This window comes from Streptomyces sp. TP-A0356 (assembly GCF_001417775.1).
In the GTDB taxonomy this organism is placed as follows: Bacteria; Actinomycetota; Actinomycetes; order Streptomycetales; family Streptomycetaceae; genus Streptomyces.
This window is the reverse complement of the sequence record NZ_BBZJ01000021.1, coordinates 56,700-113,717: the sequence shown is the minus strand read 5'-3', so window position 1 is coordinate 113,717 and position 57,018 is coordinate 56,700. Positions and strand designations below refer to the sequence as shown.

50 protein-coding genes and 2 pseudogenes (1 of these 52 cut by a window edge) are annotated in these 57,018 nt (G+C 70.2%); 9 read left to right on the top strand and 43 right to left on the bottom strand.

The features are described 5' to 3' along the window. Positions 1-174: 174 nt before the first annotated feature. The 15 genes and pseudogenes from recQ to ASC56_RS21295 all read right to left on the bottom strand — a co-directional run bounded on the left by recQ (position 175) and on the right by ASC56_RS21295 (position 18,406). A pseudogene (gene recQ / locus ASC56_RS21365) lies at positions 175-2,159 on the bottom strand (DNA helicase RecQ). 164 nt (positions 2,160-2,323) lie between these two features. Then, on the bottom strand, positions 2,324-3,973 hold the full coding sequence (nuoN, locus tag ASC56_RS21360) for an NADH-quinone oxidoreductase subunit NuoN (protein ID WP_055493107.1): 1,650 nt from the start codon (positions 3,971-3,973) through the stop codon (positions 2,324-2,326). Further along, entirely contained in the window at positions 3,970-5,541 is a 1,572-nt protein-coding gene (locus ASC56_RS21355) for an NADH-quinone oxidoreductase subunit M (RefSeq protein ID WP_055493106.1), read from the bottom strand. The genes nuoN and ASC56_RS21355 overlap by 4 nt, the downstream gene beginning before the upstream one ends. Before the next feature lie 5 nt (positions 5,542-5,546). After that, positions 5,547-7,493, bottom strand: coding sequence for an NADH-quinone oxidoreductase subunit L (gene nuoL, locus ASC56_RS21350; RefSeq protein WP_055493105.1), 1,947 nt, complete (start codon positions 7,491-7,493; stop codon positions 5,547-5,549). Positions 7,494-7,507: 14 nt separating this feature from the next. Beyond that, on the bottom strand, positions 7,508-7,807 hold the full coding sequence (gene nuoK / locus ASC56_RS21345) for an NADH-quinone oxidoreductase subunit NuoK (protein ID WP_028420845.1): 300 nt from the start codon (positions 7,805-7,807) through the stop codon (positions 7,508-7,510). Continuing rightward, the gene (locus ASC56_RS21340) at positions 7,804-8,646 is read right to left on the bottom strand and encodes an NADH-quinone oxidoreductase subunit J (RefSeq protein WP_055493104.1); all 843 of its coding nucleotides are present in this window, start codon (positions 8,644-8,646) and stop codon (positions 7,804-7,806) included. Before ASC56_RS21340 ends, nuoK begins: the two co-directional genes overlap by 4 nt. After that, on the bottom strand, positions 8,643-9,272 hold the full coding sequence (nuoI, locus tag ASC56_RS21335) for an NADH-quinone oxidoreductase subunit NuoI (RefSeq protein WP_055493103.1): 630 nt from the start codon (positions 9,270-9,272) through the stop codon (positions 8,643-8,645). Before nuoI ends, ASC56_RS21340 begins: the two co-directional genes overlap by 4 nt. Beyond that, positions 9,265-10,629, bottom strand: coding sequence for an NADH-quinone oxidoreductase subunit NuoH (gene nuoH / locus ASC56_RS21330; protein WP_055493102.1), 1,365 nt, complete (start codon positions 10,627-10,629; stop codon positions 9,265-9,267). The genes nuoI and nuoH overlap by 8 nt, the downstream gene beginning before the upstream one ends. Then, positions 10,626-13,130, bottom strand: a complete 2,505-nt coding sequence (locus ASC56_RS21325) for an NADH-quinone oxidoreductase subunit G (RefSeq protein WP_055493101.1) — start codon at positions 13,128-13,130, stop codon at positions 10,626-10,628. Before ASC56_RS21325 ends, nuoH begins: the two co-directional genes overlap by 4 nt. Then, positions 13,127-14,476 carry an NADH-quinone oxidoreductase subunit NuoF gene (gene nuoF, locus ASC56_RS21320; protein WP_055493100.1) on the bottom strand — a complete coding sequence of 450 codons (1,350 nt, stop codon included), beginning with the start codon at positions 14,474-14,476 and terminating at the stop codon, positions 13,127-13,129. Before nuoF ends, ASC56_RS21325 begins: the two co-directional genes overlap by 4 nt. A 2-nt stretch (positions 14,477-14,478) precedes the next feature. Next, the gene (gene nuoE / locus ASC56_RS21315) at positions 14,479-15,345 is read right to left on the bottom strand and encodes an NADH-quinone oxidoreductase subunit NuoE (RefSeq protein ID WP_055493099.1); all 867 of its coding nucleotides are present in this window, start codon (positions 15,343-15,345) and stop codon (positions 14,479-14,481) included. Further along, a complete protein-coding gene (locus tag ASC56_RS21310) occupies positions 15,342-16,676 on the bottom strand; it encodes an NADH-quinone oxidoreductase subunit D (RefSeq protein ID WP_055493098.1) in 1,335 nt (444 codons plus the stop codon). The genes nuoE and ASC56_RS21310 overlap by 4 nt, the downstream gene beginning before the upstream one ends. Beyond that, a complete protein-coding gene (locus tag ASC56_RS21305) occupies positions 16,673-17,482 on the bottom strand; it encodes an NADH-quinone oxidoreductase subunit C (RefSeq protein WP_055493097.1) in 810 nt (269 codons plus the stop codon). The genes ASC56_RS21310 and ASC56_RS21305 overlap by 4 nt, the downstream gene beginning before the upstream one ends. Then, complete coding sequence (locus ASC56_RS21300; protein WP_055493096.1) at positions 17,479-18,033, bottom strand: NADH-quinone oxidoreductase subunit B family protein; 555 nt, start codon at positions 18,031-18,033, stop codon at positions 17,479-17,481. Before ASC56_RS21300 ends, ASC56_RS21305 begins: the two co-directional genes overlap by 4 nt. Before the next feature lie 13 nt (positions 18,034-18,046). Continuing rightward, complete coding sequence (locus ASC56_RS21295) at positions 18,047-18,406, bottom strand: NADH-quinone oxidoreductase subunit A (protein WP_003992243.1); 360 nt, start codon at positions 18,404-18,406, stop codon at positions 18,047-18,049. Between the two features lie 812 nt (positions 18,407-19,218). Between ASC56_RS21295 and ASC56_RS21290 the strand changes: the two genes are divergently transcribed. Next, complete coding sequence (locus ASC56_RS21290; RefSeq protein ID WP_055493095.1) at positions 19,219-20,031, top strand: C40 family peptidase; 813 nt, start codon at positions 19,219-19,221, stop codon at positions 20,029-20,031. Positions 20,032-20,174: 143 nt separating this feature from the next. Here ASC56_RS21290 and ASC56_RS21285 read toward each other — a convergent pair whose 3' ends face one another. Both ASC56_RS21285 and ASC56_RS21280 read right to left on the bottom strand, forming a co-directional pair. Then, on the bottom strand, positions 20,175-21,968 hold the full coding sequence (locus tag ASC56_RS21285) for an FAD-dependent oxidoreductase (protein WP_055493094.1): 1,794 nt from the start codon (positions 21,966-21,968) through the stop codon (positions 20,175-20,177). Between the two features lie 216 nt (positions 21,969-22,184). Beyond that, a complete protein-coding gene (locus tag ASC56_RS21280) occupies positions 22,185-23,474 on the bottom strand; it encodes a geranylgeranyl reductase family protein (RefSeq protein WP_055493093.1) in 1,290 nt (429 codons plus the stop codon). A gap of 181 nt (positions 23,475-23,655) precedes the next feature. Between ASC56_RS21280 and ASC56_RS21275 the strand changes: the two genes are divergently transcribed. Together ASC56_RS21275 and ASC56_RS21270 are read left to right on the top strand one after the other, a co-directional pair. Further along, positions 23,656-24,162: a GNAT family N-acetyltransferase gene (locus tag ASC56_RS21275; protein ID WP_055493092.1), complete on the top strand. Its 507-nt coding sequence runs from the start codon at positions 23,656-23,658 to the stop codon at positions 24,160-24,162. 93 nt (positions 24,163-24,255) lie between these two features. Beyond that, positions 24,256-24,594, top strand: coding sequence for a PASTA domain-containing protein (locus ASC56_RS21270; protein WP_055493091.1), 339 nt, complete (start codon positions 24,256-24,258; stop codon positions 24,592-24,594). A 29-nt stretch (positions 24,595-24,623) separates the two neighbouring features. Here ASC56_RS21270 and ASC56_RS21265 read toward each other — a convergent pair whose 3' ends face one another. The 7 genes from ASC56_RS21265 to ASC56_RS21235 all read right to left on the bottom strand — a co-directional run bounded on the left by ASC56_RS21265 (position 24,624) and on the right by ASC56_RS21235 (position 33,765). Further along, complete coding sequence (locus ASC56_RS21265) at positions 24,624-25,319, bottom strand: demethylmenaquinone methyltransferase (protein WP_055493373.1); 696 nt, start codon at positions 25,317-25,319, stop codon at positions 24,624-24,626. 217 nt (positions 25,320-25,536) lie between these two features. Next, complete coding sequence (locus ASC56_RS21260) at positions 25,537-25,983, bottom strand: hypothetical protein (protein WP_055493090.1); 447 nt, start codon at positions 25,981-25,983, stop codon at positions 25,537-25,539. 17 nt (positions 25,984-26,000) lie between these two features. After that, positions 26,001-27,215: a cyclic dehypoxanthinyl futalosine synthase gene (mqnC, locus tag ASC56_RS21255; protein WP_055493089.1), complete on the bottom strand. Its 1,215-nt coding sequence runs from the start codon at positions 27,213-27,215 to the stop codon at positions 26,001-26,003. A gap of 112 nt (positions 27,216-27,327) precedes the next feature. Next, positions 27,328-28,119 (bottom strand): A24 family peptidase, encoded by a 792-nt coding sequence (locus ASC56_RS21250; protein ID WP_055493088.1) that lies wholly within the window; start codon positions 28,117-28,119, stop codon positions 27,328-27,330. Positions 28,120-28,429: 310 nt separating this feature from the next. Continuing rightward, positions 28,430-30,826 (bottom strand): PQQ-binding-like beta-propeller repeat protein, encoded by a 2,397-nt coding sequence (locus ASC56_RS21245; RefSeq protein WP_371330211.1) that lies wholly within the window; start codon positions 30,824-30,826, stop codon positions 28,430-28,432. Between the two features lie 173 nt (positions 30,827-30,999). Next, positions 31,000-32,880 (bottom strand): serine/threonine-protein kinase, encoded by a 1,881-nt coding sequence (locus ASC56_RS21240; protein WP_055493087.1) that lies wholly within the window; start codon positions 32,878-32,880, stop codon positions 31,000-31,002. A gap of 36 nt (positions 32,881-32,916) precedes the next feature. Continuing rightward, positions 32,917-33,765, bottom strand: a complete 849-nt coding sequence (locus ASC56_RS21235; RefSeq protein WP_055493086.1) for a menaquinone biosynthetic enzyme MqnA/MqnD family protein — start codon at positions 33,763-33,765, stop codon at positions 32,917-32,919. Between the two features lie 366 nt (positions 33,766-34,131). Between ASC56_RS21235 and ASC56_RS21230 the strand changes: the two genes are divergently transcribed. Continuing rightward, on the top strand, positions 34,132-34,335 hold the full coding sequence (locus ASC56_RS21230; RefSeq protein ID WP_043442843.1) for a cold-shock protein: 204 nt from the start codon (positions 34,132-34,134) through the stop codon (positions 34,333-34,335). A 272-nt stretch (positions 34,336-34,607) separates the two neighbouring features. Here ASC56_RS21230 and ASC56_RS21225 read toward each other — a convergent pair whose 3' ends face one another. From ASC56_RS21225 to ASC56_RS38255, 4 genes and pseudogenes are all read right to left on the bottom strand, one after another. Beyond that, positions 34,608-35,813, bottom strand: a complete 1,206-nt coding sequence (locus tag ASC56_RS21225) for a cytochrome P450 (protein WP_055493085.1) — start codon at positions 35,811-35,813, stop codon at positions 34,608-34,610. 121 nt (positions 35,814-35,934) lie between these two features. Continuing rightward, entirely contained in the window at positions 35,935-36,927 is a 993-nt protein-coding gene (locus ASC56_RS21220; protein WP_055493084.1) for a DUF1259 domain-containing protein, read from the bottom strand. A 121-nt stretch (positions 36,928-37,048) separates the two neighbouring features. Beyond that, positions 37,049-38,986, bottom strand: a complete 1,938-nt coding sequence (locus tag ASC56_RS21215; protein ID WP_055493083.1) for a long-chain fatty acid--CoA ligase — start codon at positions 38,984-38,986, stop codon at positions 37,049-37,051. 225 nt (positions 38,987-39,211) lie between these two features. Next, positions 39,212-39,768: pseudogene (locus ASC56_RS38255) on the bottom strand (acetyl-CoA C-acyltransferase); the annotation flags it as partial. A 194-nt stretch (positions 39,769-39,962) separates the two neighbouring features. On the opposite strand from ASC56_RS38255, the gene ASC56_RS21205 reads away from it, so the two are divergent. Continuing rightward, entirely contained in the window at positions 39,963-40,970 is a 1,008-nt protein-coding gene (locus ASC56_RS21205) for a YihY/virulence factor BrkB family protein (protein WP_371330210.1), read from the top strand. A gap of 114 nt (positions 40,971-41,084) precedes the next feature. Here ASC56_RS21205 and ASC56_RS21200 read toward each other — a convergent pair whose 3' ends face one another. The 8 genes from ASC56_RS21200 to ASC56_RS21165 form a co-directional block, all read right to left on the bottom strand. After that, the gene (locus ASC56_RS21200) at positions 41,085-41,798 is read right to left on the bottom strand and encodes a TetR/AcrR family transcriptional regulator (protein WP_055493081.1); all 714 of its coding nucleotides are present in this window, start codon (positions 41,796-41,798) and stop codon (positions 41,085-41,087) included. A gap of 101 nt (positions 41,799-41,899) precedes the next feature. Then, positions 41,900-42,199, bottom strand: coding sequence for a DUF4229 domain-containing protein (locus ASC56_RS21195; protein WP_055493371.1), 300 nt, complete (start codon positions 42,197-42,199; stop codon positions 41,900-41,902). A gap of 100 nt (positions 42,200-42,299) precedes the next feature. Continuing rightward, positions 42,300-42,824 carry a GNAT family N-acetyltransferase gene (locus tag ASC56_RS21190; RefSeq protein ID WP_055493080.1) on the bottom strand — a complete coding sequence of 175 codons (525 nt, stop codon included), beginning with the start codon at positions 42,822-42,824 and terminating at the stop codon, positions 42,300-42,302. Between the two features lie 58 nt (positions 42,825-42,882). Continuing rightward, positions 42,883-44,046 carry an aminofutalosine synthase MqnE gene (gene mqnE / locus ASC56_RS21185; RefSeq protein ID WP_055493079.1) on the bottom strand — a complete coding sequence of 388 codons (1,164 nt, stop codon included), beginning with the start codon at positions 44,044-44,046 and terminating at the stop codon, positions 42,883-42,885. A gap of 101 nt (positions 44,047-44,147) precedes the next feature. Then, positions 44,148-44,603, bottom strand: a complete 456-nt coding sequence (locus ASC56_RS21180; RefSeq protein WP_055493078.1) for an Lrp/AsnC family transcriptional regulator — start codon at positions 44,601-44,603, stop codon at positions 44,148-44,150. 94 nt (positions 44,604-44,697) lie between these two features. After that, positions 44,698-45,378 carry a UbiX family flavin prenyltransferase gene (locus ASC56_RS21175; protein WP_055493077.1) on the bottom strand — a complete coding sequence of 227 codons (681 nt, stop codon included), beginning with the start codon at positions 45,376-45,378 and terminating at the stop codon, positions 44,698-44,700. A gap of 32 nt (positions 45,379-45,410) precedes the next feature. Continuing rightward, on the bottom strand, positions 45,411-46,313 hold the full coding sequence (mqnP, locus tag ASC56_RS21170) for a menaquinone biosynthesis prenyltransferase MqnP (RefSeq protein WP_055493076.1): 903 nt from the start codon (positions 46,311-46,313) through the stop codon (positions 45,411-45,413). A 79-nt stretch (positions 46,314-46,392) separates the two neighbouring features. Next, entirely contained in the window at positions 46,393-47,850 is a 1,458-nt protein-coding gene (locus ASC56_RS21165; protein ID WP_055493075.1) for a menaquinone biosynthesis decarboxylase, read from the bottom strand. A gap of 89 nt (positions 47,851-47,939) precedes the next feature. Between ASC56_RS21165 and ASC56_RS21160 the strand changes: the two genes are divergently transcribed. Further along, positions 47,940-48,335, top strand: a complete 396-nt coding sequence (locus ASC56_RS21160; RefSeq protein WP_055493074.1) for a PLD nuclease N-terminal domain-containing protein — start codon at positions 47,940-47,942, stop codon at positions 48,333-48,335. Further along, positions 48,335-49,219 carry a LysR family transcriptional regulator gene (locus tag ASC56_RS21155; RefSeq protein ID WP_055493073.1) on the top strand — a complete coding sequence of 295 codons (885 nt, stop codon included), beginning with the start codon at positions 48,335-48,337 and terminating at the stop codon, positions 49,217-49,219. The genes ASC56_RS21160 and ASC56_RS21155 overlap by 1 nt, the downstream gene beginning before the upstream one ends. Here the strand turns inward: ASC56_RS21155 and ASC56_RS21150 are convergent. Further along, complete coding sequence (locus ASC56_RS21150) at positions 49,116-50,063, bottom strand: DMT family transporter (protein WP_055493072.1); 948 nt, start codon at positions 50,061-50,063, stop codon at positions 49,116-49,118. The two genes, ASC56_RS21155 and ASC56_RS21150, sit on opposite strands and share 104 nt — an antisense overlap. A gap of 192 nt (positions 50,064-50,255) precedes the next feature. Between ASC56_RS21150 and ASC56_RS21145 the strand changes: the two genes are divergently transcribed. Both ASC56_RS21145 and ASC56_RS21140 read left to right on the top strand, forming a co-directional pair. Then, positions 50,256-50,708, top strand: coding sequence for a nucleoside deaminase (locus ASC56_RS21145; RefSeq protein ID WP_055493071.1), 453 nt, complete (start codon positions 50,256-50,258; stop codon positions 50,706-50,708). After that, positions 50,701-51,666, top strand: coding sequence for an isopenicillin N synthase family oxygenase (locus tag ASC56_RS21140; RefSeq protein WP_055493070.1), 966 nt, complete (start codon positions 50,701-50,703; stop codon positions 51,664-51,666). Before ASC56_RS21145 ends, ASC56_RS21140 begins: the two co-directional genes overlap by 8 nt. A gap of 209 nt (positions 51,667-51,875) precedes the next feature. Here the strand turns inward: ASC56_RS21140 and ASC56_RS21135 are convergent, their stop codons facing one another. The 6 genes from ASC56_RS21135 to ASC56_RS21110 form a co-directional block, all read right to left on the bottom strand. Further along, positions 51,876-52,286 carry an SRPBCC domain-containing protein gene (locus ASC56_RS21135; RefSeq protein WP_055493069.1) on the bottom strand — a complete coding sequence of 137 codons (411 nt, stop codon included), beginning with the start codon at positions 52,284-52,286 and terminating at the stop codon, positions 51,876-51,878. A gap of 48 nt (positions 52,287-52,334) precedes the next feature. Beyond that, positions 52,335-53,417, bottom strand: a complete 1,083-nt coding sequence (gene ccsB / locus ASC56_RS21130) for a c-type cytochrome biogenesis protein CcsB (RefSeq protein WP_055493068.1) — start codon at positions 53,415-53,417, stop codon at positions 52,335-52,337. Continuing rightward, positions 53,414-55,324, bottom strand: coding sequence for a cytochrome c biogenesis protein ResB (locus tag ASC56_RS21125; protein WP_079102624.1), 1,911 nt, complete (start codon positions 55,322-55,324; stop codon positions 53,414-53,416). The genes ccsB and ASC56_RS21125 overlap by 4 nt, the downstream gene beginning before the upstream one ends. 3 nt (positions 55,325-55,327) lie before the next feature. Continuing rightward, a complete protein-coding gene (locus ASC56_RS21120) occupies positions 55,328-56,101 on the bottom strand; it encodes a cytochrome c biogenesis CcdA family protein (RefSeq protein ID WP_055493067.1) in 774 nt (257 codons plus the stop codon). Position 56,102: 1 nt separating this feature from the next. Continuing rightward, on the bottom strand, positions 56,103-56,738 hold the full coding sequence (locus ASC56_RS21115) for a TlpA disulfide reductase family protein (protein WP_055493066.1): 636 nt from the start codon (positions 56,736-56,738) through the stop codon (positions 56,103-56,105). A gap of 78 nt (positions 56,739-56,816) precedes the next feature. Beyond that, positions 56,817-57,018: the end of a hypothetical protein gene (locus tag ASC56_RS21110; RefSeq protein ID WP_079102623.1), read on the bottom strand. The gene runs 1,073 nt beyond the window's last position; the window shows 202 of its 1,275 coding nt (coding positions 1,074-1,275); its start codon lies beyond the right edge, outside the window; it ends in the stop codon at positions 56,817-56,819.

Genomic DNA, 57,018 nt, shown 5'->3' with positions numbered 1-57,018 from the left:
CGAAGCCGGCCGTCCTGGCACTGACCCGGCGCACCCGGGCGGAGGGCGCCCGCGCGGCCCTCGCCACGGCCATGACGGACTCGGACGCGGACGTCAGGGCGTATGCCTCGCGTGCGCTGTGACGGGTGGGGGGCCACGGCTCCCGTCCGTCCTCACCTCCGCCGGCCCCCGCCGCTATGTCCAGTCCTCCGGCTCCGGCTCCATGCCCGGGTCCTGGTCCGGCCGGTTCCCGTCCGGTGTGGCGCCCTCGGCGCGGGCAGGGGCGGCGCCGGGCGGTCCGCCCAGGGCGGCGAGTACACCGAGCACGCCCTCCCCGTACGTGGCCAGCTTCTTCTCGCCGACGCCGCTGATGCCGCCGAGCTCCGCCACCGAAGTGGGCCAGACGGTGGCGATCTCGCGGAGCGTGGCGTCGTGGAAGATGACGTACGCCGGGACGCCCTGCTCCCTGGCCTGTTCGGCGCGCCAGGCGCGCAGGGCCTCGAAGGCGGGGGCCAGCTCCCCGGGCAGCTCGGCGGCGGCCGCCTTCGGCTTGCGCCCGGGCCGGGCGGAGCCCGTGGACGCCCGGGACGCCTCGGCCTTCTTCGGCTCCTTGCGCAGCGGCACCTCGCGCTCCCGGCGCAGCACCGCCCCGCTCGCCTCGGTCAGCACCAGCGTCCCGTACTCGCCCTCGACCGCGAGCAGGCCCTGCGCGAGCAGTTGCCGGACGACACCCCGCCACTCGCCCTCGGTCAGCTCCTCACCGATGCCGAACACGGACAGCTGGTCGTGATCGAACTGGATGACCTTGGCCGTGCGCCGTCCCAGCAGGATGTCGACGATCTGCACGGCGCCGAACTTCTGCCGCCGCTCCCTCTCCAGCCGCCACACCGTGGACAGCACCTTCTGCGCCGCGATCGTCCCGTCCCAGGTGTCGGGCGGAACCAGGCACGTGTCGCAGTTGCCGCAGCCGCCCGGCTCCGGGTCCTGGCCGAAGTAGGCGAGCAGCTGACCACGGCGGCACCGGACGGTCTCGCACAGCGCCAGCATCGCGTCCAGGTGTGCCTGGGCCCGTCGGCGGAACGCCTCGTCGCCCTCCCCGGACTGGATCAGTTTGCGCTGCTGTATGACGTCGTTCAGCCCGTACGCCATCCAGGCCGTGGACGGCAGTCCGTCGCGGCCCGCCCGGCCCGTCTCCTGGTAGTAGCCCTCGACGGACTTCGGCAGGTCCAGGTGCGCGACGAACCGTACGTCCGGCTTGTCGATGCCCATTCCGAAGGCGATGGTCGCGACCACGACCAGACCGTCCTCGCGCAGGAAGCGGGACTGGTGGGCCGCGCGCGTGCCCGCGTCCAGGCCCGCGTGGTAGGGCACCGCCTCGATGCCGTTGCGGGTCAGGAACTCCGCCGTCTTCTCCACCGAGTTCCGCGAGAGGCAGTACACGATGCCCGCGTCGCCCGGGTGCTCCTCGCGCAGGAACGTCAGCAGCTGCTTCTTGGGGTCCGCCTTCGGGACGATCCGGTACTGGATGTTGGGCCGGTCGAAGCTCGCGACGAAGTGACGGGCCCCCGGCACGTTCAGCCGCTGGGTGATCTCCTGGTGCGTCGCGTGCGTCGCCGTCGCCGTGAGCGCGATCCGGGGAACCTCCGGCCAGCGCTCGCCGAGCACGGACAGCGTCAGGTAGTCGGGGCGGAAGTCATGCCCCCACTGGGAGACGCAGTGTGCCTCGTCGATCGCGAACACCGTTTGCCGCGCGAGAGCAGGCCGAGAGTGGACTCCAGTCGCAGCCGCTCCGGGGCCAGGTAGAGCAGGTCCAGCTCGCCGGCGAGGAACTCCGCCTCCACCACGCGCCGCTCGTCGAAGTCCTGCGTGGAGTTGACGAACCCGGCCCGCACGCCGAGCGCCCGCAGCGCGTCCACCTGGTCCTGCATCAGCGCGATGAGAGGTGAGACGACGACGCCCGTGCCGGGTCTGACCAGGGCGGGGATCTGATAGCAGAGCGACTTGCCGCCGCCGGTGGGCATGAGCACGACGGCGTCACCGCCGGCCACCACATGCTCGATGATCGCTTCCTGGTCGCCGCGGAAGGCCTCGTACCCGAAGACCCGGTCCAGGACGCCCAGCGCCTCGCTCCCGCCGCCCGGCGCCACGCCCACCTCGGTCATCACACCCGTCCCGTCCATCGCCCGTCCCCCGTATGTCCTCCCCCGACCACGACGTCCACGATAGGGGTTCGCACCGACTGCCCCGGAGTTGTCCACAGGCTGCCTGTCCCTGCCCTGGTCAAGGCAACAGCGGCCCGGCACCCCCCGAGCGGGTGCCGGGCCGTCGCCGTGGCCGGGGTGGGTCAGCGCACGAAGACTCCCGCCTGGCTCGCCAGGTCCAGGAAGTACTGCGGGGCCACGCCCAGCGCCAGCGTGACCGCCACACCCGCCCCGATCGCCGTCATCGTCAGCGGTGACGGAACCGCCACCGTCGGGCCCTCGGGCCGTGGCTCGCTGAAGAACATCAGGACGATCACGCGGACGTAGAAGAACGCGGCGATCGCCGACGAGATCACACCGATCACGACCAGCGGAATCGCCCCGCCCTCCGCGGCCGCCTTGAACACCGCGAACTTCCCGGCGAAGCCGGAGGTCAGCGGGATGCCCGCGAAGGCCAGCAGGAACACCGCGAACACGGCCGCCACCAGCGGGGACCTGCGTCCGAGGCCGGCCCAGTTGGACAGGTGCGTGGCCTCGCCGCCCGCATCGCGGACGAGCGTCACGACGGCGAAGGCACCGATCGTCACGAACGAGTACGCGGCCAGGTAGAAGAGGACCGAGGACACGCCGTCCGGTGTCGTCGCGATGACACCCGCGAGGATGAATCCCGCGTGCGCGATCGACGAGTACGCCAGCATCCGCTTGATGTCGGTCTGGGTGATCGCGACGATGGCACCGCCCAGCATGGTGACGATCGCGACCGCCCACATCACCGGCCGCCAGTCCCAGCGCAGGCCCGGCAGGACGACGTACAGCAACCGCAGCAGCGCACCGAACGCCGCCACCTTGGTCGCCGCCGCCATGAAGCCGGTCACCGGGGTCGGCGCGCCCTGGTAGACGTCGGGTGTCCACATGTGGAACGGCACCGCCGCCACCTTGAACAGCAGGCCCATCGTGACCATCGCGACGCCGATGAGCAGCAGCACGTCGTTGCCCATGGTGTTGGCGAGCGCCGGGTCGACGTTGGTGACGGTGCCCTCGACGACCTGCGCGACCGTCGCGTACGACACCGAGCCCGCGTACCCGTACAGCATCGCGATGCCGAACAGCGTGAACGCGGAGGCGAACGCGCCCAGCAGGAAGTACTTGACCGCCGCCTCCTGCGACATGAGCCGCTTGCGGCGGGCCAGGGCGCACAGCAGGTACAGCGGCAGCGAGAAGACCTCCAGGGCGACGAACAGCGTCAGCAGGTCGTTCGCCGAGGGGAAGACCAGCATGCCGCCCACCGCGAACAGCAGTAGCGGGAACGCCTCGGTCGTCGTGAACCCCGCCTTCACGGCGGCCTTCTCGCTGTCGCTGCCCGGCACGGACGCGGCCTGTGCCGCGAACGAGTCGACCCGGTTGCCGTGTGCCGCCGGGTCGAGGCGCCGCTCGGCGAAGGTGAACACACCGAGCAGTCCGGCCAGCAGGATCGTCCCCTGCAGGAACAGGGACGGTCCGTCGACCGCGATGGCACCCATCGCCGCGATGTGCGCCTTGGTCGTGCCGTACCCGCCGGCCGCGAGCGCCACGACCGCGGCGAACGCGGCGGCGAGCGCGACGACCGACACGAACACCTGCGCGTAATAACGGGACTTGCGCGGGACGAACGCCTCGATCAGCACCCCCACGAGTGCCGCGCCGATGACGATCAGGGTCGGCGACAACTGTCCGTATTCGATCTTCGGGGCCTGGATCTTCGAGATCGGATCGGCCGCGGTTGTCCACAGGCTGTGGACGGCTGTTGTACTCACTTGGCCGCCTCCACCTCGGGCTTGGGATCGGTCTGGTGTACGTCGGACATGGTCTGCTTGACCGCCGGGTTGACGATGTCGGCGACCGGCTTCGGGTAGACGCCCAGGAAGATCAGCAGCGCGATCAGCGGGACGACGACCAGAAGTTCTCGTACGCGCAGGTCCGGCATCTCTGCGACCTGCGGCTTCACCGGGCCCGTCATCGTCCGCTGGTACAGGACGAGGGTGTAGAGCGCGGCCAGGACGATGCCGAAGGTGGCGATGATGCCGATCGCCGGGTGGCGCGTGAACGTGCCCACCAGCACCAGGAACTCACTGACGAACGGCGCGAGGCCCGGCAGCGACAGCGTCGCCAGACCGCCGATCAGGAACGTGCCGGCGAGCACGGGCGCCACCTTCTGCACGCCTCCGTAGTCCGCGATCAGACGCGAGCCGCGGCGGGAGATCAGGAAGCCCGCCACCAGCATCAGGGCGGCGGTCGAGATCCCGTGGTTGACCATGTAGAGCGTCGCGCCCGACTGGCCCTGGCTGGTCATCGCGAAGATACCCATGATGATGAAGCCGAAGTGGGAGATCGACGCGTAGGCCACCAGCCGCTTGATGTCACGCTGGCCGACCGCCAGCAGCGCCCCGTAGATGATGCTGATGAGCGCCAGGACGAGGATGACGGGCGTCGCCCACTTGCTCGCCTCCGGGAACAGCTGGAGGCAGAAGCGCAACATCGCGAACGTGCCCACCTTGTCGACGACCGCCGTGATGAGGACGGCGACCGGGGCGGTGGCCTCGCCCATGGCGTTGGGCAGCCAGGTGTGCAGCGGCCACAGCGGCGCCTTCACCGCGAAGGCGAAGAAGAAGCCGAGGAACAGCCAGCGCTCGGTGCCGGTCGCCATGGGGAGCGAGCCGTTCGCCCGCGCCTGCACGATCTCCGGGAGCGAGAAGGTGCCCGCCTGCACATAGAGGCCGATCACCGCGGCGAGCATGATCAGCCCACCGACCAGGTTGTAGAGGAGGAACTTCACCGCGGCGTACGACCGCTGCGTGGACGCCGCATCCTCACCGTGCTCGTGGGCCCGGTCCCCGAAGCCGCCGATGAGGAAGTACATCGGGATGAGCATGGCTTCGAAGAAGATGTAGAAGACGAAGACGTCGGTGGCCTCGAAGGAGATGAGCACCATCGCCTCGACGGCCAGGATCAGGGCGAAGAAGCCCTGGGTCGGTCGCCAGCGGCGGCTTCCGGTCTCCAGCGGGTCGGCGTCGTGCCAGCCCGCGAGGATCACGAACGGGATCAGCAGCGCGGTCAGGGCGATGAGCGCCACCGCGATGCCGTCCACCCCCAGCTCGTACCGCACGCCGAAGGCCTTGATCCAGGCGTGCGATTCGGTGAACTGGTAGCGCGCGCCGCCCGGTTCGAAGCGGAACGCGATCACCGCGGCGAGCGCGAGCGTGGCGAGCGAGACGACCAGCGCGAGCCACTTGGCGGCGGTGCGCCGGGCGGCCGGGACCGCGGCCGTGGCGATCGCCCCCACGGCCGGGAGCACCGCCGTCGCTGTCAGCAGAGGAAAGGACATCGCTATCAGACCGCCCTCATGAGCAGGGTCAGGGCGACGAGCACCGCCGCACCGCCGAACATCGAGACCGCGTACGACCGTGCGTAGCCGTTCTGGAGTCGGCGGAGCCGTCCGGACAGGCCGCCGACCGAGGCCGCCGTGCCGTTGACGGCGCCGTCGACCAGGGTGTGGTCCACATACACGAGGGAGCGCGTGAGGTGCTCTCCGCCGCGGACGAGGACGACATGGTTGAAGTCGTCCTGGAGCAGGTCGCGCCGGGCGGCCCGGGTGAGCAGCGACCCGCGCGGTGCGACGACCGGGACCGGGCGGCGACCGTACTGGGCGTAGGCCACGGCGACGCCGACGACGAGCAGCACCAGCGTGGCCGTCGTGACCGTCAGCGCGCTGACCGGCGAGTTGCCCTCGGAGTGCCCGGTGACCGGCTCCAGCCAGTGCAGGAAGCGGTCGCCGATCGAGAAGATCCCGCCCGCGAACACCGACCCGAAGGCCAGCACGATCATCGGGATCGTCATGACCTTGGGCGACTCGTGCGGATGCGGCTCAGCGTGCTCGCCGTGGTGCTCCGCGGCGGGCTCCACGCTCGGCTCCTCGGGGGATGCGGTCGGCTGGTTCCTCCAGCGCTCCTCACCGAAGAACGTCATCAGCATCACGCGCGTCATGTAGTAAGCGGTGATGGCCGCGCCCAGCAGGGCCGCGCCGCCGAGGATCCAGCCCTCGGTGCCGCCCTTGGCGAAGGCCGCCTCGATGATCTTGTCCTTGGAGAAGAACCCGGACAGGCCGGGGAAGCCGATGATCGCCAGGTAGCCGAGGCCGAAGGTGACGAAGGTGACCGGCATGTACTTCCTCAGGCCGCCGTACTTGCGCATGTCGACCTCGTCGTTCATGCCGTGCATCACCGAGCCGGCGCCCAGGAACAGCCCGGCCTTGAAGAAGCCGTGTGTCACCAGGTGCATGATCGCGAAGACGTAGCCGATGGGGCCGAGGCCCGCGGCCAGCACCATGTAGCCGATCTGCGACATGGTCGAGCCGGCCAGTGCCTTCTTGATGTCGTCCTTCGCACAACCGACGATCGCACCGAAGAGCAGCGTGACGGCACCGACCACGGTGACGGCCAGTTGCGCGTCGGGCGCGGCATTGAAGATCGCGCCGGAGCGGACGATCAGATACACACCCGCGGTCACCATGGTCGCCGCGTGGATGAGGGCCGAGACCGGGGTCGGGCCCTCCATCGCGTCCCCGAGCCAGGACTGCAGCGGCACCTGAGCGGACTTGCCGCACGCGGCGAGCAGCAGCATCAGGCCGATGGCGGTGAGCTTCCCCTCGCCGGTCCTGGCCGCGTCCGCGAAGACCGGTCCGAAGGCGAAGGTCCCGAACGTCGTGAACATCAGCATGATGGCGATCGACAGGCCCATGTCGCCGACGCGGTTGACCAGGAACGCCTTCTTGGCCGCGGTCGCCGCGCTGGGCTTGTGCTGCCAGAAGCCGATCAGCAGGTACGAGGCGAGGCCGACGCCCTCCCAGCCGACGTACAGCAGCAGGTAGTTGTCGGCGAGGACGAGCAGCAGCATCGCCGCGAGGAACAGGTTCAGATAGCCGAAGAAGCGGCGACGGCGCTCGTCGTGCTCCATGTACCCGACCGAGTACAGATGGATGAGCGAGCCGACACCCGTGATCAGCAGGACGAACGTCATCGACAGCTGGTCCAGCCGGAAGGCGACGTCGGCCTGGAAGCCACCCACCGGGATCCAGCTGTACAGGTACTGCGTCACGGTCCGATGGTCGGCGGCCTTCCCCAGCATGTCGGCGAAGAGGACCACGCCGAGCACGAAGGAGGCACCGGCCAGCACCGTGCCGATCCAGTGGCCGACCGCGTCGAGCCTTCTGCCGCCGCACAGAAGGACGGCCGCTCCGAGCAGGGGCGCCGCGATCAGCAGCGCAATCAGGTTGTCCACGATTCAGCGACCCCTTACAGCTTCATCAGGCTGGCGTCGTCGACCGAGGCCGAGTGGCGGGTACGGAACAGCGACACGATGATCGCGAGCCCGACCACGACCTCCGCGGCGGCGACGACCATCGTGAAGAACGCGATGATCTGGCCGTCGAGATTGCCGTGCATCCGGGAGAAGGCGACGAACGCGAGATTGCAGGCGTTGAGCATCAGCTCGATGCACATGAACACCACGATCGCGTTCCGCCGGATCAGCACGCCGGTGGCGCCGATCGTGAACAGCAGGGCGGCGAGATACAGGTAGTTGACCGGGTTCACTTCGACGCCTCCTCGGTCCTCTTGTGCGCCGGTCGCTCGTCCTCGGTCCGCTCCAGGCGCTCGGCGGCCCGGTGTTCCAGGGCCTTCAGATCGCTGAGCGCCTCGTCCGACACATCACGGATCTGGCCTCGGTCGCGCAGCGTCTTGCTGACGGTCAGCTCGGACGGGGAGCCGTCCGGGAGCAGGCCCGCGATGTCCACCGCGTTGTGCCGGGCGTAGACGCCGGGGGCCGGCAGCGGCGGGACGTGCTTGCCCTCCCGTACGCGCTGCTGGGACAGCTCGCGCTGGGTCCTGGCGCGCTCCGTGCGCTCGCGGTGGGTGAGCACCATGGCGCCGACCGCGGCCGTGATGAGCAGGGCGCCGGTGATTTCGAAGGCGAACACGTACTTGGTGAAGATGAGGGCCGCCAGGCCCTCCACATTGCCGTTGGCGTTCGCCTTGCCGAGGCCGTCGAAGTCCTTCAGGGACGCGTTGGCGATGCCCGCGAACAGCAGCACCCCGAAACCGAGCCCGCACAGAAGGGCCAGCCACCGCTGGCCCTTGATGGTCTCCTTCAGGGAGTCCGCCGCGGTGACGCCGACGAGCATCACCACGAACAGGAACAGCATCATGATCGCGCCGGTGTAGACGACGATCTGCACGACCCCGAGGAAGTAGGCGCCGTTGGCGAGGTAGAACACCGCCAGCACGATCATGGTGCCGGCCAGGCACAGCGCGCTGTGCACGGCCCTCTTCATGAACACGGTGCACAGAGCGCCGATCACCGCCACCGTGCCGAGGACCCAGAACTGGAGGGCCTCACCGGTGGAGGTGGTGTAGGCGGCGAGTTGCGCGCTCATGCGTCCGCCCCCCGTTCCTCGGCCGCGGCCGAAGGCGCTTGCGACTGTTCGCCCTTGGAGACGGCTACCTGGCGCACCGTGCCGGGGGCGGCCTCCGTCACCAGGCCCCGGTAGTAGTCCTGCTCGTCCGTCCCCGGGTGGATGGCGTGGGGAGTGTCGACCATGCCCTCTTCGAGGCCGGCGAGCAGCTGCTCCTTGGTGTAGATCAGGTTGGCTCGGCTGGTGTCCGCCAGCTCGAACTCGTTCGTCATCGTGAGCGCGCGTGTGGGACACGCCTCGATGCACAGGCCGCACAGGATGCAGCGGGCGTAGTTGATCTGGTAGACCCGCCCGTACCGCTCGCCCGGGGAGTAGCGCTCCTCGTCCGTGTTGTCCGCGCCCTCCACATAGATCGCGTCGGCGGGGCAGGCCCAGGCGCACAGCTCGCAGCCGATGCACTTCTCCAGGCCGTCCGGATGGCGGTTGAGCTGGTGCCGGCCGTGGAACCGCGGAGCCGTGGTCTTCTTCTGCTCCGGGTACTGCTCGGTCAGCCTCTTCTTGAACATGGCCCTGAAGGTCACGCCGAAGCCGGCCACGGGGTTCTGGAAACCGGGCTTGGTCTCGGTCTCCTTGGGCTCCTCAGCCATCGGACGCCTCCTTTCCATCCGAAGTTCCGTCACTGACAGTGTCCGACCCACCACTGACAATCAGCTCCCGGTCCCGGCGCGAGCGGCGCCGCGGCACCGGCGGGAGCGTCTGTCCCGGCAGCGGCGGCACGGGGAAACCGCCCGCCATGGGGTCGAAGGCGGCGGGCTCCTCGGCGGGCCGCGCGCCCTCCTTCGCCTTCTCGCGGAACATGTCGGCGACGAACGACAGCAGCAGCAGCGCGAGGACGCCGCCGGCCACGTACAGGGCGATGTCGGCGAAGCCGTAGTGCTCGTTGCGCAGTGCCCGTACGGTCGCGACGAGCATCAGCCAGACCACGGAGACCGGGATGAGGACCTTCCAGCCGAGCTTCATCAGCTGGTCGTAGCGGACGCGCGGGAGCGTGCCGCGCAGCCAGATGAAGAAGAACAGCAGCAGCTGGACCTTGACGACGAACCACAGCAACGGCCACCAGCCGTGGTTCGCGCCCGCCCAGAAGCTGCTGATCGGCCACGGTGCCCGCCAGCCGCCCAGGAAGAGCGTGGTCGACACGGCCGAGACCGTCACCATGTTCACGTACTCGGCGAGCATGAACATCGCGAACTTGATCGACGAGTACTCGGTGTTGAAGCCGCCGACCAGGTCGCCCTCGGACTCCGGCATGTCGAAGGGGGCGCGGTTGGTCTCGCCGACCATCGTCACGATGTAGATCACCATGGAGACCGGCAGGAGCAGGATGTACCAGCGGTCGTGCTGCTGCTCGACGATCCTCGACGTCGACATCGACCCCGAGTAGAGGAACACGGAGGCGAAGGCGGCGCCCATGGCGATCTCGTACGAGATCATCTGCGCGCACGAGCGCAGACCGCCGAGCAGCGGATAGGTGGATCCCGAACTCCAGCCCGCCAGCACGATTCCGTAGATGCCGACCGAGGCGACCGCGAGGACGTAGAGCATCGCGATCGGCAGGTCGGTGAGCTGCATCGCGGTGCGGTGCCCGAAGATCGAGATCTCGTTGTCGGCGGGGCCGAAGGGGATCACCGCGATCGCCATGAAGGCCGGGACGGCCGCGACGATCGGCGCCAGGACGTAGACCACCTTGTCGGCGCGCTTGACGATGACGTCTTCCTTGAGCATCAGCTTCACACCGTCGGCGAGCGACTGGAGCATGCCCCAGGGGCCGTGCCGGTTCGGGCCGATGCGCAGCTGCATCCAGGCGACGACCTTGCGCTCCCAGACGATGGAGAACAGCACTGTCACCATCAGGAAGGCGAAGCAGAAGACCGCCTTGAGGGCGATCAGCCACCAGGGGTCGCGGCCGAACATGGAGAGGTCTTCAGCGGCGAGGTACGGGCTCATGCCTCCACCTCCTTGGGGGCTTCGGCGGCAGGCGTCGCCGGGCCGATGCGGACAAGGGTGCCGGGCAGCGCCCCGGTGTCGGAGGCGACGCCGCCGCCCGTGGAGTTCAGCGGGAGCCAGACCACCCGGTCGGGCATCTCGGTGATCCTCAGCGGGAGTTCGACACGTCCCGCCGGGCCGCTCGCGGCCAGGACCTCGCCGTCCCCGACGCCCGCCTCGGCGGCGGTGGCGGCGGACACGCGCGCGTGCGCCGCGTGCCGCGTCCCGGCGAGCGCTTCGTCGCCCTCCTGGAGGCGGCCCTGGTCGAGCAGCAGTCGGTGGCCGGCGAGGACGGCCTCACCGGCGGCCGGGCGCGGCAGCTGGGCGGCGATCGCCAGGGGGTCGCCCGCCGGCAGTCCGTCCCAGGTGCCGAGCCGGTCCAGCTCCGCGCGCACGGTGCGCAGATCGGGCAGCCCCAGGTGGACGTCCATGGCGTCGGCGAGCATCTGGAGCACGCGCGCGTCGGTGGGTGCCAGGGTGCGGGTCATCTGGTCGGGTTTGAGGGCCGCCTCGAAGAAGCGGGCGCGGCCCTCCCAGTTGAGGAAGGTGCCCGCCTTCTCGGCGACCGCGGCGACCGGCAGCACCACGTCGGCGTGTGCGGTGACCTCGCTGGGGCGCAGTTCCAGCGAGACCAGGAAGTCGACCGCGGAGAGTGCGGTACGCGCGCGTGCCGGGTCGGGCAGGTCGACGACCTCGACACCGGCGACCACCAGGGCCCGCAGTTCGCCGGTGGCCGCGGCCTCGACGATCTGATCCGTGTCCCGGCCGTAGCGGTGCGGGAGTTCGGCGACGCCCCAGGCGGCGGCGACCTCCTCCCGCGCGCGCGGGTCGGTCGCCGGACGCCCGCCCGGCAGCAGCGAGGGCAGCGCCCCCGCCTCGATCGCGCCGCGCTCACCGGCCCGGCGCGGGATCCACACCAGCTGGGCGCCGGTCGCGGTGGCGGTCCGGACGGCGGCGGTGAGTCCGCCCGCCACACCGGCGAGGCGTTCACCGACGACGATGACTGCGCCCTCGGTGCGCAGGGCCTCGGCAGCCCGTGCGCCGTCCTCGTCGAGGCCGATCCCGCCGGCCAGCGCGTCCAGCCACTCGGTCTCGGTGCCGGGCGCGGCGGACAGCAGCGTGCCGCCGGCCTTCGTCAGCCCCCGGGTGGCGTGCGTGGCGACCGAGAAGACCTGCTGTCCGTGGCCACGCCAGGCCTTGCGCATCCGCAGGAAGACGCCGGGCGCCTCCTCCTCGGACTCGAGGCCCACGAGGAGGACGGCGGGCGCCTTCTCCAGGGAGGTGTACGTCACGCCCCTGCCGTCGAGGTCCCGGCCTCGGCCTGCGACCCGAGCGGCCAGGAAGTCCGCCTCCTCGCCGCTGTGCACGCGCGCGCGGAAGTCGATGTCGTTGGTGTCGAGCGCCACGCGCGCGAACTTGCTGTACGCGTACGCGTCCTCGACGGTGAGTCGGCCGCCGGTCAGCACACCGGCTCGGCCCCGCGCGGCCAGCAGGCCCTCAGCCGCGGCCTGAAGCGCCTCCGGCCAGGACGCGGGCTCCAGCTCACCGGACTCGCGCCGCACCAGCGGTGTGTCGAGGCGGTCCCTCAGCTGCGCGTAGCGGAACGCGAACCGCCCCTTGTCGCAGATCCACTCCTCGTTGACCTCGGGGTCGTCGGCCGCGAGGCGCCGCATGACCTTGCCGCGCCGGTGGTCGGTACGGGTGGCGCAGCCGCCGGCGCAGTGCTCGCACACGGACGGCGACGAGACCAGGTCGAAGGGGCGGGAGCGGAAGCGGTACGCCGCCGACGTGAGCGCGCCGACCGGGCAGATCTGGATGGTGTTCCCCGAGAAGTACGACTCGAAGGGGTCGCCCTCACCGGTGCCGACCTGCTGGAGCGCGCCCCGTTCGAGCAGTTCGATCATCGGGTCGCCCGCGATCTGGTTGGAGAACCGGGTGCAGCGGGCGCACAGCACACAGCGCTCACGATCGAGCAGCACCTGTGTGGAGATCGCGACGGGCTTCTCGTACGTGCGCTTCCTGCCCTCGAAGCGGGACTCGGCGTTGCCGTGCGACATCGCCTGGTTCTGCAGCGGGCACTCGCCGCCCTTGTCGCAGACCGGGCAGTCCAGCGGGTGGTTGATGAGCAGCAGCTCCATCACACCCTTCTGGGCCTTCTCGGCGACGGGCGAGGTGAGGTGAGTCTTCACGACCATCCCGTCCGTACAGGTGATCGTGCAGGACGCCATGGGCTTGCGCTGGCCCTCGACCTCGACGATGCACTGGCGGCAGGCACCGGCCGGTTCGAGGAGGGGGTGGTCGCAGAAGCGGGGGATCTCGATGCCGAGCTGTTCGGCGGCGCGGATGACCAGGGTGCCCTTGGGCACGCTGATCTCGATGCCGTCGATCGTCAGCCTGACGAGGTCCTCCGGCGGGAGGGCCGCCTGACCGCCCCCGGTGGGAGCGTTGGTCGTCACGGTCATGCGTTCACCTCCGCGGGCTTGTCCGCCCAGGCCGTAGACTTGGCCGGGTCGAAGGGGCAGCCCCGGCCCGTGATGTGCTCCTCGTACTCCGCGCGGAAGTACTTGAGGGAGGAGAAGATCGGCGAGGCGGCACCGTCGCCGAGGGCGCAGAAGGACTTGCCGTTGATGTTGTCGGCGATGTCGGCGAGCTTGTCGAGGTCGGACATCGTGCCCTTGCCGGCCTCGATGTCCCGCAGCAACTGGACGAGCCAGTACGTCCCCTCGCGGCAGGGCGTGCACTTGCCGCAGGACTCGTGGGCGTAGAACTCGGTCCAGCGCGTGACGGCGCGGACCACGCAGGTCGTCTCGTCGAAGCACTGCAGGGCCTTGGTGCCGAGCATGGAGCCGGCGGCGCCCACGGCCTCGTAGTCGAGCGGCACGTCGAGGTGCTCGTCGGTGAACATCGGCGTCGAAGAGCCGCCCGGCGTCCAGAACTTGAGGCGGTGACCGGGCCGCATGCCGCCGCTCATGTCGAGAAGCTGGCGGAGAGTGACCCCGAGCGGGGCCTCGTACTGGCCGGGGCTCGCGACATGACCGCTGAGCGAGTACAGCGTGAAGCCGGGCGACTTGTCGCTGCCCATCGACCGGAACCATTCCTTGCCCCGGTTGAGAATCGCGGGAACCGACGCGATCGACTCCACGTTGTTCACAACAGTCGGGCAAGCGTACAGGCCCGCGACAGCAGGGAAGGGGGGACGCAGCCGCGGTTGGCCACGGCGGCCTTCGAGCGAGTCGAGCAGCGCGGTCTCTTCACCGCAGATGTACGCGCCCGCGCCCGCGTGCACGGTGAGTTCGAGGTCGAGTCCGCTGCCCAGGACGTCCTTGCCGAGGTAGCCCGCCGCGTACGCCTCGCGCACGGCCGAGTGCAGCCGCCGCAGTACGGGGACGACTTCACCCCGCAGATAGATGAAGGCATGCGACGACCTGATGGCGTAACACGCGATGACGATGCCCTCGATGAGGCTGTGCGGGTTCGCGAAGAGGAGCGGAATGTCCTTGCAGGTTCCGGGCTCCGATTCGTCGGCGTTGACAACCAGATAGTGAGGCTTGCCGTCGCCCTGGGGAATGAACTGCCACTTCATTCCCGTGGGGAAGCCGGCGCCGCCGCGTCCGCGCAGTCCGGACTCCTTGACGTACGCGATCACGTCGTCCGGCGACATGGCGAGCGCCTTGCGGAGCCCCTCGTAGCCCTCGTGCCTGCGGTAGACGTCCAGCGTCCAGGACCTCTCCTCGTCCCAGAAGGCCGACAGCACGGGCACGAGCAGCTTCTCGGGGCTGGTCTCGTTGATCTCGGGTGCCAAGGTCATCACTACCCCTCCTCAGCGATGGGCCCAGCCGGGTGGGCGGAGTCAGAGGCCGATGTGTCCTGCGGCGCGTCGTGCGAGCTGAGGTGCTCGGCCGGTGACGGCTCGTGCGGCGCGTCCTCCGGCTCGTCGTGCGGCCCGCCGTCCCGTGGGTGCACCACGCGCGCGGCGGCCGTCTCGCCCTTGGCCAGCCGCAGCCCGACCAGCGAGGCGGGGCCCGCGCTGCCGGTCGCCTCCACGGCCCCGTCCCGTTCGTCGGGGAAGCCGGCCAGCATCCGGGCGGTCTCCTTGAACGTGCACAAGGGGGCGCCACGCGTGGGTTCGACCTGCCGTCCCGCCCTCAGGTCGTCCACGAGGCGCTTGGCGCTCTCGGGGGTCTGGTTGTCGAAGAACTCCCAGTTGACCATCATGACCGGCGCGTAGTCGCAGGCCGCGTTGCACTCGATGTGCTCCAGGGTGACCTTGCCGTCGTCGGTGGTCCCGCCGTTGCCGACGCCCAGGTGCTCCCGGAGGGCGGAGAAGATCGCGTCGCCGCCCATCACCGCGCACAGGGTGTTGGTGCAGACACCCACCTGGTAGTCACCGGACGGCCGCCGCCGGTACATGGTGTAGAAGGTCGCGACCGCGGTGACCTCGGCCGTGGTCAGGTCGAGCATGTCCGCGCAGAACTGCATACCGGTGCGCGTGACATGGCCCTCCTCCGACTGCACCAGGTGCAGCAACGGCAGCAGGGCGGACCGCGAGTCCGGGTAGCGGGCGATGATCTCGCGCGCGTCCTGCTCGAGCCGGGCTCGAACGTCGTCCGGGTAGTCGGGCGCGGGCAGTTGCGGCATGCCCAGGCCGACGCCCCGCTCCGAAGAACTGGTGGTCACCGGTCGACGCCTCCCATCACGGGGTCGATGGACGCTACGGCGACGATGACGTCGGCGACCTGGCCGCCCTCGCACATCGCCGCCATGGCCTGCAGATTGGTGAAGGACGGGTCCCGGAAGTGGACCCGGTAGGGGCGGGTGCCGCCGTCGGACACGACGTGCACGCCGAGTTCTCCCTTGGGCGACTCGACCGCCGTGTACGCCTGTCCCGGCGGGACCCGGAAGCCCTCGGTCACCAGCTTGAAGTGGTGGATCAGGGCCTCCATGGAGGTGCCCATGATCTTCTTGATGTGATCGAGGGAGTTGCCCAGTCCGTCCGGTCCCAGGGCGAGCTGGGCGGGCCAGGCGATCTTCTTGTCGGCGACCATGACCGGGCCGGGCGCCAGCCGGTCCAGGCACTGCTCGATGATCCTGAGCGACTGGCGCATCTCCTCCAGGCGGACGAGGAAGCGGCCGTAGGCGTCACAGGTGTCGGCGGTCGGGACGTCGAAGTCGTACGTCTCGTAGCCGCAGTAGGGCTGCGCCCTGCGCAGGTCGTGCGGCAGACCGGCGGAACGCAGGATCGGGCCGGTGGCGCCGAGGGCCATGCAGCCGGCCAGGTCGAGGTAGCCGATGTCCTGCATGCGGGCCTTGAAGATGGGGTTCCCGGTGGCGAGCTTGTCGTACTCCGGGAGGTTCCTCTTCATCTTCTTCACGAACTCGCGGATCTGGTCCACCGCGCCCGGCGGCAGGTCCTGGGCGAGTCCGCCGGGGCGGATGTAGGCGTGGTTCATCCGCAGGCCGGTGATCAGCTCGTAGATGTCGAGGATCAGCTCCCGGTCGCGGAAGCCGTAGATCATGATGGTGGTGGCGCCGAGTTCCATGCCTCCGGTGGCGATGCACACCAGGTGGGAGGACATCCGGTTCAGCTCCATCAGGAGCACGCGGATGATCGTGGCGCGGTCGGGGATCTGGTCCTCGATGCCGAGGAGCTTCTCGACGGCGAGGCAGTACGCCGTCTCGTTGAAGAACGGCGTCAGGTAGTCCATGCGCGTCACGAACGTGGTGCCCTGCGTCCACGTCCGGTACTCGAGGTTCTTCTCGATGCCCGTGTGGAGGTAGCCGATGCCGCAGCGGGCCTCGGTGACCGTCTCGCCCTCGATCTCCAGGATGAGCCTGAGCACGCCGTGCGTGGAGGGGTGCTGCGGGCCCATGTTGACGATGAGACGCTCGTCGTCGGCGCGGGCCGCGGACTGGACGACCTCGTCCCAGTCGCCGCCGGTGACCGTGTAGACGGTTCCCTCGGTGGTCTCGCGCGGGGAGGCGGAGGACGGAGGAGTCTGCGTGTTCATGAGTACGACCTCCGCTGGTCCGGAGCCGGGATCTGGGCGCCCTTGTACTCGACGGGGATGCCGCCGAGGGGATAGTCCTTGCGCTGCGGGAAGCCCTGCCAGTCGTCGGGCATCATGATCCGCGTCAGCGCCGGGTGGCCGTCGAAGATCAGGCCGAAGAAGTCGTACGTCTCGCGTTCGTGCCAGTCGTTCGTGGGATAGACGGAGACGAGCGACGGGATGTGCGGTTCGGCGTCGGGGGCGCTGACCTCCAGCCGGATCAGCCGGTTGTGGGTGATCGAGCGCAGGTGGTAGACGGCGTGCAGCTCCCGGCCCTTGTCGCCGGGGTAGTGCACTCCGCTCACGCCCGTGCACAGTTCGAAGCGTAGCGCCGGGTCGTCGCGCAGGGTCTGGGCGACGGCGACGAGGTACTCGCGTTCGATGTGGAAGGTCAGCTCGCCGCGGTCGACGACGGTCTTCTCGATCGCGTTCCCGGGGACGAGGCCCTGCTCCTCCAGGGCACCCTCCAGTTCGTCGGCGACCTCGTCGAACCAGCCGCCGTAGGGGCGGCTGGCCGCGCCCGGGAGCCGGATGGAGCGGACCAGGCCGCCGTAGCCGGAGGTGTCGCCACCGTTGTTGGCGCCGAACATGCCGCGCTGGACGCGGATCTCCTCGCCGTGGTCGCCGCGCCTACCGGGGAGGTTCGCGGCGCCGAGGTCCTTCTCGGGGTTGACGCCGTTGCTGCCGCCGCCGTTCGCCGCGGCGCCGTTCGCACCGTTCGCGCCGTTGCCCGGCGTGTTCGCGCCGTTGCTCTTCCCGTCGCTCATCGCAGCAGCCCCTTCATCTCGATCGTCGGGAGTGCCTTGAGCGCCGCTTCCTCCGCCTCACGGGCCGCCTCCTCGGCGTTGACGCCGAGCTTGGAGGTCTGGATCTTGTGATGGAGCTTGAGGATCGCGTCCATCAGCATCTCGGGCCGCGGCGGGCAGCCGGGCAGATAGATGTCGACGGGGACGATGTGATCGACGCCCTGGACGATCGCGTAGTTGTTGAACATGCCGCCCGAGGAGGCGCAGACCCCCATGGAGATCACCCACTTGGGGCTCGGCATCTGGTCGTAGACCTGCCTGAGGACGGGCGCCATCTTCTGGCTGACCCGGCCGGCGACGATCATCAGGTCCGCCTGGCGGGGCGAGCCACGGAAGACCTCCATGCCGAAGCGCGCCAGGTCGTAGCGGCCGGCGCCGGTGGTCATCATCTCGATGGCACAGCACGCGAGGCCGAAGGTGGCCGGGAAGACCGACGCCTTGCGCACCCAGCCCGCGGCCTGCTCGACGGTGGTCAGAAGGAATCCGCTCGGCAGCTTTTCTTCGAGTCCCATGACTAAAGGCCCCTCAGTCCCATTCCAGGCCGCCGCGCCGCCATACGTACGCGTACGCGACGAAGACGGTGAGCACGAAGAGCAGCATCTCCACGAGCCCGAAGATCCCCAGGGCGTCGAAGGTGACGGCCCAGGGGTAGAGGAAGACGATCTCGATGTCGAAGACGATGAAGAGCATCGCCGTCAGGTAGTACTTGATGGGGAAGCGCCCGCCGCCGGCCGGCGTGGGGGTCGGCTCGATACCGCACTCGTATGCCTCGAGTTTGGCGCGGTTGTACCGCTTCGGACCGATCAGCGTGGCCATGACCACGGAGAAGATCGCAAAGCCTGCCCCGAGGGCTCCCAGTACGAGGATGGGCGCATACGCGTTCACCGCTCCTCGCTCCTCTCAGTCGGCACTGACTGCTGGCGGTTGCGCTGGACTCACGGCCGCCCCACCTGTCCCACGAACCCCGCTCGCCCCAGCTGAAGATCGCGTACATGTGAAGCACGTCACAAGCCCAACTGCCCCGCATCTTATGCCCGGCGGTATGTGATCTGCGACACGGGGGTCACCACGTACTTTGTGATCTCCACCACCTGGCGAAGGATCATGAAGTCGGATGAGCGGTGATCTTCATACGCGAAGCAGTCGAGCGATCACCAAGAGGTGACATTTTCGCTCGTCTTCGCTGGTGGGAGCGCTCTTGCATTATCAAGGAGAAGCCGATCAAGGCAAATTCGCCCTGGACCGAATCCCTTGATAGAGGGGCCCGTTCACACATCAGAGGGAAGGCGGGGGCAGGTGTGGACGTGTGCACGCGTTCACGAGCGGAGGGGTGCTCGTTCACGAATGGGAGGGGTGCGCGTTCACGCCGGGAGCGATGTGCGCGCCCACGGAGGACCGGGGAGCGATTCGTGCGCGGGACGCCGCCGCCGCGGTGACCGTTCCGTGACCTGTGCCACATCTGCGTGAGGCCGGCATAAAGCGGGCTTGGCCACGCGACGCATCCGATGGTAAGCGCAGAGCAATTCGGGCGTAACGACGAAAGCCCATGATCACAGGCTTGATCACTGGTGTCCGTAATGACCGTTACGGCGTCAATAAAGAGCGACGCGCCCGGGATTCGGGGGGGTGATTGAACAACTGTGGCGCACCACACGTTTCTTGAAGGTATGGAGGAGCCCCTGATACCGGTTGTACCCATGTCCCACACCGCTCACATACGCAGCCACCGGAAGCCCCGCAACCGCAGCGCCTCGACGATCGCGATGCGGGCCGGAGTTGCCGGTGGCGTGCTCAGCACCCTGGCTGTGGCCAGTGCGTCCGCTTCGGCCAACGCGGCCGAGCCGGTGACGCAGACCCTGGAACTGCCCACCCTGACGGCCGACCTGGCCACGCAGGTCGCGCAGTCCGCGGAGGCCACCCAGCAGGCCGCGGCCAACTACCAGCTGCAGGCCGAGCGCGACGCGGCCGCCGCAAACGCCGCGAAGCAGGCCAAGGCGGACCTCGCGGCCGCCAAGAAGAAGGCGGCGGAGGCCCAGCGCAAGGCCGAGGCCGCCCGCAAGACCGCCGCGGCTGCCGCCTCGCGCAGCACCGAGCGAACCCTGCTCACCGCCGCGTCGAGCAGCGCTTCGACGGTCACCTCGACGTCCACGGCCACCGGTTCGGCCGCGGCGGTCATCGCCTTCGTCAAGGCCCAGATCGGCGACGCGTACGTCTCCGGCGGCACCGGCCCCAACTCCTGGGACTGCTCCGGCCTCGTGCAGACCGCGTTCAAGCAGATCGGCGTCAGCCTGCCGCGCGTCTCGCAGGACCAGTCGACCGCCGGCACCCAGGTCTCGCTGAGCAACCTGCAGCCGGGCGACATCCTCTACTGGGGCGGCGCGGGAAGCGCGTACCACGTCGGCGTGTACGTCGGCGACGGCATGTTCGTCGGCGCGCAGAACCCCTCCACCGGCGTCGTCGAGAAGCCCCTGTCGTACGACCCGCCGTCCGGCGCGGTCCGCGTCCTGTGAGCGGTACGGACTCACGCGGGCTCGACGGGCTCCACGGGCTCTGACGGACCCAGGGCCGCCGCGCCGACCGGCGCGGCGGCCTCTCCGGGCGTCCGCGTGGGCGGCCCCGCCGGCCGTCCACCCCCGCGGACGACCCGTCCACCTCACCCCAGGTCGAAGGTGTTCGGCAGGCCGAGCCGGTAGCGCACCTCGTCGACGCGCTTGAGGGGCTCCAGCTCCGGGGGACGGTACAGCTCCCAGATCCGGCACCGCCCGGCGCCCGAATTGTCCGCATCGAGCAGTGCGTTGACGGCGCGTCGCGCCGATTCGTTGGCGCCTTCCATCGTCGCCAGGTCCACATCCGTGCGGACGTAGTCCCCCGCGAGGAAGAAGTTCGGTACGCCCGTCCGCGCCGACGGGCGGTTGTAGAGCGTGCCCGTGGGATGGATCAGGAGCGGCTCGCGGTTCTGCGGGTCCGGGCCGCCGAGACCCGTCACCGCCGGGTCCATGAACCAGCCGAGCCGGTCGGCGTCCGTGAGCGTCGTCTTGCCGGAGTCGTTCAGGGCGTCCTTCAGCTGCGCCCAGCACTCCTCGACGATCTCCTCCCGCGTGCACTCACGGGCCTTCTTGCCGTACAGGATCCCCGGCTTGTCCCACTCCGAGACGATCGCGGAGAGACAGTCGTGGGCCCTCCCGTCGCCGTAGTCCGCCGCGAAGTCCCGTTTGTCCCAGAACTGCGCCTGTCCGATCCCCGTCACCGACCACGGTGAGTCCAGGCAGTTGATGTGCCCGTGGACGACGGGCGTGGGCGTGCGCAGATAGAACTGCACCCCCGTCATCCAGTCGGTCTGCAGCGCATCGCACCGGGCGAGCTGCGGATCCGCGGCGCGCAGGGCCGCGCCCCAGGTGCGGCGGGCGTGCTCGACGGGCAGGGCGGACACATAGTGGTCGGCGGTGACGGTGCGTTCTCGGCTGCCGTCGCGCGCCGAGACCCGTACGCCGGTGACGCGCCCGCCGCCGTGGAGCACCTCGCGCACTTCGGTACCGAGGACGAACTCCACACCGAGGGAGCGCAGGTGCGCGGCCCAGGGATCGATCCATGCCTCGCTCGTCGGGGCGTTGAGCACCCGGTCGATGTCCGCGTCGCCGTCCATGCCCCGGCCAAGGAGGCCCCACAGCAGCAGCGCCTCGATGATGACGCGGCCGACGGTGCGGGTGGAGGCGACCTCGGCGCGGGTGGCGACGAGATTGCGGGTCTGCCCGATGCCGAGGAGCGTGCGGTACTCCTGGCTCATCCGCCCGGCGCGGATGAACTCCCACCAGGAGGTCTTCTCCCACTGGTCCTCGCGGCGGGCGTCGCAGCTGGTGAGGTGGACGAGAAGGCGGTCGGCGAAGTAGGCGGCCTCGTGTGCGGGCAGCCGGGTGCCCACGTCGAGGAGGGACAGGATCTGGTCACGGATCCAGGACGGGGTGATGTCGCCGGGCGCGGGCGGGGTGGTGAGCCGGCGCAGCGGGAAGTGAAGGTCGGGGCGACCCGCCTCGCGGGCGAACAGGGCCTCGGTGCCGCCGCGGAGGTTGTCGTGGACGCCGTTCGGATTGCCGGGGAAGGGGATGCGGCGCAGGGTGTCCGGCAGGTTCCGGTAGAAGCCGGGGAAGAACCGGAAGCCATGCTCCCCGGGCAGGGGCTTGCGGCCGCCCGTGCCGGTGCCGGGGACGTCCATCGAGCGCGCCTTGCCGCCGAGGACGTCGTAGTACTCGTAGACGGTGACGGCGTAGCCGCGTTCGGCGAGTTCGTGGGCGGCGCTGAGACCGGAGACACCGCCGCCGAGGACGGCGACGCGGGTTCCTCCGGAGGGCGCGGCGCCCGCGGTGGTGGCCGGCCATAACGAGAGGGCGGCGGCAGCGCCGGCTCCCGCGAGGAAGCCTCTGCGGGTGGTTCCCTGGTGTTCTGTTGTCATGGATACGGGAGGGTAGGGAGAGAGGCCCCGCGGCGGAAGGCCGCGGACGGGTCACGCCACAGCACCCTCACACGGCGCGGAATTCACTCCGACGGGGCCCCCGCCCGGAAGGGGGCACATCGTCCCGAAGGGAGCCTCCGCGTGCCGGGCCATCGGTCGGAGCGCGCCCTTCCGTCCGCGCTCCGACGGATGACGGATCACCGAGAAGGTGATCGTTCACGCCTTGGGGGCCACCTTCGACAGGCCGTTGATGACGCGGTCCATCGCGTCGCCGCCCGACGGGTCCGTCAGGTTGGCCAGGAGCTTGAGGGTGAACTTCATCAGCAGCGGATGCGTCAGGCCCCGCTGCGTCGCGATCTTCATCACCTTCGGGCTGCCGATGAGCTTCACGAAGGCGCGGCCCAGCGTGTAGTAGCCGCCGTAGGTGTCCTTGAGGATCTTCGGGTAGTTGCGCAGGGCCAGTTCGCGCTGGGCGGGGGTCGCGCGGGCCAGGGCCTGTACGATGACGTCCGCCGCGATCTGGCCCGACTCCATGGCGTACGCGATGCCCTCGCCGTTGAAGGGGTTCACCAGGCCGCCCGCGTCGCCGACGAGCAGCAGGCCCTTCGTGTAGTGCGGCTGGCGGTTGAAGGCCATGGGGAGTGCGGCGCCGCGGATCGGGCCGGTCATGTTCTCGGGCGTGTAGCCCCAGTCCTCTGGCATCGAGGCGCACCAGGCCTTCAGCACCTCGCGCCAGTCCAGTTCCTTGAAGGAGGCCGAGGTGTTCAGGACGCCCAGGCCGACATTGCTCGTGCCGTCGCCCATGCCGAAGATCCAGCCGTAGCCCGGCAGCAGCCGCTCCTGGCCGCCGCGCCGGTCCCACAGCTCCAGCCAGGACTCCAGGTAGTCGTCCTCGTGGCGCGGGGACGTGAAGTACGTACGGACCGCGACGCCCATCGGACGGTCCTCGCGGCGGTGCAGGCCCATCCCCAGCGACAGTCGCGAGGAGTTGCCGTCCGCGGCCACCACCAGCGGCGCATGGAAGGTCACCGCGCGCTTCTCGTCGCCCAGCTTCGCGTGCACACCGGTGATCCGGCCGGTGCGGTCGTCGACGACGGGCGCGCCCACGTTGCACTGTTCGTACAGACGCGCGCCCGCCTTCTGGGCCTGCCGGGCCAGCTGCTCGTCGAAGTCGTCGCGCTTGCGGACCAGTCCGTAGTCGGGGTACGAGGCGAGATCCGGCCAGTCGAGCTGGAGCCGCACCCCGCCGCCGATGATGCGCAGGCCCTTGTTGCGCAGCCAGCCGGCCTCCTCGGAGATGTCGATGCCCATGGCGACGAGCTGCTTGGTGGCGCGCGGCGTGAGGCCGTCGCCGCACACCTTCTCGCGCGGGAAGGTGGTCTTCTCCAGGAGCAGCACGTCGAGCCCGGCCTTCGCCAGGTAGTACGCGGTGGTGGAACCGGCTGGCCCGGCCCCGACGACGATCACATCGGCGGTGTGTTCGGTAAGGGGCTGGGGCTCGGTCACGGCGGGTTCTCCCCAAGACTCGACGACTTGCTACGACTGACTACGACTGACTACGACGACGCCAGCCCCACCGGCAGCGGCTGCAGCCGCGCGAACAACGGCGAAAACGGCGTGCTGACGGGCACTGGACATGGGCAGTCTATTCAGCGGTATCGATCCCCCGGCTGAAGGGCTGCCCCCCGTGAACCGAGCTCTCCCCGACGTACGGCTGCGCGTCCCCACCGACGAGGACGCCTTCGCCTGGCACCGGATCTTCGCGGACCCCGAGGTCATGGAGTTCCACGGGGGCCGGGCCGCCGAGCCGTCCGTCTACGAGGAGCTCACCGCCCGGCAGCGCAGACATGACGCCGAGCACGGCTTCTGCCTGTGGACCATGCTCGACGAGTCGGGCGAGGTCATCGGCTTCACGGGCGCGCAGCCATGGCCGGGCGAGTGGGGGCCGAAAGGGGAGATCGAGATCGGCTGGCGGCTCGGGCGGGCGCACTGGGGGAAGGGGTACGTGACCGCGGCCGCGCTCACCACGCTGGAGCGGGTACGGGCGGCGGGCGTGCCCCGGGTGGTGGCGATGGTCAAGCCCGCCAACGAGCGGTCGATCGCCGTGACCCGGCGCCTCGGCATGGAACTCGTGGAGGTCTTCACTCACCCCACGCTGCGGGAGCCCGCGCACTGCTACCGGCTCGATGTGTGACGCTGTGTAGTCGACTGCTACAGAAAGACACGCGACGCTTCCGGGTGGCGCCCCCGGCCGGTTACCCTTCCAGTACCGCTGGGGGTGACATCTGTGCCTATAACACCCAAAACACCCGAAGTACGCGTGCCACGGCTGGTCGGCCTGATGGCGGTGGACGCGCGTGAGGCCGCCGCGAAGCAGGGCGTCATGCTCGCCGCGCCGGACCGGCCGGACTTCCACCGCACCGTCGTCGACTACGTCGTACGCCAATATCCCCTGCCCGGCGCCGAGGTGCCGCGCGGTGCCGTGATCACCGTGTGGTTCGACCTCAGCGAGGGCGAGGGTGGCGGCGGCGCCGGGGTCCGCGAGCCACGGCTGCCCATCCCACCGCCGGGCGGGATGCGCCGCGAACTCGACGAACCCGGAGACGCCTACGAGGTGCTCAGGTGAGGGTGTGACGACCTGCGCCGGGCGGACCGTCAGCCCGTCTTGAAACCGCGGTGCAGTGCCACGATCCCACCCGTGAGGTTCCGCCACGCCACCTTCGACCAGCCCGCCTTGCGCAGCCGCTGCGCGAGCGCAGGCTGGTCGGGCCAGGCGCGGATGGACTCGGCGAGGTAGACGTACGCCTCGGGGTTGGACGACACCGTGCGGGCCACCGGAGGCAGCGCGCGCATCAGGTACTCGGTGTAGACGGTCCGGAACGGCGACCACGTCGGATGTGAGAACTCGCAGATCACGACCCGCCCGCCCGGCTTCGTCACCCGGTACAGCTCGCGCAGCGCCGCGTCCGTGTCCTGCACGTTCCGCAGCCCGAAGGAGATCGTCACCGCGTCGAAGACGTCGTCCCTGAACGGCAGCCGCGTCGCGTCGCCGGCCGTGAGCGGCATCCACGGGTGCCGCTTCTTGCCGACCTGGAGCATCCCCAGCGAGAAGTCGCACGGGACGACGTACGCGCCCGCGCGCGTGAAGGGGAGCGACGAGGTGGCCGTACCCGCCGCCAGGTCGAGGACCTTCTGCGCGGGGCGCGCGTCGACCGCCTTCGCGACCTCCTTGCGCCACAGCCGCGCCTGCCCCAGGGACAGCACGTCGTTCGTGAGGTCGTACCGTTCCGCCACGTCGTCGAACATCGAGGCGACTTCGTGCGGCTGCTTGTCCAGGGATGCGCGGGTCACGGTCCCCATTGTGGCAGTACGGGCCCGGCGGGACTCAGGCGCCCGGCCCGTACCGCCGCCTCCGCGGCTCCTTCGCGGGGCCCTGCGGGAGCAGCTTCGGCCGGCAGGGCCTCGCGTTGACGTCGAAGCCGGCGTCGACGACGTCGCCGACGAGACGTTCACGCTCTCCGACGTGGCCCAGATACGGACGTTCGCCGGGAAGGCACCCCGGAACGGCTCAGCGGCGCCGGTGCACCAGCCGTCCGGCGCACACCGTGGCCAGGCACGCGCCGGTCGCGTCGAAGACGGCGAGGTCGGCGCGGCCCGACTCGCCGATCATGGCCGGCCGAGCGCCAGGGAGCACCACGACGTCGTTCCGCTCGGCGGCGGCCCGGAGTTCGGGCGAGTCGACGTACTCCTCCAGGATCGCCACCGCGCCGAGCTTCAGAACCTCATGGATGCGTTCGCGCGGCGTCGGGGCCTTGGGGAGCGGCCCCTCGTGAACGCGGGCGGGGCCGAGGGCACCGGGCCATCTGCGCACCCGCGCCCGTGGGAACCGCGCGCGCAGCTCGTCGAACGTCCCGACGGCCTCGATCCGGTCCCGCCCGACCAGCACGGCGCCGTCCTGGAGCGGCTCCGAGGCCCAGCTGTACCGGACTTGGTCCGCCACGTGAATCGTCTCCAAACCGGCCCCCGGGCGCCCTAGTTGGACGCGAGCAGCTTCAGCTCGGGATGCGCCGTGCCGCCCTCGATCGCGGTGGAGGAGATGTGGGAGACGACCCGCTCGTCGACGGGGTCGTTGGCGGGGTCGTCGTGGACGACGAGGTGCTCGTACGTCGTGGAGCGCTGGGCCGGGACCCGGCCCGCCTTCCTGATCAGGTCGATGATCTCCTGGCGGTTGGAGCGGTGCCTGGCGCCGGCCGAGGAGACGACGTTCTCCTCCAGCATGATCGAGCCGAGGTCGTCCGCGCCGTAGTGCAGGGACAGCTGGCCGATCTCCTTGCCGGTGGTCAGCCAGGAACCCTGGATGTGCTGGACGTTGTCGAGGAAGAGACGGGCGATCGCGATCATCCGCAGGTACTCGAGGAGGGTCGCCTGGGTGCGGCCCTTCAGATGGTTGTTCTCCGGCTGGTAGGTGTACGGGATGAACGCACGGAAGCCGCCCGTGCGGTCCTGTACGTCCCGGATCATCCGCAGGTGCTCGATGCGCTCGGCGTTCGTCTCGCCCGTGCCCATGAGCATGGTGGACGTCGACTCCACCCCGAGGTTGTGCGCGGCCTCCATGATCTCCAGCCAGCGCTCACCGGACTCCTTCAGCGGCGCGATGGCCTTGCGCGGCCGCTCGGGCAGCAGCTCCGCGCCCGCCCCGGCGAAGGAGTCGAGGCCGGCCGCGTGGATACGGGTGATGGCCTCTTCCACCGACACGCCCGAGATACGCGCCATGTGCTCGACCTCGCTGGCGCCCAGGCTGTGGATGACCAGCTGCGGGAAGGCTTCCTTGATGGCGCGGAAGTGCTTCTCGTAGTACTCGACGCCGTAGTCGGGGTGGTGGCCGCCCTGGAACATGATCTGCGTGCCGCCCAGCTCCACGGTCTCCGCGCAGCGGCGCAGGATGTCGTCGAGGTCACGGGTCCAGCCCTTGGCGGTGTCCTTCGGGGCCGCGTAGAACGCGCAGAACTTGCACGCCGTCACGCACACGTTCGTGTAGTTGATGTTGCGCTCGATGATGTACGTCGTGATGTGCTCGGTGCCCGCGTACCTGCGGCGGCGTACGGCGTCGGCGGCGGCCCCCAGCGCGTGCAGCGGGGCGTCGCGGTACAGGACGAGCGCCTCTTCCGGGGTGATCCGCCCACCCTCGGCGGCACGGTCGAGGACGGCTGTGACATCAATGGACGTGAGGTCGGCCTTCTCGGTCACCGGGCGTCCCTTTCGTGGAGGTCATGGGCGGACGTAAGGGTCGTGGACGGACCGAACCAGCCTACGCCAGGGGTTTGACCGCGCCGCCGTCAGGCCGTGTACGGCACGGACGTCAGGCCGTGTACGCGCCGACGAGCAGCCCCACGAAGGCCCCCGCGATGAGGAACGGCCCGAACGGGATCGCGGTCCGCCGCCCCGCCCGGTGCGCGAGGACGAGCCCGAGCCCGTACAACCCGCCGAAGAGGAACCCGGCGAAGGTGCCCAGCACCACGGCCGGCCAGCCGTACCAGCCGAGCACCGCACCCAGCCCCAGCGCGAGCTTGACGTCGCCGAAGCCCATGCCGTTCGGGTTCACGAGGAAGAGCAGGAAGTACGCGCCGCCGAGCACCAGCGCGCCGAGCAGCGCGGTGAGCCACTCCCCGGCGTGCTCGGGCAGGGCAGCGGCGGCGGCCAGCAGGACCAGGGCGAGGGCGGCGAGCGGCAGGGTGACCACGTCCGGCAGCCGCTGCACCCGGAAGTCCACGATCGTCAGCAGGACGCCGACGGGCGCGAGCGACAGCCAGACGACCAGCTCCGGGCGGGTGCCGGTGACGAGGGCGAGGGCGGCGCACACGAACGCGGTCACCGGCGCGACGAGGAAGGTGCTCGGCCCGTACCCGGCGACGCTCCCGGACAGTTGCGCCCGCCCCGCGTCACCGGGTGGCGCCGGCACCGTGCGAGCGCACTGGGCGCAGCGCGCCCGTCCGACCCAGCCGCCGATGAGATGCCCGCCGGGGCACCGGTCACGCCAGGGCTCCCCGGACGCGGCGGAGAGCCGATAGGCGGCGCGGGGCACCAACACCCCGGCGGCCGCGCCCCACAGGGCGGCGGCCACGGTGAGCCAGAGGTCGAGGTCCACGGCCACACCCTATGCAAGCCGTGGACCGTCCGCCGGGCTGCCGTCAGCGCCGGGATGTGCCGTTTCGCAGGAGCGAAGCGACCGGGCGCGCTTCGGCCACGACGCCGAGGCCGTCGCCGGCTACGAACTCCCCTGCGGTGCGGGACCGTTGCGCAGCTCGAACGCGACGGCCTGTCAGGAGTGCGCCGACGCCCTGCGCGCCCACCGCGCCCCGGAGGCGCTCACCGACACGGCCGAGGACGGCCGTGGTCACGGTGACCGTTCGCCTCGGCGGGCGGTTGGAAGTCCCGGACTCCGCTCGTCCGGCCGACGAGGCTCACACGGCGGGCAGCGCATAGATCTCCGGCCCGTGCGCCACCAGCAGCCGGTCCCCGGAGAGCGCGATCTCCCACTCGGCGTCCACGTCACTGTTGTTGTCGGTGTAGAACCAGCGGACCTTGCCGGTCTTCGCCTCCATGGCGAAGACACCGCCGCCGTAGAGCACTCCGGACGCGCCGTACAGGGTTGCCCCGACCCGCAGGAAGGTCTCCGGGGGCCGGCCTCCCGTGCTCTCGCAGAGCCAGATCCGCTTGCCGGTGCCGACGTCGACGGCCCAGACGCCACGGTCGAAGTCGCTGACGTAGAGCACCCCGTCGACGACCTCCGGGTGGTGGAAGCCACGTCGGCCGCCGGGCGACAGCGTCCAGCGGGTCCGGCCCGTCTCCGCGTCGATCGCCGTCAGCTCCTTGCCCTGCAGGAAGACCAGGCCCTGGGCGACAGTGGGCTGCCAGCTCCACTCGGCGCCGATCTTCCTCGACCACAGCTGTGCGCCGGTGGCGGTGTCCCGCACCGTGACGTTGTAGTTGGAGTCGGTGTACACGAGATACTTGCCGGAGACGGTGCCCTCGACGTCGTACTCGCTGGTGCCCCAGTCCCGCTTCTGCAGCCAGACCTTCTTGCCGGTGCTGTGGCTGATGGCGGCGATGGCCGTACGGAAGCTGGTGGCACTCTGCGCCTCGCTGAGGTCGGACAGGGTGACGTAGACGTTCTTGTCGTCGATGCCGATCGTCTTCTCGACGGTCATCTCCTTGCCGAGCCGACTGCGCCAGGCCTCCTCGCCCGTCTTCACGTCCCGGGCCACGAGCACACCCTCGAATTCGCCGTCGGACAGGAACACCTTGCCGTCGTGGAACAGGAGTTCAGCACCGGACCGGTAGGCGTTCGACTTGGACCAGCGTGGCTTGCCCGTCTTCACGTCGTACGCGACGAGCGGGTCACCGCCGGCCAGCAGCACGCCGTCGTACGTGAGGATCGGCACCCTGGTGGACTTGTCCGTCGTCCCCGACTGGTGCCACAGCGGCTGCGGGGCGACACCGGGGGGAGGGGTGGTGAAGTGCTCGCCGGCCGGTTCGGCCGAGCCGCCGCTGCTGCCCGTGGCCGACCGCTTGGCGGAGCTGCCGCCCTTGCCGAGCCACCATGCGATGCCCCCACCGGCCACCGCGACCGCCGCAGGGCCACCGAGCGCGAGACCGAGGGCACGACGGCGGGAGGGGCCGGCGTCCGACGAGGCCTCTTTGCCGCCGAGCCGGACCGTACCCGGCAGACTGCCGGGGCCGCCGTCCGGCTGCGCGGACACGCCGCCGGGCGGAGTGCCGCCGAACGAGGGTGGCGGGTACACCGGCGACGGCGTCCCGCCGGGCGGTGTCCGGTACCCGCCGTCGGGCGTCCCGCCCGGTGGGGTTCCGTATCCGGGATGGGGTGTACCACCGGGTGGAGTGCCGTACCCCGGCACCGGGGAACCGGGCGGCGCGGGCGCGACCGCGCCCGCCACAGCCGGTGCCGGCCCGAAGGAGTCCCCGGCCGGAGCCGTCGGCGCCTCCAGGTCGAGGATTCCCGCCGCATGCGTGGCGATCGTGGACGCCACCGCCGACGGCAGCCAGTCGCTGAGCACCCCCTCCACACCCTGCGGTGCCAGCGCCGCCACGATCTCGGCGGGGGCGGGCCGCCCGGCCGGATCCTTCAACAGGCACGCCCGGACCAGCCCCAGCAGGGACTGCGGCACGTCCGTGAGGTCCGGCTCTCCGTGAACCACCTGGTACAGCAGCGCGGCGTGAGAGGAGGTCGCGCCACCGAAGGCGTTGTGGCCGGTCGCCGCGAAGACCAGCACGGCGCCCAGCGAGAAGACGTCACCGGCCGTCCCCAGGTCCTTGCCCATCGCCTGTTCGGGGGGCATGTATCCGGGGGACCCGACCACAACTCCCGTCTGTGTCACACGGTTTCCGTCCACCGCCCGGGCGATGCCGAAGTCGATGACGCGGGGACCGTCGGCGGCCAGCAGGACGTTGGAGGGCTTGAGGTCACGATGGATCAGGCCTGCCGCGTGGACCTCCTGCAGCGCCGCGGCGAGCCCGGCCCCCAGGGCGCGTACCGTGCGCTCCGGCAGCGCACCGTGTGCGGCGACCAGGTCCGTGAGGTCGGGGCCGAGCACGTACGACGTCGCCAGCCACGACAGCGGCGCGTCCGGATCGGCGTCCACGACCGGCGCGGTGTAACGGCCGGACACCGCCTTGGCTATCTCGACCTCGTGCCGGAACCGGCTCCGGAAGTCGGCGTCGGCCGCGAGGTCCGGGCGCACCACCTTCACCGCGACGGTGCGGCCGCCGGGCGAACGCGCCAGATAGACCCGGCCCATGCCGCCGGCACCGAGTCGGCGCAGCAGGCGGTAGCTGCCCAACTCCCTTGGATCGTCGGGTTGCAGTGTCTCCAGGGCGGGCTTGTCCCCCGATGTCGGTCGTGAACCGTTCGGCTCATGTCCTCGTGTTCGCTTTCGCAGACACAGTAGTGACAGGGCGGACTGGTGGGGTGACAGGGGCAGGGCGGTGGACCGCCGGTCCGCGCGGTCCGCTCCTACCCGGCCTTCGCCAACCGAGCCACCGGATTCCCCGCCTCCGAGTTGTCCATCTCCAGTGCGAGGTCGCTGCCGGTGGGAGTCAGACGGACGGTGTGCCTGCCCTTGGTGCACACGCTGCGGTTGGTCTCCTTGGCCACGCTCTCCGCGATGAGCTGGGTCTGCGTCGCTTGCTTCAGGAGGAGGACGTCCTCGCAGATGCCGCCGATCTGGTCGGTCTGCCGCAGCGTGCCGAACTCCTCACCGGTGGCGGCCTGGTGGGCCGTGACGCGGAACGTGCCCATCGGCAGCGTGCCCCCGAGTGCCGTGGCGTCGCCCTCCCAGGTGCCGAGGTAGGCAGCGGGGATCGGGGATTGCCCCCTGCCGGGGCCGGAGGAGCCGGGCGCCGGGGAGTGGGCGCCGCTTCCCGCCGCGCTGTCCTTCCCCGAACCGCCGTTGTCGAACAGGCCGAGCAGGAAGGACGATCCGACCGTCACCACGGCCAGCGCACCCGCGACCGCCAGCGCGACGGTGCAGCTCACGCGCCGGCCACGGCCCCCGGCGCCCGGCGCGGAGGTCGCGGCGAGGCTCACCGAGAGCTTTGCGGGCGGGTTGTCCCGGGGGCCGGGTACGGCGTCCCCCGGTGGCGCCGCGGGTGGGGCGGCCGGTTGGGGTGGCGGGCCGAAGACCCCGGCCGGCGGTGGACCGAACCGGCCTTCCACCGGCGGTGCTTGCGATGCCGCGTCGGTCGACGGTGCTTGCGATGCCGCGTCGGCCGGCGGTGCTTGCGATGCCGCGTCGGCCGGCGGTGCTTGCGATGCCGCGTCGGTCGACGGTGCTTGCGATGCCGCGTCGGTCGACGGTGCTTGCGATGCCGCGTCGGCCGACGGTGCGTCACCGCTGGGTACGTCGGCGTCCGCCGAAGCGCCCCCGGACGCGGCAGCCCCCGGGTGCTCCCCCACCGAAGCCCTGCTGAAGCCCACCGGCCCCGACGGCGTCGCCTCCGCCGCCTCCAGGTTCAGCAGGTGTACGGCCTTGCGGCTGACCTGTTCCACCAGCGGGCCCGGCAGCCAGCCTCCGGCCACCAGGCGGGCCGCTCCCTGCGGGGCGAGCCGCCGGGCCACCTCCGCCGGGGCCGGGCGGCCGGTGGGGTCCTTGGCGAGACACGCGGCCACCAGCTCGCGCAACTCGCCTTCCAACGAGCCGAGTTCCGGTTCCTCGTGGACGACCTTGTACAGCAGCGCCGCGGAGGAGTCGCCGGGGAAGGGCGACTTGCCGGTCGCCGCGTACGCCAGCACCGCGCCCAGCGAGAAGACGTCCGCCGCGCCCGTGACGCCCTTGCCGAGGATCTGCTCGGGGGACATGTAGCCGGGCGAGCCGACGGAGACGCCGGTGGAGGTCAGCGACGCCGTGCCGTCCGTGGCCCGTGCGATACCGAAGTCGATCAGAAGCGGACCGTCGAGGGTCAGCAGGACGTTCGACGGCTTCACGTCGCGGTGGACCAGGCCCAGTCCGTGCACCGCCGTCAGCGCCTCCGCGAGGCCCGCGCCCAGGGCCCGTACCGAATGGGGCGGAAGGGGGCCGCCGTCCGTCACCGCCGCGGTCAGCGAGGGGCCGGCCGCGTATCCGGTCGCCACCCACGGCACCGACGCCTCCGGCTCCGCGTCCAGGACCGGCGCGGTCCAGGCGCCGCCGACCCGCCGCGCGGCCTCCACCTCGCGGCGGAAGCGCGCGCGGAACTCCTCGTCCAGCGCGAAGTGCGGATGCACGACCTTGACCGCGACCGTGCGCCCGCCCGCGCTGCGCCCCAGATAGACACGGCCCATCCCGCCGGAGCCGAGCCGGCCCAGCAGCCGGTAGGGCCCCACGACGGTGGGTTCACCGGCTTCGAGCGGTTGCATGGCGTTCGTCCCCCTCCCCGCGGCACCCTACGACGCCTACGACTCCAGAAGCTTCACCTTCACGTCCGCCGGGAAACCCGTGGTGGGTCCGACCCGTCGGGCGAACTCCTCGACCGCGGCCAGCTGCGGGCCCCCGAAGCGGAAGTCGAGCGTCGTGAAGTACCGCTCCAGGACCTGCTCGTCGAAGGCCTCCCAGCGCGCCGCCTGCTCCGCGACCTTGCCGACCTCCTCCAGGGACAGGTTGCGGGAGGCCAGGAAGGCCTCGTGCACCTTGCGGGTGATCGCCGGCTCACGCCGCAGGTAGTCGCGCCGGGCCGCCCACACCGCGAAGACGAACGGCAGGCCCGTCCACTCCTTCCACAGCGCGCCCAGGTCGTGCACGTCGAGGCCGTAGTGCGGCCCGTCGTGCAGGTTCGCCCGGAGGGCCGCGTCGCCGATCAGCACGGCCGCCTCGGCCTCCTGCATCATCAGGCTGAGGTCGGGCGGGCAGGTGTAGTAGTCCGGCCGCACCCCGTACCGCTCGGCGAGCAGCAGCTGGGCGAGGCGTACGGAGGTCCGCGAGGTGGAGCCGAGGGCGACCCGGGCGCCGTCGAGCCGGTCCAGGGGGACCTGGGAGACGATCACGCAGGACATCACCGGGCCGTCGCAGCCGACCGCGATGTCGGGGAAGGCGACCAGCTGGTCGGCGTGCTTGAGGAACTCGACGAGGGTGATCGGCCCGATGTCCAGATCGCCCCGCACCAGCTGCTCGCTGAGCTTCTCCGGGGTGTCCTTGGTCAGCTCGAGGTCGAGGAGGGTGCCGGTTCTCGCGAGCCCCCAGTACAGGGGCAGGCAGTTCAGGAACTGGATGTGGCCGACGCGCGGCCGGATGCGAGAATTGTCCACATCGCGAGACTAGCCGCCGTGCGGTACGGTGCTGGCTCCAGGGTCCCCCGAAGGGCCGTGAGCGCCTTGGCCACACCCCGCGGACCACTGGCGTCCACCTGACGGACTACGATGCGACACAGTGACGTCAATCCATCCCACAACCCGGTCAAACATCCGGGTGACGTGATCTTGACCTCTATTGCTTTCGGCTGCCCACGTGCTAGGCTCGCCGCAAGTTGCAGTTTGGTTTCCTTGCAGTACAGAGCCTGCGGAGCATGTAACCGCGGGCTCTCGTCGTTTTCAGACATATGCAGTTGTGCGGCGTTCAGTTTTCACAATCGCAGGTTCTGGAGCAGGGCAACCCTTTGGGCCCAAGGAGGGCTTATGGCTACCGGAACCGTGAAGTGGTTCAACGCCGAAAAGGGCTTTGGCTTCATCGCCCAAGAAGGCGGCGGCCCCGACGTCTTCGTCCACTACTCCGCGATCAACGCGAACGGCTTCCGTTCGCTCGAGGAGAACCAGCAGGTGAGCTTCGACGTGACCCAGGGCCCCAAGGGCCCGCAGGCGGAGAACGTCACGGCCATCTGAGCCTCGGTCTCGGAGTTCGGTCTTCGGTTCCAAGCCTTCGGCTCACAGGGCCTTCAGGCCACTGAGCTCGATGCTTTGATCCGGAACGGAATGCAGTACCCAAGGAGCCCCGCGCGCCACCCGGCGCAGGGGGCTCCTGCTTTTTTCGTCGCTTCCTTCCCACACGTGATGCATGGTCAGCACGAACGTGGTCCCGGGCGGGAGGCGGTGGCGTCCCTCTTCGTGTCCCTGATCGACCGAGACGTCGGGGCACTCCGGGTGGCACCGCTGCCTCACCACGCCACCGGCAGCTCCAGCGGGAAGCGGCGGATCGTCTCCGTGTCCCAGCGGATCTCCTCCGGTGCTACCGCGAGCCGGAGGTCCGGGAAGTGCTCCAGGAGCCGCCCGATGGCCACCTCCAGCTCCGCCATGGCCAGCGGCACGGCGATGCACCGGTGGCCGCCCCAGCCGAACGTCATGTGCGGCAAGGGGCGCCGCTCGGGGTCGATGGCGTGCGGGTTCGGGTAGCGCTCGGGGTCACGGTTCGCCGTCAGGTACGAGACATGGACGAAGTCACCCGCCCGGATCCGCACCCCGTCCAGTTCGACGTCCTCCAGCGCCACCCGGGGGATGCCGACCCCCTTGCGGAAGGGAATGAACCGCAGCAGCTCGTTCAGGACGGCCGTCAGCTCCTCCGGCCGGTTCCTGATGTGCCGTACCAGCTCGGGACGGGTCAGCAGGAGGTAGGAGATGTTGCTGATCTGGCAGGTGGCCGTGTCCTGACCGCTGAGCATCAGCGTCAGCGCCATCACCGCCAGCTCCTGGTCGTCGAACGCGTCCTCGCCGTCCTTGGCGGCGGCCAGCGCGCTGACCAGGTCCTTCCCGGGGGTGCGCCGCCGCTCTTCGACCAGGCCGCCGAAGTACTCCCGTAGTTCGGCCTTGGCGGCCGCGGCGGTCTCGCGGCCGTCCGAGCCGGTCGAGAGCAGTTGGTGCACGTACTGCCGCATCCGGGGCCAGTCCTCCCGGCCGATCCCGAGCACGTCGAAGATGGTGTGCTGGGGGAGCTGGTTCGACAGATGGGCGACCAGGTCCGCCGGCGGCCCCTCCTCGGCCATCTCCTCCAGCAGGGTGTCCGCGAGCGCGGTGATCCGCCGTCGCATCCGGGCCACATGCCGCTGGGTGAAGGCCTGCGCCGCCAGATGGCGCAGACGGCTGCTGTGCGGGGGATCCATCACGTTGATCGACTCCGGCGAGACGATCGGCTCCGGCGTCAGCCGCGGATAGTCGAACTCCACGATGCCCGCCCGGCTGAATCGCTGGTCGGTGGTGACCTGCCGCACCCCCTCGAAGCCCGTCACCAGCCAGGCGTCGGCGTCGCCGTACGGCAGCCGGATCCGGGTGATGGTCTCGCGGGCCATGAGGTCCGCGAGGGAGGGATCGAAGTCCAGGCCTTTGCTGAAGTCGAAGGGACAGGGGGTTGCCTCGCCGCTTGCGCTCATCGTGCATCTCCGTTTCCAGCCGCTGTCGCTACTCCATGCATATGCCCTTTCGCGTTGCGTGTCCGCCGGAGCACACCCACATGCGCCAGCCGACCCCCGGCCGTACGCGATCCGTCCACCGCTACCCGGCGCCCGCCACCGGCACGACGTCGGTGGCGTCCACCGCGCGGCGCAGGCCACGGGCGAGGCCGACGGCGTCCCCGACGGCCCAGAAGTGGGTGAAGAACAGCCGGGGTTCGTCCCTCAGGCCGTGGTTGTGCAGCTCGACCAGCTCGGCCCCGGCACGCCGCAGGGCCCTGAGGACGTTCTGGACCTCCCCGGCGATCATGACGCAGTCGCCGTTGACCGCGGCACGGCCGTGACCCAGCGGCTGGAAGTTGAACGCGGTGGTCGACCCCAGGCCCGGCGGCAGCACGAGGTCGCCGTCGGTGATGGTCTCGCGGCGGACGAAGGTGCTCTTGTAGATCCCGTCGTCGACGACGCCCTTGACGCGCAGCGCGGCATCGATGCCGGCGGTGTCCAGGTCGAGGGGGCGCGGCGGGGCCGAGGGACGCGCGGGCGGGGTGCCGGTACGGTCGAACGCCGCGCGCAGCCCGCGGGCGATGGCCACCGGGTCGTGGCCGTGCGCGTGGACGTGGGTCCACCAGATGTCGGGAGTCTGGGAGAGCAGGTGCTTGTGGATCGCGGTCTGCTCGATCCCCTGCTGGTGCAGGACGTCGCTGAACCGCTGCAGTTCCTGCTCGGTGACCACCACGTCGCCCATCAGCAGAGTGCCGCCGTCGGCGTAACGGACGAAGGAGACGTGGGAGCCCAGGGCGAGCGCCGGTTTGACGACGACACGGTGGGAGACCACCCTGAGGTCTCGGCGGGGCAGGCCCGTGTGGTACATGACCTGGCGCTTCATATCGCCTGTGCGGCCCAGTACGCGGGCCACGGCCGTCCAGTCCGCCAGCGAGGTCCGCACCGGCTCGACCAGCTTCCGACTCCTGTCCCGTGCCACCCCGCCGGCCAGGGCGCGAGCCGGGGTCGGCACCCCGGCCAGCATCGGCGCCAGGGCGGCCGCCGCCAGCACGCGCCGCCGTGAAGTGTCCTGCTGTCGGTCCTCAGCGATCATGTGTGCCTCCTGACGGGATGGAAGCACGCGAGGCTGCACATATCGGGCACCACCGCCACCGGCTGGGGCCGGGTGGGCTAAGCGGTCGTCCGCGAACGGGTGAGGGCCGCCGGGCACGGCCCTACTTCGCGTACAGCCCCTCCACGTGTGCCGCGAAGTCCCGCATGATCACTTGCCGGCGCAGCTTCATCGACGGGGTCAGGTGGCCGGCCTCCTCGGTGAAGTCCACGGGCAGGACCGCGAAACGGCGGATCGACTCGGGGCGGGAGACCAGCTTGTTGGCCTCGTCCACCGCGCGTTGCAGGACGGCGTCCAGTTCCTCGTCGCCGATCAGGAGCTCCGGCGGGACGGGGTGCTTGCCGTTCATCTGACGCCAGTGGGTGATGCCCTCCGCGTCCAGGGTGATCAGCGCGCTCACATAGGGGCGGCCGTCGCCGAGGACCAGGCACTGGGAGATCAGCGGGTGGGAGCGCAGCCAGTTCTCCAGCGGGGCGGGTGCCACGTTCTTGCCTCCCGCCGTGATCAGGATCTCCTTCTTCCTGCCCGTGATGGTCAGATAGCCCTGGTCGTCCAGGCGGCCGAGGTCACCCGTCGGGAACCAGCCGTCGGGGGTGGCCGGGACCACCCCGCCCGCGTGCGGGTCCCAGTAGCCGCGGAACACCTGGCCCCCGGACAGCAGCACCTCGCCGTCCGCCGCGATGCGGACCTTCGTGCCGGGCAGGGGCCAACCCACCGTGCCCAGGCGTGGTTTGAGCGGGGGTGTGACCGTGGCGGCGCCGGTGGTCTCCGTCAGACCGTAGCCCTCGAGGATCGCTATGCCCGCGCCCGCGTAGAAGGCGGCGAGAGGGCGGCCCAGCGGGGAGCCGCCGCAGATGACATGGCGGACCCGGCCGCCCAGGGCGCCCCGGATACGGCGGTAGACCAGGGGGTCGTAGACGGCGCGGGTCGCCTTCAGCGCCCGGCTCGGGCCCGGTCCGGTGCCGTGCTGACGGGCCTCCAGCGCCTCCCCGTAGCGGCGGGCCACGCCCGCCGCCCGGTCGAACAACGATGTCCGTCCGCCACGCTCGGCCGTCGCCCGGGCGTTGTTGTAGACCTTCTCCAGCATGTACGGGATCACCATCAGGAAGGTCGGCCTGAAGCTCGCCAGGTCGGCCAGCAGATCCTCCGCCTTCAGGCTCGGCGCGTGCCCCAGCCGTACCCGGGCGCGGATGCAGGCCACCGCCACCATGCGGCCGAAGACATGGGACAGGGGCAGGAACAGCAGCGTGGACGGCTCGTCGCTCGTCTTCGACCGGAACACCGGGTGCAGGAGCTGCGTCGCGTTGTCCACCTCGGCGAGGAAGTTGCCGTGCGTCAGCGCGCAGCCCTTCGGGCGGCCCGTGGTGCCCGAGGTGTAGATGAGGGTGGCCAGGGTATCCGGGCCCAGCACACCCCGGCGTACGGAGACCTCCTGGTCCGGGACCGCCTCCCCGCGCTGCGCCAGCCGCTGGACGTGCTGCTTCTCGATCACCCACACATGGCGCAGGTCGGGCAGCCGGCTGCGCTCCGGGCCGATGGCCGCCGCCTGTCCCGCCGTCTCCGTCACCAGGGCCACCGCGCCGGAGTCCTGGAGGATCCAGCGGGTCTGGAAGACGGACGAGGTGGGGTAGACGGGGACCGTCACCAGGCCCGCGGCCCAGGCCGCGAAGTCGAGCAGCGTCCACTCGTAGGTCGTACGCGCCATGACCGCGATCCGGTCGCCCGGCATCAGGCCCTCTGCGATCAGCCCCTTCGCCACGGCCAGCACCTGGTCCGCGAACTGCGCCGCCGTCAGGTCCGTCCAGCCGCCGTCCGCGTCACGCCGGCTGAGGATCCGATGGCCGGGCGCCTCGCTCGCGTTCTCGAAGGGCAGGTCGGCGAGCGAGCCGTGGGTCACCGACGGCACCAGCGCGGGCACGTACGCCTCCCGCACCTCGCCGTTCAGCCGCCGTGTCTCCGGCTCCACCAGCACGGGCCCGCCGTCGTGGTCGGGATCGACCGGGGTGGCGGGAACGGGCGCGGACGAATACGAGATCGGCATGGGGCAGCCTCCTGGGGCCTGCAGCTACACACTGCTCTGCTGCATGAGGTACGCGCTGTGCGCACCGAGACGTTCACCGGCGGTCGCGGCTCGCGGTTACCGCCAGTTAGAACCGCGATCGTACGGCGCCCTCGTGAGGAGTCTGTGCGGGTTCGGGGAGGGTCCGGGGCCAGGGCTGTGCAGCCTCCTCCGCACCGTCCTCTCCCGGGGCTCCCGGTGTCAGGTCCGCTCGAGGATCGCCCGCGGGACCGCGTGGGCGGGAGCCACCGGCAGGCCGTCCTCGCCGCCCGCCACGCCTGCGCCGACGAAGTCGACGGCCGCTGTCTGGTACGCCGTCAGATACGCCAGCGGTTCGAGGCCGCGCTCCCGCACCCACTCCTCGCTCGCGAGCAGGACGACAGCGGCACCGTCCATGAGCGGCGTCGAATTGCCCGCGGTCATGGTGGGGTTCGGGCCGTCGACGCCGAACGCCAGTCTGAGTCGGGCGAGTTGGGTGGGGGTGGACTCGTCCTGGGTTTCACGTGCGATGCCCCACGCGCGGGCCGTGACGGCGGCGTGCTCGCCCATGGACAGGCCGGTGCGCGGCTCGGCGTTGCGCGGAATGTCGGGGACCAGATGGCCGGGGCGGATCTTCGCCAGCGCCTTCAGCCGGCCGCCGGGTGCTTCGCCCGGCGGGTCTCCAGGAGGATCAGGCGCAGCTGGTCGTTGACGCCGAGGGGCGCGTCGCTCGCCGTGTCCGCGCCGCCCGCGATCGCGGACTCGCCCTGACCCAGCGCGATCTTCACTCCCTTGAATTCTCCGCACATCTCTTCATTCACCTTCCCGACCGGACCCCGCGACCGGTGGAAACACAGCGGGGGCACGGGCGGGAACACCGCATAAGGGCGGCAGGCTGGGGTACCGGAAACGCATGGGAGTGCTGGCCCGGCTGGATTCTTATCAGCGACGGCATCGCTGGGCGGGATTTCCTCTGGCCGTGGCGTACAAGTTCTACGACGACCAGGCCGGATACCTGGCCGCGCTGCTGTCCTACTACGGATTCCTCTCCCTGTTCCCGCTGATGCTCTTCCTCGTCGCGCTGCTCGGTTCCCTTCTCAGGGGCGACCCGCATCTGCAGCAGGCCGTACTGAACTCGGCCTTGCGGGAATTCCCGGTGATCGGCGACCAGATCGGTCACAACATTCACTCGTTCAACGGGAGTGGCGTCGCCCTCGTGGTCGGTGTCGCGGGCAGTCTCTACGGCGCGCTGGGGGTCGGGCAGGCCGCCCAGCTCGCCCTGAACAAGATCTTCGCGGTCCCCCGCCACGAACGACCCGGCCCGCTGCGCTCGCGGCTGAGGGGCCTGAAGTTCCTGTCACTGCTCGCGGTCGGCCTCTGTGTCACCACGGGCCTGTCCGCGGCGGAGTCGGCGGCCAGTGTGTTCGGATCCCGTCTGGCCATCGGCGTACGCGTGGCCGCCGCGGTCATGGCCGTCGCGCTCAACGCCGGGCTTCTGCTGGGCAGCTACCACATTCTGACGCGCCGCCGCATACCCCTGCGCATGATGTACGGCCCCGCGCTGGGCGGCGCGATCGCCTGGCAGGTGCTGCAGTGGGGCGGTTCCTACTACGTCGACCACATTCTCCGGGGCACCACGGCGACGTACGGCATGTTCGGCATCGTGCTCGGCCTGCTCGCCTGGATCTACCTCGGCTCGCTGGTGTACCTCGTCACAGCGGAGATCAGCGCGGTGCGCTGCCTGCATCTGTGGCCGCGCAGTCTGCTGAGCCCGTTCACCGACCGCGTCCACCTCAGCCCGGGCGACGTGCGCGCCTACCGGTCGTACGCGACGACGGAAGCCTTCAAGGGGTTCCAGAAGGTCAGCGTGCACTTCGACGAACCGCCGCATTCGTCCGAGCGCGAGGAGGGACCAGAGGAACGGAATGGGATGGGGAATGGAAAGGGGAACGAGGGAAATGAGCAGGGGAATGAGAAGGGGGAATGAGATGGGGGAATGAGATGGGGGAATGAGATGGGGACTGGCTGATCGTTCGTCAATGAGCGGGGAGCTCCCCGATCAGCGGGGCTTTCTCCTCGGCTTGACCTCAGCTGACGCCCGTCAGCCCTCGTCGTCCGCTCCAGGCGATACGCGCCGGTCCCGGTCCGGGGGCGTCCAGGGGCGGTTCTCCATGAGGTTGCCGAGGCCCGCCCAGGCGAAGTTCATCAGGGTCGCCGCGGCCTGCCGGGCTGAGACGCCGGAGGTGGCGTTCGCCCAGGCGGCGAGGGACTCGGCGGCACCGACCAGGGCCTGGGCGAGCCCCGCCACCTCACGCTCGGGCAGGTCTGGATCACGCCTCCCCGCACGAGCGCAGCCGAGAGCTTCGGGGAGCGCCTCGTGCGCGGCGACGGCGATGAGCTCCGTCACGAACGCGACGATCTCCTCACGCATGGCGGTGACCTCGGCGGCGAAGGGTTCACCGTGCGTACGGGCCTGGAGGTGCAGGATCGCCCAGCCGTCCGGGTTGCGCGCGGTGTGGGTGAAGAACGCGCGCAGCCCCTCCCAGAGTTGGTCGTCGGCTGCGAGTCCGGGCCGGACTCCGCAGCGCACGGCCTCGGTGAGCGCGGCGGCCTCGCGGCGGATGCAGGCGGTGAAGAGGTCTTCCTTGGAGTTCAGGTACAGATACACCAGCGGCTTGGAGACGCCCGCCAGTTCGGCGATCTCGTCCATGGACGCGGCCATGTAGCCCCGCTGGCCGAAGGTCCGTACGGCGGCGTCGAGCATCTGCTGCTCCCGCACCGCCCGCGGCATCCGCTTGGTCTTCACCGCACCCATGGCGCAAGACTAGTTGGGCCCCTGGTCCCGATGCGGGAAGCCTCTCAGAGCTCCGAACAAATGGGAGTCCGCGAGCCGGGCGCCCACTGTGTTCGGAGCTCTCAGGAGGGCTGGCCCTGCGCCCGGGCCGTGTCGTCGGGCAGGTCCTCCTGGCTGCGGTTGGCCTCGAGGTTGGCCTTCACACGGTCGACCTTCTGCACGATCTGCACGGAGGCCCGGTCCCGCTCCTTGCGCAGCACCACGAAACTGATCGGCGCGGAGATCACCAGGGAGAGCAGGAGGACCCACAGGAGGTTGGAGTCGCCGAGGCCGCGCGGGACGACGCCGGAGTAGACGAGGCCCCAGACGACGAGGAGGCAGCCCGCGAAGATCCCGAGGCGCATCAGCGTGTAGCGGAGCATCTCAATCCACTCTTCCGTTTCGAAGCGTCCGAACACCCCCATAGGGGCACCGTCCAGTGAAGCATGCCCGGCCCCCGATCTTGGAGGCGGGTGGGAGCAGTCACAGGAGCGGCAGCAGCATCGTGATGTCGTCCCGGTCGTCCCCGGGCGCCACCCGGATCGCCCCGGGCACCCGGCCGACCTCCTTGTAGCCGCAGGAGCCGTAGAACCGCTCCAGGCCGAGGCCGCCCCGGCAGGTGAGCCGGATCGCCTCGATGCCCTCCAGGCCGCGCGCCGCGTCCGCCGCGGCGGCCAGCAGGTCACGGCCGTACCCCCTGCCCTGGTGCCGCGGATGCACCATCACCGTGTACAGCCAGACCCAGTGCCGCATCAGCCGGTGCGTGTTGTGCGCGATGAACGCGGTCGCCGCGACCGCGCCGGTCCCGTCCCGGCCCACCAGCAGCCGGGTCCGTCCCTCGGCCATCGCCACGAGGTGCTTCACCAGCTCGGGGCGTATGTCGTCCGCGGTCACCGGCGGCACGAAGCCGACCGAGCCGCCCGCGTTCGACACGTCCGCCCACAGCGCGAGCAGGTCGTCCCGCAGGGCGGGGGACACGGCGGGATCGAGCTCAAAGGTAAGGGGCATAGCGGCAGGCTATCCCTTACCTACGGAGGTGGGGTACACCGTTCCGCTGCCGAATCGGTCACACGCGCATGGGCTGCGGCTCGTCCCGGCGCGCCGGGTCCGGGCCCTCGTACTCGCGGATGATCTCGTACCGTGTGTTCCGCTCCACCGGACGGAAGCCCGCGTCGCGGATCAGGTCGAGCAGGTCCTCCCGGGTCAGCTTGTTCGGCGTGCCGAAGTCGTCCGCGTCGTGCGTGATCTTGTACTCGACGACCGAGCCGTCCATGTCGTCGGCGCCGTGCTGGAGGGCCAGCTGCGCGGTCTGCACGCCGTGCATCACCCAGAACACCTTGACGTGCTGGACGTTGTCGAACAGCAGACGCGAGACCGCGAAGGTCTTCAGGGCCTCCGCGCCGGTCGCCATCTGCGTCCGGGCCTGGAGGCGGTTGCGGACCTTGCCGTCCTTCACATCCACGAAGTCGTGCTGGTAGCGCAGCGGGATGAAGACCTGGAAGCCGCCGGTCTCGTCCTGGAGTTCACGCAGCCGCAGCACATGGTCCACGCGGTGGCGCGGCTCCTCGATGTGGCCGTACAGCATGGTGCACGGGGTCTTCAGACCCTTCTCGTGCGCCAGGCGGTGGATGCGCGACCAGTCCTCCCAGTGCGTCCTGTGGTCGACGATGTGCTGCCGGATCTCCCAGTCGAAGATCTCCGCGCCGCCGCCGGTCAGCGACTCCAGACCGGCGTCGATCAGCTCGTCGAGGATCTCGGAGGCGCTGAGCCCGGAGATGGTCTCGAAGTGGTGGATCTCGGTCGCCGTGAACGCCTTCAGCGAGACGTTCGGCAGGGCGGCCTTCAGCTCGCGCAGCGAGCGCGGGTAGTAGCGCCACGGCAGGTTCGGGTGCAGGCCGTTGACGATGTGCAGCTCGGTGAGGTTCTCCGACTCCATCGTCCTGGCGAGCCGGACCGCCTCCTCGATGCGCATCGTGTACGCGTCCTTCTCCCCCGGCTTGCGCTGGAAGGAGCAGTAGGCGCAGGACGCCGTGCACACGTTGGTCATGTTGAGGTGACGGTTGACGTTGAAGTGGACCACGTCACCGTTCTTGCGGGTCCGCACCTCGTGCGCGAGGCCGCCCAGCCAGGCCAGGTCGTCCGACTCGTACAGCGCGATGCCGTCCTCGCGGGTCAGCCGCTCACCGGCCCGGACCTTGTCCTCCAGCTCGCGCTTGAGCCCGACATCCATGCTTCTGCCTCTCCCTCGGACGAACCACCCCAACGGTACCCTCCGCCCTTCGGACGGACGGCGCCCCCATACGGTGCTCGGTGCCCCAGCACCTCTGGCACCTAGTGCGACTCCGGCAGCTCCCCCACCCGGTTCTCCCACTTCGTGGAGAGCACGATGGTGGTACGCGTGCGGGAGACGCCCTTGGTGCCCGACAGCCGGCGGATGGTCTTCTCCAGGCCGTCCACGTCGCTCGCGCGGACCTTGAGCATGAACGAGTCGTCGCCGGCGATGAACCAGCAGTCCTCGATCTCCTGAAGGTCCCTCAGACGCCGCGCCACGTCCTCGTGGTCGGCGGCGTCGGACAGGGAGATGCCGATGAGGGCGGTCACGCCCAGGCCGAGGGAGGCCGCGTCGACGGTGGCGCGGTAGCCGGTGATGACACCGGCCGCCTCCAGGCGGTTGATGCGGTCGGTGACGCTGGGTCCCGACAGGCCGACGAGGCGCCCCAGCTCCGCGTAGGAGGCCCGGCCGTTCTCCCTCAGGGCCTGGATGAGCTGCCTGTCCACCGCGTCCATGCGATCGAAGCCTTCCGCTGAAGAGGTCCGAAGAGTTCCTGAAAGTGATGCGTGTTGCTGCTGCTTGCCCGGGTGCGCGCTGCTGCGCCGACGGTCACGTGCCGCGGGCCGAGCCGCCGAGTTCGCCCTCCCAGCGGCGGTACAGCCGGTGCGGCACCCCGGCCGCGTCCAGCGCACGTCCCGCGACGAAGTCCACCAGGTCCTGGATGTGTGTCGCCCCCGCGTAGAACGCCGGCGACGCGGGCAGTACGACCGCCCCCGCCTCGTCCAGCGCCACCAGCTGCCTGAGGGTCTGCCCGCTGAGCGGTGTCTCCCGCACGGCGACCACCAGCCGCCGCCCCTCCTTGAGGGTGACGCTCGCGGCCCGCTGCAACAGGTCCTTCGAGAGCCCGAGCGCGACCCCCGCCACGCAGGCCGTGGACGCGGGCACGATCAGCATCCCCTTGGCGGGGTACGACCCGGAGGACGGCCCGGCGGCCAGGTCACCGGCGCTCCAGTACCGTACGGCGTCGCCGTCGACGTCGACCTCGAACGTTGCGGGCTTGCCGCCCGCTCCCCGCCCCAGCCACTCCCGCAGGTCCTGCCGCCAGTGCGCGTCCCGGAAGGAGATCCCGGTCTCGTCGAGCAGCGTGAGCCGCGACGCACGGGAGACGACGAGGTCGACGCTCTCCCCCGCCGCCAGCAGCGCGCGCAGCACGGCGGCGGAGTACGGCGTGCCGGAGGCGCCGGAGACGCCCACGATCCAAGGCGTGCGCTGCGTCTGTCCTGGCTTCATGGCGTCGAACTCTCTCCATCAGCTCTCATGATTCAGACCGTGAGACCCCGGACCAGCAGATCAAGCAACGCACACACGAACAGGGCGATGCCGATGAACCCGTTGACGCTGAAGAAGGCGCGGTTCAGGCGGCTCAGGTCATGGGGCCGGACGATCGTGTGCTCGTAGAGGAAGGCGCCGGCCACGATCACCAGGCCCAGCCAGAAGAAGACTCCGGCACCGGTGACGACGGCGTACCAGACGAACAGCGCCGTCGTGACGGCATGACAGACGCGGGCCCCCCGGATGGCCGCGGGGACACCGAAGCGGGCCGGCACCGACATGACCCCGATCTCGCGGTCCGTCTCCACGTCCTGGCAGGCGTAGATGAGGTCGAAGCCGCCGATCCAGATGCCGACGGCGAGACCGAGGATCACCGCGTCCCAGTCCCACCTGCCGCTGATCGCCAACCAGCCGCCGACCGGGCCCATCGCCTGCGCGAGACCCAGGATGGCCTGCGGGAAGTTCGTGAACCTCTTGCCGTAGGGGTACACCACCATCGGGATCACCGCGATGGGGGCGAGCGCGAGGCAGAGCGGGTTGAGCAGGGCCACGGCGCCCAGGAAGAAGACCAGCGCGATCAGCGCGCCCGTCCACGCGTGCCGTACCGTCATCGCACCGGTCACCAGCTCGCGGTGGGCCGTGCGCGGGTTGCGGGCGTCGATCTCGCGGTCGATGATCCGGTTCACCGCCATCGCGAAGGTGCGCAGACCCACCATGGCGACGGTCACGAGGAAGAGCCGGCCCCAGTGGATGGTCCTGTCCCACTGGTACATCGCCGTCAGGGAGGCGATGTACGCGAAGGGCAGGGCGAAGACGGAGTGCTCGATCATCACCAGGCGCAGGAACGCCTTGGCGCGTCCTGGCTGCGGAATCGCGGCGGAGGCGCTGCTCACAGGCCGTACTCCGGTTCACCCCCGCGTCGGCGGGGAAACCCCGTCTCCGCCCTGCCTGCCGCAAGCATGTCCCTAGGCATCACAGTCCGTACTCCTTCCAGCGTCGCGTCACCCGTTCGGAGGTCTCCGGGTCGGACAGGACCATGTCGGGCCAGCCGCCGTCCCTCGTGTAGCCCTCCTCGGGCCACTTCCCGGTCGCGTCGATTCCGGCCTTGCCGCCCCAGAACTGCTGGTAGGAGGCGTGGTCGAGGTGGTCGACGGGGCCCTCGACGACCGTGAGGTCACGGGCGTAGTCCGTGTTGCCCAGGGCCCGCCAGGCGACCTCGTGCAGATCGTGCACGTCGCAGTCGGAGTCGACGACCACGATCAGCTTCGTCAGCGACATCATGTGTGCGCCCCAGATGGCGTGCATCACCTTCTGGGCGTGCTTGGGGTACTTCTTGTCGATCGACACGATCGCACAGTTGTGGAACCCGCCCGCCTCGGGGAGGTGGTAGTCCACGATGTCCGGCACGATGATCTTGAGCAGCGGGAGGAAGAAGCGCTCGGTGGCCCGGCCGAGCGGCCCGTCCTCCGTCGGGGGGCGGCCCACGACGATCGACTGGAGCAGGGGGCGGCGGCGCATGGTGACGCAGTCGATCTTGAGGGCCGGGAAGGGCTCCTGCGGCGTGTAGAAGCCGGTGTGGTCGCCGAACGGGCCCTCGGGAAGCATCTCGCCGGGCTCCAGCCAGCCCTCCAGAACGACCTCGGCGTGCGCCGGGACCTGGAGCGGCACCGTCTTGCAGTCGACCATCTCGATCCGCTTGCCCGCGACGAACCCGGCGAACAGGTACTCGTCGATGTCGCCGGGCAGCGGGGCGGTGGAGGCGTACGTCACGGCGGGCGGGCACCCGAAGGCGATGGCGACCGGCAGCTTCTCGCCGCGCCGGGCCGCCACCTGGTAGTGGTTGCGGCTGTCCTTGTGGATCTGCCAGTGCATACCGATGGTGCGCCGGTCGTGGCGCTGGAGGCGGTAGAGCCCGAGGTTGCGGATCCCGGTCTCCGGGTCCTTGGTGTGGGTGAGCCCGAGATTGAAGAAGGAGCCGCCGTCCTGGGGCCAGGTGAAGAGGGCGGGGAGGGCGTCGAGGTCGACGTCCTCGCCACGCAGGACGACTTCCTGCACGGGAGCGTTGTCGGGTTTGACCTTCTTGGGCGGTACATGCGCCATTGCACCGAGTTTTCCGAATGCCTCGCGCATCCCGACGAACCCGTGCGGCAGCTCGGGCTTGAGCAGACCGCCGATCTTGTCGGAGATCTCACCGTACGACGTGAGGCCCAGGGCCTTGAGAAGGCGCCGGTCCGTCCCGAAGACGTTCATGGCGAGAGGCATGGACGAACCGCGCACGTTCTCGAAGAGCAGCGCGGGCCCGCCGGACTTCTGCACCCGGTCGACGATCTCCCCGACCTCCAGATAGGGGTCGACCTCGGCTTTGATGCGCTTGAGGTCTCCCTCGCGCTCCAGCGCCCGGAGCAGGGACCGAAGATCGTCGTAAGCCATGCGTCCCAGTATCCGGCAAGGGCTACCCTTGCCCCGTCACCGGGGCCCGTCCCATGCCCCGTCGCCGTCTCCTGGGGGATCGCACGACCATGCTCAGGTATCTGCCCTTCCTGCTGGTCCTGGCGCTGTGGATATACGCCTTCATCGACTGTCTGAACACCCCCGAGGAGCAGGTCCGGGGGCTGCCCAAGGTGCTCTGGGTGATCGTCATCCTGCTCTTCGGCGAGGTGCTGGTCGGCCCGGTCGCCTGGCTCGTGGCCGGCAAGGTGCGCAAGGCCCCGGCGAACGGCTCCACCCCTTCCGAGTGGCACCGCAACCACCGCACGACCTGGGTGGCACCCGACGACAACCCCGAGTTCCTGAGGTCCCTCAAGGAGGACAACAAGAAGGACGAGGCGCTCCTGAAGGAGTGGGAGGCCGACCTGCGCCGCCGCGAGGAGGAACTGCGGCGCCGTGAGCGGGGCGAGGGACCCGCGACCGACTGATGGAACTGAGGCTGCTCGTCACCTTCGAGAAGGTCGCCACCGTCCTGTCCTTCACCCGGGCCGCGGCAGAGCTGCAGTACGCGCAGTCGAGTGTGACCGGGCAGATCCGCGCCCTGGAGTCCTCGCTCGGCGCGGAACTCTTCGACCGGCTGGGCAGCCGCATCCGGCTGACGGAGGCGGGCGAGCGACTGCTGCCGTACGCCCGGCAGATGATCGAACTGAGCGAGGAGGCCCGGCTGGCGGTGACCGGCACGCAGGAGCCGGCCGGCACCCTGACCGTCGGAACCATGGAGTCGCTGACGTCGTACCGTCTGCCTCCGCTCCTCGAGCTCTTCCACCACCGCTACCCCAAGGTGCGCCTGGCGCTGCGGACCACCATCGGTGACGAGACCCGGCAGGCGCTGCGGCAGGGGACGTACGACCTCGGCTTCCTGATGGAGGAGGAGACCACCCACGCCGGGCTGGAGACCGAGGTGCTGGCGGTGGAGCCGCTGGCGCTGGTGGCGGCGCCCGGGCACCCCCTGGCCGGGAAGCCGGTCACGACGGCCGACCTGGTGCGCCGGCCGCTGCTGGCGACCGAACCCGGCTGCGCCTACCGCGACCTGTTCGAGCGGGAGCTCACCGCCCTGGCTCCCGTGGTGGACTTCATGGAGTTCGGCACGATCGAGGCCACCAAACGCGCGGCGGCGGCCGGCCTCGGGATGTCACTGCTGCCCGAGGTGACGGTCGCCGCCGAACTCGCGGAGGGCTCTCTCGTACGACTGCCGTGGGAGCCGCCGTTCAGGCTTTGTACCCAGCTGGCGTGGCGGGCCGGGAAGCGGCTTCCGGCGCACGCCCGGCTGTTTCTGGAGCAGGCGCGGCGGCTCGTGTCCGAGGAAGCGTGACGCGCAGGCTGGCGGTCACGATCAGCGGGACGCCCAACGCCTGGACGAGCCCGATGTGGTGGCCGTACACCGCCCAGTCCATGATCATCGCGACGGCCGGGTAGACGAAGGCGAGGACGGCGATCTTCGAGGTCGGGAGCTTGGCGTAGGCGGCGTACATCAGGACGTACATCAGGCCGGTGTGAATGACTCCGAGGCCCACCAGCCAGCCCCAGTCGGCACCCTCGCCGCGCATCGCGCCGAAGTCCGCGAAGGGCAGCAGCAGAGGGATGCCGACGAGGACCTGGACGAGGGCGATGAGGTGCGGCCGAACACCGGTGACGCGCTTGGTGACCAGGGTCGACAGACCGTACAGGAGCGCGGCGAGCAAGGCCTGGCCGACGCCGACGACGTACGAACCGCCGTGCGTGAAGTCGCCGGGCGTGACGCCCGAGACGAGGATCAGTCCCAGGAAGGCGACACCCACCCAGCTGACCTTGGCCGCGGTGAGCCGCTCGCGGAAGAGCAGGGCGCCCAGCAGCACCACGTAGAAGGGCTGCGTGTGGTACACGACCGTCGCGACGGAGATCGACGTGTTCCCGTAGGCCTGGAAGAGCAGGACCCAGTTGAAGACGATGAAGACGCCGCCCAGGACGGCCAGCCCCAGGGTGCGCGGGGTGAAGCCGTGGCCGCGCAGCCAGCCGCGGGCGACGACGTAGGAGCCGAGGGCGAGGGCGCCGAACAGGACGCGGAAGAAGACGACGTTGAAGGGCGAGGCACCCGACTGGATGACGAAGACACCGAGGGTGCCGGAGAGCACCATCGCGGTCGTCAGCTGGGCCGTGCCCTTGTTCTCGGGGGTCATGTCCAAGACGCTACGAGCGACTGTCGCGGCCGGTCCACGCGCCGGTGGGGCGTCCTGCCGATGGGGCCATCGGTCCCGCCGATTCCGTCGACTGCTCGGTCGATGGAACCTGACCGCCTTCCCCCGGTGAGACCGTGCCCTCACCGGGGGTTCGCACGTTGCCACCGAGGTCGCGGCGGGGAGAGTGAGGGCATGGATCAGGCACAGGCACACCAGTGGCTCGCCACGGCCGTGGCGGAGGCCCGCGCCGGCCTCGCCGAGGGCGGCATCCCCATCGGCGCCGCGCTCTACGGCGCGGACGGCAACCTCCTCGGCCGCGGCCGCAACCGCCGCGTCCAGGACGACGACCCCTCGATGCACGCGGAGACGTCCGCCTTCCGCGCGGCGGGCCGTCTGCGCTCCTACCGGGGTACGACGATGGTGACCACCCTCTCGCCGTGCTGGTACTGCAGCGGCCTGGTCCGCCAGTTCGGCATCTCCCGGGTGGTCGTCGGTGAGGCGACCACCTTCCACGGCGGCCACGAATGGCTCGCGGAACACGGTGTGGAGGTGGTCCTCCTGGACGACCCCGAGTGCACGGCGCTGATGCGCGACTTCATCGAGGACAACCCGGCTCTGTGGAACGAGGACATCGGCAGTGACTGAGCCCCGCATCCCCACCATCGATCTGCGGCCGTGGCTGGAGGGCGACCCGGACACCCGCGCCACCCTCGCCCGCGCCGTGGACGAGGCCCTCAAGACCGCCGGATTCCTGCTGGTCACCGGCCATGGCGTGGACCCGTCCCTGCGCACCCGGATCCGGCAGGCCGCGCGCGCCTTCTTCACCCTGCCCGCCGAGGCCAAGGAGAAGTACGCCGCCAGGGTCGGCGGACGCGGCTGGCTGGGCCCCGGCGCCGAGGCCAACGGCTACGCCGAGGGGACCCGGACCCCGCCCGACCTCAAGGAGTCACTGACCTTCGCCACCCAGGAGCCGTTCGAGGACCCGCGGGTCAACGCGGAGTGGTACGCGCCGAACGTCTGGCCCGAGGAGGTGCCGGAGCTGCGGGCGCTGTGCGAGGAGTACCTGGAGCGGATGGCGGAGCTGGCACACCGCCTGCTGTCGCTGCTCGGCGAGGCCCTGGGCCTGCGACCGGACTTCTTCACCCGCCACATGGACCACCCCACCTACGGCTTCAACATCAACTGGTATCCGGGCACGGAGGTCGTCGGCGAGCCGGAGCCGGGCCAGTTCCGCATCGGCCCGCACACCGACTTCGGCACGGTCACCATCCTCGACCGGCAGGCCGGCAGGGGCGGCCTGCAGATCCACACGGACGAGGGCGGCTGGCAGGACGCCCCGTACGACCCGGAGGCGTTCACCGTCAACATCGGCGATCTGATGGCCCGCTGGACGGGCGACCGCTGGCGTTCGGGCCGCCACCGTGTCCTGCCGCCACCGGCCGACGCCCCCACCGAGGAGCTGATGTCCCTCGTCTACTTCGGCGAGTGCGCCCCCGGGACGATCGTCTCGTCGGTCCCGGCTCCGGTGGGACGGGTGGCGTACGAGCCGGTGGACTCGCATGTGTATCTGCGCGAGAAGCTGGACTCGATCACGGTGGGCTGAGCCACCTGCCCGCCCGGCGCACCGGCCGGGACCCGGCGTACCGAGGGCCAGGTGCGCGTGCAGCTCCCCCCAACTGCGCTCGCTCAGCGACGAGTTGGGCGGGCGAGGCCGTATGGATCACCCGTTCACCCTGCTCACGGGGGACGAGTGCCGGCCTGGCCGGAGGGGAAGCCCCCGGCCGGTGAGTGGCTCCCCCCCGGCGTGAGGGGTCAGGGGGTGCCGCTCTCCACGTAGGCGAAGAGCCGCTCGAAACGGTCGCGCCAGCCCGGGTCCCGGTCCTCCCCGCTCTCGTGCGTGAACCGCACCGTCGTGCCCCGCGGGCGGTCGGGTTCCAGATGGAAGCGGATGCGGCCGCGGCCCTCCACCGTGTACTCGGCGACCCGCTCGACGTCCCACGCCGTGATGCGGCCCCGGGCCGTGCCCTCGGGCAGCCGCAGGCCCACCGCGCCGCCGAGCCGTGGTTCGAAGGGCTCGGCGGCGGCCAGCCACCTCCGCAGGCCCACCGAGGTGGCCAGAGCGGGCCAGACCTCCTCCACGGGCCGGGGCAGGTGCAGCAGATAGTGCCGTACGTGCGTGTCCCCCCGGTGCTCCGCGGTGCCCTCTTCGATGGGATCGGTCATGACACCAGCCTCGCCCCGGGACAGGGGTTCCGCACGTGTTGCGGGAAGCTACACGCCCGCGTACGAGTGCTTGCCGGAGATGAAGATGTTGACGCCGTAGAAGTTGAACAGCCAGCAGGCGAAGGCGATGAGCGCGATGTACGCGGCCTTGCGGCCCTTCCAGCCGGCCGTGGCGCGAGCGTGCAGGTAGCAGGCGTAGGCGACCCAGGTGATGAACGACCACGTCTCCTTGGGGTCCCAGCCCCAGTAGCGGCCCCACGCGTCACCGGCCCAGATGGCGCCCGCGATGATCGTGAACGTCCACAGCGGGAAGAACGCGGCGTTCACGCGGTAGGAGAACTTGTCCAGCGACGCCGCGGCGGGCAGCCGCTCCAGGACGGAGGTGGCGAACCGGCCGGGCGTGCCGCCGCTCTGGAGCTTGTTCTCGTAGGAGTCCTTGAAGAGGTAGAGGACCGTGCCGACCGCGCCGACGTAGAAGACCGCGCCGCACATGATGGCGGTGGAGACGTGGATGTACAGCCAGTACGAGTGCAGGGCGGGGACGAGCTGGTCGCTGGCCGTGTACAGGACGGTGACGGCGAGGCCGAGGAAGAGGAGGACCGTGGTGATCAGCGGCAGGCCGAGCCAGCGGACGTTCTTCCTCAGCGCGAGCAGCACGAGGTACACACCGACCGCGACCGTGGAGAAGGTGATGCTGAACTCGTACATGTTGCCCCACGGCGCCCGCTGCACCGACAGGGCACGGGCGAGCACGCCCGCGAACTCGATGAGGAAGGACAGCACGGTGAGCGACACGGCGATCCGGCCGTAGAGGTCACCCTGCTCGTCGCCGCCGTGGGCGCCGGGACCGTCGGGCACGTCACGGGCACCGGACGCGTTGCGGGTGACGACCTTCGGCCGCTCCAGCACGGCGGTGCCGCCGGCGTTCTTGACCGTGACGGCGGGTGCCGGTGCCTCCTGCGTGGTGCCGGCGGTGAGCGCGTGGGCCGTGCGGGCGACCTTGCTGCGGCTGCCGAAGATCCATTCGGCGATGTACGCGAAGAAGGCCAGGGTGTAGACGGCCATCGCGGAGTAGATCAGCGTATTGCTGATGCTCGCGAGATGTTCGTTGGTGGCGGTGGCGAGGGTCACTTCTTCTGAGCCCCTTCGGCGGCAGGTACGGGGGTTGTGGCGCCCGGCTCCTGATCGGGGTCGGCGTCTGGATCGTCGGTCTTCGTGGGTGCCCGGTCATGGACGAGCGCGGCCAGGTCGCCGAGTTCCTCGGGCAGCTTCGCGGACTCGCTCCGGCCGAGGCCCGCCATCTCGACGACGGTCACGCCGTCGGCGCCGGTCGTCGCGCGCACCCAGACGCGGCGGCGCTGGATGAACAGGGAACCGGCCAGACCGAAGATCGCGGCGAGCGCGCCGCCGAGCGCCCAGCCGCTGCCGGGCTGCTGCACGACCTGGAACCCGGCCCACTCCTTGATGTCCTTCTCGAAGGTGATCGAGCCGTTGCCGCCCGGCAGCTGCATGGTCTCACCGGGCAGCAGGCGGGCCTTGAGGATGTTGCCCTGGGCGTCCTTGAACGGCTTGAGGTTCGGGTCCTTGGTGTCCAGCTGGTACACGTTCTGCGGGATGCCCGCGTTGACGCCGAGGTCCCCGTGGTACGCGGACACCGCGAGCACCGGGTAGTCGAGCGCCGGGAACTGGGAGAACATCGTGCCCTTGCCGGCACCCGCGAACGTCGGCACGAAGAACGCGGCGAAGCCGAGCTGATCGTGCAGCCCCTGGGCGTTGCGGTAGCCGTCCATCACCTTGATCGAGCCCTGCGAGGTCACATTGGGGTCGATGGGCAGCAGCGGCACGGCGGCGTGGAAGACGACGTCGCCCTTGCCGTCGCGGACGGTGACGACGGGCGCGTACCCGTGGCTGACCAGGTAGACCTTGGCGTCGCCGATGTGCAAGGGCTGGTTGACCTTGACGGTGGTCTTCCTCTCCTTGCCGTAGGCGCCCTCGCTGTAGGTGATGTCCGCCTGGTACCTGCGCGGGGTGCCCTTGTTGGGACCGGTGCGCTCGTACGTGCCGGTGAACTTCTTCAGGTCGAAGCTGAACGGCACCAGGTCGTCGGCGCTGAAGAGGCTGCCGGACTTGAAGTCGTCGTAGGAGATGAGGGTGTTGGAGAAGCCGTCTCCCTCGACGACCAGCTTGTTGCCCTCGGACTTGTAGAGCTGGCCCCAGGCGAAGGCGACCAGCAGCACGATCAGCGCGATGTGGAAGGCCAGGTTGCCGGCCTCGCGCAGATAGCCCTTCTCCGCGGCGACGGCGTCCCCGGCCCGGTGCGCACGGAAACGGCGCTGCTCGAGGACCTTCAGCGCGGCCTCGCGGACCTGCTCGGGGTCGGCGTCGGTGCGCCAGGTCGCGTAGGCGGGCAGCCGGGTCAGCCGCTTGGGCGCGGCCGGCGGACGGCTCCTGAGCTGGCCCACGAACTGCCAGGTGCGCGGCACGATACAGCCGATGAGTGAGACGAACAGCAGGATGTAGATCGCCGAGAACCACACCGAGCTGTACACGTGGAACAGTCCGAGCTTGTCGTAGATCGGGGCGAGCGTCCGGTGCGCGTCCCGGAAGTCCTGCACCTTCATCGCGTCGCTGCCGGACTGCGGGATCAGCGAGCCGGGGATCGCGCCGAGCGACAGCAGGAACAGCAGGATCAGCGCTACGCGCATGGAGGTCAGCTGCCGCCAGAACCAGCGGGCCCAGCCGATGACCTCACGTGCGGTCCAGATGATCCAGCCCTTGGCGCCGGGCGCGCGGGAGCCGCCGAAGGAGCCGGGCATGGCCGTCTCGACGGGGGCGGTGGACAGTTGGGAGCCGGCCTCGCCGAGGTCGGGTTCGATGCCCTGGTCGGGGTCGTCGGGCTCGGTGCGGGGCGCGATGCCGGGGTCGGTGCCGGACTCGGTGCGGGGCGCAATGCCGGGGTCGGTGCCGGACTCGGTGCCCCGAGCGAGGTTCTCGGTGGTCTCGTCGCCGTGCACGTCGGTGCTCCGTGTGTCGCTCATGGATCAGATCCCCACCGTGAAGCCGCCGGACCAGCTCTGCATCTGCTGCACGATGCCGTCCCAGACGCCGGTCAGCAGCAGCAGACCGGTCACGATCATCATCGTGCCGCCGATACGCATCACCCAGACATAGTGGCGCTTGACCCATCCGAAGGCCCCGAGGGCCTTGCGGAAGGCGACCGCGGCGAGCACGAACGGCACGCCGAGGCCGAGGCAGTAGGCGACCGTCAGGAGGGCACCGCGTCCGGCGTTCGCCTGGTCGGAGGAGAGCGCCAGTACGGAGGCGAGGGTCGGGCCGATGCACGGGGTCCAGCCGATCCCGAACAGGGCGCCGAGGACGGGCGCGCCCACCAGGCCGGTGGCGGGCCGCCTGTGGAAGCGGAACTCACGCTGGGTCAGCCAGGGCATCAGGCCCATGAAGAAGACGCCCAGCAGGATCATGAACACGCCGAGCACCTTGCTCAGGGTTCCCTTGTGCTCCTGCAGGGTGTACCCGAAGAACCCGAACATCGCTCCGCCGGAGACGTACACGGCGGTGAAGCCGAGCACGAACAGCGAGGCACCCGCGGCCATCCGGCCCCTTCGGGCCTCGGCCAGATCGGTACCGGCGACCCCGGTGACGTAGGAGAGGTAGCCGGGGACGAGCGGCAGGACGCACGGCGAGAAGAAGGAGACGAGCCCGCCGAGGACGGCGACCGGCAGGGCGAGCAGCAGCGCACCGGGCAGGGCCGACTGGCCCGGGTCGGCGGCGGCGACGAGCGTGGACACTCCGGTCACGTCACTTCTCCGCGACGACCGGGTCGAGCATCTCGCGCAGCTTCTCCTCGCTGAGTGCCTGGAGCGTGCGCGCGGCGATCTTCCCGTCCCGGTCGATGACGAGCGTGGAGGGGATCGCCTGCGGGTTGAGCGTGCCCTTCTCGAACCGGAGCATCAGCTTGCCGGTCGGGTCGTACAGGCTGGGGTACGTGACGCCGTACTGCTTCTCGAAGGCCTGGGCCGGTCCGGTGCTGGTGTCCCGGGTGTTGATGCCGATGAACTGGACGCCGTTGCTCGCGGTGTCCTGGGCGACCTTGACGAAGTTCGCGGCCTCGGCGCGGCACGGCGGGCACCAGGAGCCCCAGACGTTGATGACGACGACCTTGCCCTTGTAGTCGGCGACATCGAGCCTCTTGCCGTCGACCGTCGGCCCGGACAGGTCGGGGGCGGCGGTCCGCTCGCCCTTCTTGACGGTCGCGATGCCGTCCTTGCCGGTGATGAAATTGGTGTTGCCGGAGCCCCCGGAGACGCCACCGGACCCGCAGGCGGACAGGGCGAGCGCCGCGACGGCGGCCCCGGCGGTGGCCAGGGCGGCACGTCGACGGCTGCGGCTACGGGTGCGGTTCAGGCGCTGGGGGGCGCAGCAGGCGGCACTCATGTGAAAAGTTTCGCATGTCCGTTCCGGGGATCTTGCGCACCCCCCTTGCGGGCGGAAACCCGCATTCCAGGCGCGTGGTCAGGCGCTGCCCGAGCTGCCCTTGCCGGTGCCCGAGAGGAAGGTCTTCCAGCCGCCCGCCGGCTGCTGCCCGACCCCGAGCGTGCGCAGCTTGGCCAGCACCTCGGGCTTCTGCACGTCCAGCCAGTCGACGAACTGGCGGAAGGAGACCATACGCACGTCGGCGCCCTTCTCCTTCTCCCGCGCGATGTGCTTGAAGGCC

Excerpts from the sequence above, each read along its gene's own strand:
- ASC56_RS21145 (WP_055493071.1), top strand. The coding sequence starts at position 50,256 with ATGGATCAGGCACAGGCACACCAGTGGCTCGCCACGGCCGTGGCGGAG.
- ASC56_RS21200 (WP_055493081.1), bottom strand. The coding sequence starts at position 41,798 with ATGGGTGCGGTGAAGACCAAGCGGATGCCGCGGGCGGTGCGGGAGCAG.
- ASC56_RS21300 (WP_055493096.1), bottom strand. The coding sequence starts at position 18,033 with ATGGGACTCGAAGAAAAGCTGCCGAGCGGATTCCTTCTGACCACCGTC.
- ASC56_RS21290 (WP_055493095.1), top strand. The coding sequence starts at position 19,219 with ATGTCCCACACCGCTCACATACGCAGCCACCGGAAGCCCCGCAACCGC.
- ASC56_RS21125 (WP_079102624.1), bottom strand. The coding sequence starts at position 55,324 with ATGAGCGACACACGGAGCACCGACGTGCACGGCGACGAGACCACCGAG.
- ASC56_RS21155 (WP_055493073.1), top strand. The coding sequence starts at position 48,335 with ATGGAACTGAGGCTGCTCGTCACCTTCGAGAAGGTCGCCACCGTCCTG.
- nuoF (WP_055493100.1), bottom strand. The coding sequence starts at position 14,476 with ATGACCTTGGCACCCGAGATCAACGAGACCAGCCCCGAGAAGCTGCTC.
- ASC56_RS21195 (WP_055493371.1), bottom strand. The coding sequence starts at position 42,199 with ATGCTCCGCTACACGCTGATGCGCCTCGGGATCTTCGCGGGCTGCCTC.
- ASC56_RS21240 (WP_055493087.1), bottom strand. The coding sequence starts at position 32,880 with ATGCAACCGCTCGAAGCCGGTGAACCCACCGTCGTGGGGCCCTACCGG.
- ASC56_RS21160 (WP_055493074.1), top strand. The coding sequence starts at position 47,940 with ATGCTCAGGTATCTGCCCTTCCTGCTGGTCCTGGCGCTGTGGATATAC.
- ASC56_RS21215 (WP_055493083.1), bottom strand. The coding sequence starts at position 38,986 with ATGCCGATCTCGTATTCGTCCGCGCCCGTTCCCGCCACCCCGGTCGAT.
- ASC56_RS21135 (WP_055493069.1), bottom strand. The coding sequence starts at position 52,286 with ATGACCGATCCCATCGAAGAGGGCACCGCGGAGCACCGGGGGGACACG.
- ASC56_RS21225 (WP_055493085.1), bottom strand. The coding sequence starts at position 35,813 with ATGAGCGCAAGCGGCGAGGCAACCCCCTGTCCCTTCGACTTCAGCAAA.
- ASC56_RS21285 (WP_055493094.1), bottom strand. The coding sequence starts at position 21,968 with ATGACAACAGAACACCAGGGAACCACCCGCAGAGGCTTCCTCGCGGGA.
- ASC56_RS21230 (WP_043442843.1), top strand. The coding sequence starts at position 34,132 with ATGGCTACCGGAACCGTGAAGTGGTTCAACGCCGAAAAGGGCTTTGGC.
- ASC56_RS21115 (WP_055493066.1), bottom strand. The coding sequence starts at position 56,738 with ATGAGTGCCGCCTGCTGCGCCCCCCAGCGCCTGAACCGCACCCGTAGC.
- ASC56_RS21180 (WP_055493078.1), bottom strand. The coding sequence starts at position 44,603 with ATGGACGCGGTGGACAGGCAGCTCATCCAGGCCCTGAGGGAGAACGGC.
- ASC56_RS21175 (WP_055493077.1), bottom strand. The coding sequence starts at position 45,378 with ATGAAGCCAGGACAGACGCAGCGCACGCCTTGGATCGTGGGCGTCTCC.
- ASC56_RS21325 (WP_055493101.1), bottom strand. The coding sequence starts at position 13,130 with ATGACCGTGACGACCAACGCTCCCACCGGGGGCGGTCAGGCGGCCCTC.
- ASC56_RS21190 (WP_055493080.1), bottom strand. The coding sequence starts at position 42,824 with ATGCCCCTTACCTTTGAGCTCGATCCCGCCGTGTCCCCCGCCCTGCGG.
- ASC56_RS21355 (WP_055493106.1), bottom strand. The coding sequence starts at position 5,541 with ATGTCCTTTCCTCTGCTGACAGCGACGGCGGTGCTCCCGGCCGTGGGG.
- nuoH (WP_055493102.1), bottom strand. The coding sequence starts at position 10,629 with ATGAGCCCGTACCTCGCCGCTGAAGACCTCTCCATGTTCGGCCGCGAC.
- ASC56_RS21165 (WP_055493075.1), bottom strand. The coding sequence starts at position 47,850 with ATGGCTTACGACGATCTTCGGTCCCTGCTCCGGGCGCTGGAGCGCGAG.
- ASC56_RS21220 (WP_055493084.1), bottom strand. The coding sequence starts at position 36,927 with ATGATCGCTGAGGACCGACAGCAGGACACTTCACGGCGGCGCGTGCTG.
- ASC56_RS21150 (WP_055493072.1), bottom strand. The coding sequence starts at position 50,063 with ATGACCCCCGAGAACAAGGGCACGGCCCAGCTGACGACCGCGATGGTG.
- ASC56_RS21310 (WP_055493098.1), bottom strand. The coding sequence starts at position 16,676 with ATGAACACGCAGACTCCTCCGTCCTCCGCCTCCCCGCGCGAGACCACC.
- nuoI (WP_055493103.1), bottom strand. The coding sequence starts at position 9,272 with ATGGCTGAGGAGCCCAAGGAGACCGAGACCAAGCCCGGTTTCCAGAAC.
- ASC56_RS21305 (WP_055493097.1), bottom strand. The coding sequence starts at position 17,482 with ATGAGCGACGGGAAGAGCAACGGCGCGAACACGCCGGGCAACGGCGCG.
- mqnE (WP_055493079.1), bottom strand. The coding sequence starts at position 44,046 with ATGGATGTCGGGCTCAAGCGCGAGCTGGAGGACAAGGTCCGGGCCGGT.
- ASC56_RS21340 (WP_055493104.1), bottom strand. The coding sequence starts at position 8,646 with ATGAGCGCGCAACTCGCCGCCTACACCACCTCCACCGGTGAGGCCCTC.